49 protein-coding genes (2 of these 49 running past the window's edge) are annotated in these 57,671 nt (G+C 71.7%); 38 read left to right on the top strand and 11 right to left on the bottom strand.

From position 1 onward, the window contains the following. The 8 genes from ACIP4X_RS24205 to ACIP4X_RS24170 all read left to right on the top strand — a co-directional run. Positions 1-369, top strand: partial view of an enhanced serine sensitivity protein SseB gene (locus tag ACIP4X_RS24205; protein ID WP_358735753.1) — the end only. 423 nt of this gene lie to the left of the window's left edge; the window shows 369 of its 792 coding nt (coding positions 424-792); the start codon falls outside the window, past its left edge; the stop codon is at positions 367-369. Between the two features lie 135 nt (positions 370-504). Further along, positions 505-1,287: an enhanced serine sensitivity protein SseB C-terminal domain-containing protein gene (locus ACIP4X_RS24200; RefSeq protein WP_358735751.1), complete on the top strand. Its 783-nt coding sequence runs from the start codon at positions 505-507 to the stop codon at positions 1,285-1,287. 784 nt (positions 1,288-2,071) lie between these two features. Next, positions 2,072-3,070 carry an ABC transporter permease gene (locus tag ACIP4X_RS24195; protein ID WP_358735749.1) on the top strand — a complete coding sequence of 333 codons (999 nt, stop codon included), beginning with the start codon at positions 2,072-2,074 and terminating at the stop codon, positions 3,068-3,070. Positions 3,071-3,105: 35 nt separating this feature from the next. Further along, positions 3,106-4,881 (top strand): ABC transporter substrate-binding protein, encoded by a 1,776-nt coding sequence (locus ACIP4X_RS24190; RefSeq protein ID WP_391458204.1) that lies wholly within the window; start codon positions 3,106-3,108, stop codon positions 4,879-4,881. 71 nt (positions 4,882-4,952) lie between these two features. Beyond that, on the top strand, positions 4,953-5,960 hold the full coding sequence (locus ACIP4X_RS24185; RefSeq protein ID WP_358735745.1) for an ABC transporter permease: 1,008 nt from the start codon (positions 4,953-4,955) through the stop codon (positions 5,958-5,960). Further along, positions 5,957-7,051, top strand: a complete 1,095-nt coding sequence (locus ACIP4X_RS24180) for an ABC transporter ATP-binding protein (protein WP_358735743.1) — start codon at positions 5,957-5,959, stop codon at positions 7,049-7,051. The genes ACIP4X_RS24185 and ACIP4X_RS24180 overlap by 4 nt, the downstream gene beginning before the upstream one ends. Further along, positions 7,048-8,295, top strand: a complete 1,248-nt coding sequence (locus ACIP4X_RS24175; RefSeq protein ID WP_358735741.1) for a dipeptide ABC transporter ATP-binding protein — start codon at positions 7,048-7,050, stop codon at positions 8,293-8,295. Before ACIP4X_RS24180 ends, ACIP4X_RS24175 begins: the two co-directional genes overlap by 4 nt. Positions 8,296-8,420: 125 nt before the next feature. Beyond that, positions 8,421-9,077, top strand: coding sequence for a trimeric intracellular cation channel family protein (locus ACIP4X_RS24170; protein ID WP_358735739.1), 657 nt, complete (start codon positions 8,421-8,423; stop codon positions 9,075-9,077). Here ACIP4X_RS24170 and ACIP4X_RS24165 read toward each other — a convergent pair. Beyond that, positions 8,986-10,224 carry an alpha/beta hydrolase-fold protein gene (locus tag ACIP4X_RS24165; protein ID WP_358735771.1) on the bottom strand — a complete coding sequence of 413 codons (1,239 nt, stop codon included), beginning with the start codon at positions 10,222-10,224 and terminating at the stop codon, positions 8,986-8,988. The two genes, ACIP4X_RS24170 and ACIP4X_RS24165, sit on opposite strands and share 92 nt — an antisense overlap. Positions 10,225-10,446: 222 nt before the next feature. Here ACIP4X_RS24165 and ACIP4X_RS24160 point away from each other — a divergent pair, with 222 nt between their 5' ends. Next, positions 10,447-11,310 carry a thioesterase family protein gene (locus ACIP4X_RS24160; protein ID WP_358735737.1) on the top strand — a complete coding sequence of 288 codons (864 nt, stop codon included), beginning with the start codon at positions 10,447-10,449 and terminating at the stop codon, positions 11,308-11,310. Between the two features lie 102 nt (positions 11,311-11,412). Here ACIP4X_RS24160 and ACIP4X_RS24155 read toward each other — a convergent pair whose 3' ends face one another. Then, complete coding sequence (locus ACIP4X_RS24155; RefSeq protein WP_358735736.1) at positions 11,413-12,039, bottom strand: TetR family transcriptional regulator; 627 nt, start codon at positions 12,037-12,039, stop codon at positions 11,413-11,415. A 113-nt stretch (positions 12,040-12,152) separates the two neighbouring features. Here ACIP4X_RS24155 and ACIP4X_RS24150 point away from each other — a divergent pair, with 113 nt between their 5' ends. Genes ACIP4X_RS24150 through ACIP4X_RS24140 form a run of 3 tightly spaced genes read left to right on the top strand, consistent with a single transcriptional unit; the run spans position 12,153 to position 13,898 of the window. Continuing rightward, complete coding sequence (locus tag ACIP4X_RS24150; protein WP_358735734.1) at positions 12,153-12,317, top strand: hypothetical protein; 165 nt, start codon at positions 12,153-12,155, stop codon at positions 12,315-12,317. A 50-nt stretch (positions 12,318-12,367) separates the two neighbouring features. Continuing rightward, positions 12,368-12,670, top strand: coding sequence for a DUF4190 domain-containing protein (locus ACIP4X_RS24145; protein WP_358735733.1), 303 nt, complete (start codon positions 12,368-12,370; stop codon positions 12,668-12,670). Positions 12,671-12,728: 58 nt separating this feature from the next. Continuing rightward, on the top strand, positions 12,729-13,898 hold the full coding sequence (locus tag ACIP4X_RS24140; protein ID WP_358735731.1) for a cysteine desulfurase family protein: 1,170 nt from the start codon (positions 12,729-12,731) through the stop codon (positions 13,896-13,898). A 34-nt stretch (positions 13,899-13,932) separates the two neighbouring features. On the opposite strand, the gene ACIP4X_RS24135 is transcribed toward ACIP4X_RS24140, so the two are convergent. Further along, positions 13,933-14,592 carry an N-acetylmuramoyl-L-alanine amidase gene (locus ACIP4X_RS24135; RefSeq protein ID WP_358735729.1) on the bottom strand — a complete coding sequence of 220 codons (660 nt, stop codon included), beginning with the start codon at positions 14,590-14,592 and terminating at the stop codon, positions 13,933-13,935. A 59-nt stretch (positions 14,593-14,651) separates the two neighbouring features. On the opposite strand from ACIP4X_RS24135, the gene mnmA reads away from it, so the two are divergent. Then, on the top strand, positions 14,652-15,788 hold the full coding sequence (gene mnmA / locus ACIP4X_RS24130; protein ID WP_358735728.1) for a tRNA 2-thiouridine(34) synthase MnmA: 1,137 nt from the start codon (positions 14,652-14,654) through the stop codon (positions 15,786-15,788). 53 nt (positions 15,789-15,841) lie between these two features. Here mnmA and ACIP4X_RS24125 read toward each other — a convergent pair whose 3' ends face one another. From ACIP4X_RS24125 to ACIP4X_RS24110, 4 genes are all read right to left on the bottom strand, one after another. Next, positions 15,842-16,372: an SRPBCC family protein gene (locus tag ACIP4X_RS24125; protein WP_358735726.1), complete on the bottom strand. Its 531-nt coding sequence runs from the start codon at positions 16,370-16,372 to the stop codon at positions 15,842-15,844. An 87-nt stretch (positions 16,373-16,459) separates the two neighbouring features. Further along, complete coding sequence (locus ACIP4X_RS24120; RefSeq protein ID WP_358735724.1) at positions 16,460-17,398, bottom strand: 2-dehydropantoate 2-reductase; 939 nt, start codon at positions 17,396-17,398, stop codon at positions 16,460-16,462. Positions 17,399-17,650: 252 nt separating this feature from the next. Further along, positions 17,651-18,430 carry an alpha/beta fold hydrolase gene (locus ACIP4X_RS24115; protein WP_401350565.1) on the bottom strand — a complete coding sequence of 260 codons (780 nt, stop codon included), beginning with the start codon at positions 18,428-18,430 and terminating at the stop codon, positions 17,651-17,653. 56 nt (positions 18,431-18,486) lie between these two features. Then, positions 18,487-18,810 carry a DUF427 domain-containing protein gene (locus tag ACIP4X_RS24110; protein WP_358735721.1) on the bottom strand — a complete coding sequence of 108 codons (324 nt, stop codon included), beginning with the start codon at positions 18,808-18,810 and terminating at the stop codon, positions 18,487-18,489. A gap of 94 nt (positions 18,811-18,904) precedes the next feature. Here ACIP4X_RS24110 and ACIP4X_RS24105 point away from each other — a divergent pair, with 94 nt between their 5' ends. The 13 genes from ACIP4X_RS24105 (at position 18,905) to ACIP4X_RS24045 (ending at position 36,339) form a co-directional block, all read left to right on the top strand. Continuing rightward, positions 18,905-19,444: a TIGR00730 family Rossman fold protein gene (locus ACIP4X_RS24105; protein ID WP_358735719.1), complete on the top strand. Its 540-nt coding sequence runs from the start codon at positions 18,905-18,907 to the stop codon at positions 19,442-19,444. Between the two features lie 15 nt (positions 19,445-19,459). Further along, a complete protein-coding gene (locus ACIP4X_RS24100; protein WP_391458224.1) occupies positions 19,460-20,158 on the top strand; it encodes an SDR family oxidoreductase in 699 nt (232 codons plus the stop codon). A 76-nt stretch (positions 20,159-20,234) separates the two neighbouring features. After that, entirely contained in the window at positions 20,235-21,242 is a 1,008-nt protein-coding gene (locus tag ACIP4X_RS24095) for a methionine synthase (protein ID WP_401350503.1), read from the top strand. A gap of 15 nt (positions 21,243-21,257) precedes the next feature. Then, positions 21,258-23,453, top strand: a complete 2,196-nt coding sequence (gene ligA / locus ACIP4X_RS24090; RefSeq protein WP_358735714.1) for an NAD-dependent DNA ligase LigA — start codon at positions 21,258-21,260, stop codon at positions 23,451-23,453. Positions 23,454-23,714: 261 nt separating this feature from the next. Then, positions 23,715-25,961 carry a putative bifunctional diguanylate cyclase/phosphodiesterase gene (locus ACIP4X_RS24085; RefSeq protein ID WP_401350501.1) on the top strand — a complete coding sequence of 749 codons (2,247 nt, stop codon included), beginning with the start codon at positions 23,715-23,717 and terminating at the stop codon, positions 25,959-25,961. Positions 25,962-26,067: 106 nt separating this feature from the next. After that, positions 26,068-26,364, top strand: a complete 297-nt coding sequence (gene gatC / locus ACIP4X_RS24080; RefSeq protein WP_100572135.1) for an Asp-tRNA(Asn)/Glu-tRNA(Gln) amidotransferase subunit GatC — start codon at positions 26,068-26,070, stop codon at positions 26,362-26,364. Positions 26,365-26,369: 5 nt separating this feature from the next. Then, the gene (gatA, locus tag ACIP4X_RS24075) at positions 26,370-27,872 is read left to right on the top strand and encodes an Asp-tRNA(Asn)/Glu-tRNA(Gln) amidotransferase subunit GatA (protein ID WP_358735710.1); all 1,503 of its coding nucleotides are present in this window, start codon (positions 26,370-26,372) and stop codon (positions 27,870-27,872) included. Beyond that, entirely contained in the window at positions 27,869-28,111 is a 243-nt protein-coding gene (locus ACIP4X_RS24070) for a hypothetical protein (RefSeq protein ID WP_100572134.1), read from the top strand. The genes gatA and ACIP4X_RS24070 overlap by 4 nt, the downstream gene beginning before the upstream one ends. 13 nt (positions 28,112-28,124) lie before the next feature. After that, complete coding sequence (gatB, locus tag ACIP4X_RS24065) at positions 28,125-29,639, top strand: Asp-tRNA(Asn)/Glu-tRNA(Gln) amidotransferase subunit GatB (protein ID WP_358735769.1); 1,515 nt, start codon at positions 28,125-28,127, stop codon at positions 29,637-29,639. Positions 29,640-29,759: 120 nt separating this feature from the next. Then, complete coding sequence (locus ACIP4X_RS24060) at positions 29,760-30,230, top strand: hypothetical protein (RefSeq protein WP_358735708.1); 471 nt, start codon at positions 29,760-29,762, stop codon at positions 30,228-30,230. A gap of 288 nt (positions 30,231-30,518) precedes the next feature. Beyond that, a complete protein-coding gene (locus tag ACIP4X_RS24055) occupies positions 30,519-32,753 on the top strand; it encodes an MMPL family transporter (protein WP_401350497.1) in 2,235 nt (744 codons plus the stop codon). A gap of 227 nt (positions 32,754-32,980) precedes the next feature. Then, positions 32,981-33,166 (top strand): hypothetical protein, encoded by a 186-nt coding sequence (locus tag ACIP4X_RS24050; protein ID WP_358735704.1) that lies wholly within the window; start codon positions 32,981-32,983, stop codon positions 33,164-33,166. A gap of 125 nt (positions 33,167-33,291) precedes the next feature. After that, the gene (locus ACIP4X_RS24045) at positions 33,292-36,339 is read left to right on the top strand and encodes an AAA family ATPase (RefSeq protein ID WP_401350562.1); all 3,048 of its coding nucleotides are present in this window, start codon (positions 33,292-33,294) and stop codon (positions 36,337-36,339) included. Between the two features lie 55 nt (positions 36,340-36,394). On the opposite strand, the gene ACIP4X_RS24040 is transcribed toward ACIP4X_RS24045, so the two are convergent. Both ACIP4X_RS24040 and ACIP4X_RS24035 read right to left on the bottom strand, forming a co-directional pair. Further along, positions 36,395-37,552 carry a PQQ-dependent sugar dehydrogenase gene (locus ACIP4X_RS24040; protein ID WP_391458238.1) on the bottom strand — a complete coding sequence of 386 codons (1,158 nt, stop codon included), beginning with the start codon at positions 37,550-37,552 and terminating at the stop codon, positions 36,395-36,397. Positions 37,553-37,659: 107 nt separating this feature from the next. Beyond that, a complete protein-coding gene (locus tag ACIP4X_RS24035; protein ID WP_358735702.1) occupies positions 37,660-38,658 on the bottom strand; it encodes an aldo/keto reductase in 999 nt (332 codons plus the stop codon). A 78-nt stretch (positions 38,659-38,736) separates the two neighbouring features. On the opposite strand from ACIP4X_RS24035, the gene ACIP4X_RS24030 reads away from it, so the two are divergent. The 6 genes from ACIP4X_RS24030 (at position 38,737) to serA (ending at position 48,632) form a co-directional block, all read left to right on the top strand. Continuing rightward, complete coding sequence (locus ACIP4X_RS24030) at positions 38,737-39,687, top strand: NAD(P)-dependent oxidoreductase (RefSeq protein WP_391458241.1); 951 nt, start codon at positions 38,737-38,739, stop codon at positions 39,685-39,687. A 198-nt stretch (positions 39,688-39,885) separates the two neighbouring features. After that, positions 39,886-42,975, top strand: a complete 3,090-nt coding sequence (locus tag ACIP4X_RS24025; RefSeq protein ID WP_401350492.1) for a putative bifunctional diguanylate cyclase/phosphodiesterase — start codon at positions 39,886-39,888, stop codon at positions 42,973-42,975. A gap of 242 nt (positions 42,976-43,217) precedes the next feature. Continuing rightward, positions 43,218-45,065 (top strand): acetolactate synthase large subunit, encoded by a 1,848-nt coding sequence (locus ACIP4X_RS24020; protein WP_401350489.1) that lies wholly within the window; start codon positions 43,218-43,220, stop codon positions 45,063-45,065. 20 nt (positions 45,066-45,085) lie between these two features. Next, positions 45,086-45,610 carry an acetolactate synthase small subunit gene (gene ilvN / locus ACIP4X_RS24015; RefSeq protein ID WP_358735696.1) on the top strand — a complete coding sequence of 175 codons (525 nt, stop codon included), beginning with the start codon at positions 45,086-45,088 and terminating at the stop codon, positions 45,608-45,610. Between the two features lie 118 nt (positions 45,611-45,728). Further along, entirely contained in the window at positions 45,729-46,727 is a 999-nt protein-coding gene (gene ilvC / locus ACIP4X_RS24010; protein ID WP_358735695.1) for a ketol-acid reductoisomerase, read from the top strand. Between the two features lie 315 nt (positions 46,728-47,042). Beyond that, positions 47,043-48,632 carry a phosphoglycerate dehydrogenase gene (serA, locus tag ACIP4X_RS24005; RefSeq protein WP_358735693.1) on the top strand — a complete coding sequence of 530 codons (1,590 nt, stop codon included), beginning with the start codon at positions 47,043-47,045 and terminating at the stop codon, positions 48,630-48,632. Positions 48,633-48,738: 106 nt separating this feature from the next. Here the strand turns inward: serA and ACIP4X_RS24000 are convergent, their stop codons facing one another. Continuing rightward, entirely contained in the window at positions 48,739-50,310 is a 1,572-nt protein-coding gene (locus ACIP4X_RS24000) for an MFS transporter (protein ID WP_401350485.1), read from the bottom strand. A gap of 97 nt (positions 50,311-50,407) precedes the next feature. Here ACIP4X_RS24000 and ACIP4X_RS23995 point away from each other — a divergent pair, with 97 nt between their 5' ends. After that, the gene (locus ACIP4X_RS23995; RefSeq protein WP_358735689.1) at positions 50,408-51,001 is read left to right on the top strand and encodes a TetR/AcrR family transcriptional regulator; all 594 of its coding nucleotides are present in this window, start codon (positions 50,408-50,410) and stop codon (positions 50,999-51,001) included. Here the strand turns inward: ACIP4X_RS23995 and ACIP4X_RS23990 are convergent. Further along, on the bottom strand, positions 50,998-52,488 hold the full coding sequence (locus ACIP4X_RS23990; protein ID WP_401350482.1) for a PucR family transcriptional regulator: 1,491 nt from the start codon (positions 52,486-52,488) through the stop codon (positions 50,998-51,000). The genes ACIP4X_RS23995 and ACIP4X_RS23990 overlap by 4 nt on opposite strands. 163 nt (positions 52,489-52,651) lie before the next feature. Between ACIP4X_RS23990 and ACIP4X_RS23985 the strand changes: the two genes are divergently transcribed. The 5 genes from ACIP4X_RS23985 to ACIP4X_RS23965 form a co-directional block, all read left to right on the top strand. After that, on the top strand, positions 52,652-53,578 hold the full coding sequence (locus tag ACIP4X_RS23985) for a proline dehydrogenase family protein (RefSeq protein WP_141358072.1): 927 nt from the start codon (positions 52,652-52,654) through the stop codon (positions 53,576-53,578). A gap of 50 nt (positions 53,579-53,628) precedes the next feature. Then, positions 53,629-55,269: an L-glutamate gamma-semialdehyde dehydrogenase gene (pruA, locus tag ACIP4X_RS23980; protein ID WP_401350479.1), complete on the top strand. Its 1,641-nt coding sequence runs from the start codon at positions 53,629-53,631 to the stop codon at positions 55,267-55,269. Between the two features lie 94 nt (positions 55,270-55,363). Continuing rightward, on the top strand, positions 55,364-56,227 hold the full coding sequence (locus ACIP4X_RS23975) for an alpha/beta hydrolase (RefSeq protein WP_358735683.1): 864 nt from the start codon (positions 55,364-55,366) through the stop codon (positions 56,225-56,227). Between the two features lie 259 nt (positions 56,228-56,486). Continuing rightward, the gene (locus ACIP4X_RS23970) at positions 56,487-56,618 is read left to right on the top strand and encodes a hypothetical protein (protein WP_358735681.1); all 132 of its coding nucleotides are present in this window, start codon (positions 56,487-56,489) and stop codon (positions 56,616-56,618) included. A gap of 79 nt (positions 56,619-56,697) precedes the next feature. Further along, positions 56,698-57,671, top strand: partial view of a 3-isopropylmalate dehydrogenase gene (locus ACIP4X_RS23965; RefSeq protein ID WP_358735679.1) — the 5' portion only. 70 nt of this gene lie beyond the right edge of the window; 974 of the gene's 1,044 nt are visible here — the first part of the coding sequence; the start codon lies at positions 56,698-56,700; the stop codon falls past the right edge of the window.

Raw genomic sequence — 57,671 nt, 5'->3', positions numbered from 1 at the left:
GCGGGGCGCACCCCGCTGGACGGCCCGGCGAGCGGCGGCCGCGTCCGCCTCTTCGAACCCGACTGGCAGGACGACCCGGTGGACTTCCTCGCCGCCGCCGGTGCCGAGTTCGCCGCGACCGGCGTGGTCAGCACCGCCCGCCGCTGCCTGGCCGCCGTCGAGACGGACGACCCGGTCATGTTCGTGGGCGTCGAACTGTCCCAGTGGGAGGGCGACCCGCAGGCCGCCCCCCTGGACGCCCTGGGCCGCGCCCTGGCGGCCAACCCGGCCAAGTGGCCGGTGACCCTGGTCCTGCTGGACGTGGCCCAGGATCCGGTGGCGGACTGGATGAGGGAGAACGTCCGCCCGTTCTACCAGCGCGGCCATTGAGTCCGACCGGGGACGCGGGCGGGCGCACACGATCCGCGATCGGCGGCGCACGGCGAGTCCCCGGCCGCCGGACGGCGGCTTAAGCTAGGGCTCACGGCTCGGTCGAAACGTCGGTTGTATGGAGGGGCGGTACAAGTGAGCGCCAGCGGCACCACGGCCGGGCAGGTCGAGCAGACGCTGCGCCAGGTGACGCCCGGGCGTTACGACGCCTACGAGGCGCTGCTCCGCGCTCTGGCGACCCCGTCCTCCGGCCAGGTCTGGATGCTGCTGTGGCACGGTCAGGCCGGTTCCCCCGACGCCCAGTACGGCCACATGGAGGTCGGCGGGCACGGCTACGCCCCCTGCGTGACCTCCGCCCAGGAGCTGTCGGCCAGCGGCTGGAACCGCTCCTACGAGGTCGTCGACGGCCTCGACGTGGCCCGCACCCTCTTCCCCGACCACTACGGCCTCTGGCTGAACCCGCACGCCCCGGGCGGCGGCGTCGGCGTCCCCTGGCTGGACCTGCGGCGCATCGCCACCGGCCTGGACCGCCAGCCCTCGGGCCCGCTCAGCCTGTCCGAACCGGCCGTCGAGGCAGCGCAGTTCTACGGCCTGCTCACCCAGAACGCCCAACGCACCCCTGCCCTGCGCTCATTGCGCCGGGCCTGGGTGCAGCCCGCGGTCGGAGCGCCGTACCTCGCCATCGGGCTCGACGTGTACGACACCTCGCCGCCGGCGGTCGACTCGGTGCGGGTGATGATGCAGCAGTCCATCGGCGCCGTCCCCGACGGGCTGCCGGTGTCGACGGTCGCGATGTCCGACGAGTACGACCCGGTCGCGATGTGGCTGCGCGCCAACTCCCGCCCGTTCTACGACCGTGAGGTCCATCACGCGTCCCCGGCGGCCGGGTATCCCCGTCCGGATCAGTGGGCTTACTGAGCGTGTTCGCCGGCCGGCGGTCCGGGCGCGGGAGCGAACCGGATCCCGGCCGTCGACGCCGCCCGTGACATCGGCGCGTCGCGCGGCGAGTGGATGTATCACGCCATGCTGATCGCGACGGGCGGCCGGGGCGCCGGCCGCCCGTCGGGACGCCGGCCCCGGGTGCCGGTTCACGGCCGTCATGCCCCGCCGCGACCCGGTCGTGGAGGCGGCCGGAAGTCCGGCCTCCGGGGCGGCGGCTCCCCTGTCCACATGCTGGTGACGGGGCCGCGTCGCGCCCTCGCCGACCCGCGCGCACCGCACCGGAACGACGGTTCACCGGCACCGGATCTCCCGCCGGAACGGGCCGCGTCCCGTGCGCGAAAAATGCCTTGTGGAACGCTCTGAGCAGGGCGTATGCGGCACGGCGGTACCGGACGAGAAAGCGCTGTTCGTCTGGTTTGCGACCGCCCTGGAGGAGCCAAGTCGTGCTGGCATCCGGCCAGTTGGGTGGAGCAGAGGGCGTTCGAGAGGCGCTACCCTGTGTCCGGATAACGGAAACCCCCAACCCGCATCACGTTTGCGCATCCATTCATGGTCAGCCCTGGCGAGTGATCGCCGGCGCGTTGAAGACTCGCCTCGCGGATGCAGGGCCTTCGATCCTGTGATCGAACCAATCGGGGGATCCGCCGGACAGTTGTGCCGCATCCATCTGCCGCCATCGCGCAGCAGGCAATCGAACCAAAGCCGTCCACAGCGGCGGAGAAAAGGCCGGTCAACCACCGGCGAGAGGGGTCAGGTCACTGTGACCGCACCGATCGAGACCACCGGGGCGGCAGCCGAGACGCAGCCGGAGGCTGTGCTCGCTGGTGCCGACAAGCGGCGGATCGAGGGCCGTTCCCTCGGACAGATCGCCTGGACCCGGTTCAAGAAGGACAAGGTCGCGGTCACCGGTGGTGCCATCGTGGTCCTGCTGATCCTGCTCGCGATCCTCTCGCGTCCCATCCAGGCCGTGTTCGGGCTCGACCCCAACGCGTTCAACCAGGATCTGATCGACCCCAACACCTCGCTGCCCAACGGCGCCTGGGGCGGCATGAGCGCGGACCACCCGCTGGGCGTGGACCCGAAGTTCGGCCGTGACATCGCCACCCGCATCCTCGAGGGATCCTGGGTGTCGCTGGTGGTCGCGTTCGGCGCGACGATCCTGTCCAACGTCATCGGGGCGATCATGGGCGTCGTGGCCGGCTACTACGGCGGCCGCGTCGACACGATCATCAGCCGGCTGATGGACACCTTCCTCGCCTTCCCGCTGCTGCTGTTCGCGATCGCCATCTCCGCCACCCTGCAGGGCGGCGCGTTCGGCCTCACCGGACTGCCGCTGCACCTCAGCGTGCTGATCTTCATCATCGGCTTCTTCAACTGGCCCTACCTGGGCCGGATCGTCCGCGGCCAGACGCTCGCCCTGCGCGAGCGCGAGTTCGTGGACGCCTCCCGGGGCATGGGCGCCCGGGGCCCGTACATCCTGTTCCGGGAACTGATGCCCAACCTGGTCGGCCCGATCATCGTCTACTCGACGCTGCTGATCCCGACCAACATCCTCTTCGAGGCCTCCCTTAGCTTCCTCGGCGTCGGCATCCAGCCCCCGCAGGCTTCCTGGGGCGGCATGCTCCGCGAAGCGGTCACGTTCTACGAGGTCGATCCTCAGTACATGATCGTGCCCGGGCTCGCCATCTTCGTGACCGTCCTGGCGTTCAACCTGCTCGGCGACGGTCTCCGCGACGCTCTCGACCCGCGCAGCCGCTGACGCCTGCTGCCGAGAGCACAACAAGTTTCCGTACAATGGAGGGGAACCCGCCCATCATGCGAAGGTCAGCGCTGGCCGCGGTTGCGGCCATTGGCTCCGTCAGCCTGCTTGTCGCAGGTTGCAGCAAGGCCGATGACAACAAGAACGACAACGGCAGCGGCACCAAGTCGGCTGGGGCCGACGCCGCGACCAAGGGGGTCGTCAACGCCTCCAGCAAGAAGGGCGGGACCCTCACCTACGAGATGTCCGACGTCCCGGACTCCTTCGACCCGGGCAACACGTACTACGCGTACATGTACAACCTCAGCCGGCTGTGGGCCCGCCCGCTGATGACCTTCAAGCCCGGCGCCGGCACCGAGGGCAACACCCTCGTCCCGGACCTGGCCGAGGGCAAGGGCACCCCGAGCGACGGCGGCAAGACCTGGACGTACAAGATCCGCGCGGGTCTGAAGTACCAGGACGGCACGCCGATCACGACGAAGGACGTCAAGTACGCCGTCGAGCGTTCCAACTTCGCGCGTGACGTGCTCTCGCTCGGCCCCAACTACTTCCAGCAGCTCCTCGCGGGCGGCGACAAGTACAAGGGCCCCTACAAGGACAAGAGCGCCAAGGGCCTGTCCTCCATCGAGACGCCGGACGACACCACCATCGTCTTCCACCTGAAGCAGGCCTTCCAGGAGTTCGACTACCTGGTCGCCGCCCCGGAGACCGCTCCGGTGCCTCAGGCCAAGGACAAGGGCGTCGACTACGTCAAGAACATCATGTCCTCGGGCTCCTACAAGTTCGAGAGCTACTCCGAGGGCAAGCAGGTCGTCCTCGTGCGCAACGAGAACTGGGACGCGAAGTCCGACCCGCTGCGCACGCAGCTGCCGGACAAGATCGTCGTCAACATGAAGGTCAACCCCGAGACGATCGACAAGGACGTCCTCGCGGGCGACGCGATCGACCTCGTCGGCACGGGTGTCCAGGCCTCGACCCAGGCGCAGGTCCTCAGCGACCCGAAGAAGCGGGCCAACACGGACAACACCTTCGGTGGCCGCCTGGTCTACATGGCGATCAACACCAAGGTCGCGCCGTTCGACAACGTCGAGTGCCGCAAGGCCGTGCAGTTCGCGATCGACAAGGCCTCGGTGCAGACCGCCGAGGGCGGCCCGATCCGCGGTGAGATCGCCTCCACCGTTCTGCCGCCGGACATCACCGGCTACGAGAAGTCGGACGTCTACGCGACCGCGGACAACAAGGGCGACGAGGCCAAGGCCAAGGAGCACCTGAAGGCCTGCGGCAAGACGTCGATCACGACGAACATCTCGGCGCGCTCCGACCGCCAGCAGGAGATCGACGCCGCCACGGCGATCATCAACTCCCTGCAGAAGGTCGGCATCAAGGCCACCCTCAAGCAGTACCCGTCGGGCAAGTACTTCACCGACTACGCGGGTGTTCCGAAGGTCACGCAGAAGCAGAACATCGGTCTGATGATGATGCAGTGGGGTGCCGACTGGCCCTCGGGCTACGGCTTCCTGCAGCAGATCCTGAACGGCGAGGCCATCAGCCAGTCCGGTAACACCAACCTGTCGCAGTACGACAGCAAGGAAGTCAACGGTCTGCTGTCCAAGGCGATCGCGACGCAGGACGACACCGAGCGCAACAGCCTGTACGCGCAGATCGACAAGAAGACCATGGACGACGCCGTGATCGTCCCGCTGACCTACTTCAAGGTCCTGCTGGCCCGCCCGCAGAACGCCACGAACCTGGTTTCCTCGGCGGCCTGGAGCGGTCAGTACGACTACCTCAACATCGGCACCACGAAGTAGCAGCCCCGGAAGGCAGGTGAAGGCATTGGTGCCCGCGGGCCTCACGGCCCGCGGGCGCCGGCGCCGGCCCCGTGATCTCGTACATCCTCCGCCGGACGTTCGCAGCAGTGCTCCTGCTGCTGGTCGTCTCCGCGGTCACCTTCGCCATCTTCTTCCTGCTGCCGCGGCTCGCCGGTCAGTCCGCTGACCAGCTGGCGCAGCAGTACATCGGCAAGAGCCCCTCCAAGGCCGACATCATCGCGGTCAAGCAGAACCTCGGTCTGGACCAGCCCCTTTACGTCCAGTACTGGCACTTCATCAAGGGGATCGTGGCCGGCGCCACCTATGACCTGGGCCCCACCGCGGTGCACTGCGACGCGCCGTGCTTCGGGTACTCCTTCAAGACCCACGAGCAGGTCTGGCCCCAGCTGACCTCCCGTATGCCGGTGACGCTCTCACTGGCCTCGGGTGCGGCCGTCCTGTGGCTGCTCTCCGGCGTGACGGTCGGTGTCATCTCCGCCCTCAAGCCGCGTTCGATCTTCGACCGCACCTTCATGGGTGTCGCGCTCGCCGGTGTCTCCCTGCCCATGTTCTTCACGGGCAACCTGGCGATCCTGCTCTTCGTCTTCAAGTGGCCGATCTTCGGCCGCACCTACATCCCGTTCACCGAGAACCCCGCCCAGTGGGCCAACACGCTCTTCCCCGCGTGGTGTTCCCTGGCGCTGCTCTACTCCGCCATCTACGCCCGGCTCACCCGCTCGGGCATGCTGGAGACGATGAACGAGGACTTCATCCGCACCGCGCGGGCCAAGGGCCTGGGCGAGGGCAAGGTCGTCGTCCGGCACGGACTGCGGGCCGCGCTCACCCCGATCATCACCGTCTTCGGCATGGACATCGGCCTGCTGCTCGGCGGCGCCGTGATCACCGAGACCGTCTTCTCGCTGGACGGAGTCGGTTCCTACGCGGTGCAGGGCATCGCCGACAACGACCTGCCCAAGATCCTCGGCGTGACCCTGCTGGCCGCGTTCTTCGTCGTGATCGCAAATCTTCTGGTGGACCTGCTGTACGCCGCCGCCGACCCGCGGGTGAGGCTCTCATGACCGAACTCTCCAAGACCGGCGCCGCCCTGGGCGAGCCGGCCGCCACCGCGCAGGCCCCGACGGCCTTCCTCGAGGTCCGCGACCTCAAGGTGCACTTCCCGACCGACGACGGCCTGGTCAAGTCCGTCGACGGGCTGAACTTCAAGCTGGAGAAGGGCAAGACGCTCTCCGTCGTCGGCGAGTCCGGCTCCGGCAAGTCGGTCACCTCGCTCGCGATCATGGGCCTGCACCGGCTCGGCGCCCGCGGCAAGAACGTCCAGATGTCCGGTGAGATCTGGCTGGACGGCAAGGAACTGGTCTCCGCCGACCCGGACGAGGTGCGCAAGCTCCGCGGCCGGGAGATGGCGATGATCTTCCAGGACCCGCTGTCCGCGATGCACCCGTACTACAAGGTCGGCGACCAGATCGTCGAGGCCTACCGGGTGCACCACAAGGTGAGCAAGAAGGTCGCCCGCACCCGGGCCATCGAGATGCTCGACCGGGTCGGCATCCCCGAGCCGCACAAGCGTGCCGAGGGCTACCCGCACGAGTTCTCCGGCGGTATGCGCCAGCGCGCCATGATCGCCATGGCGCTGGTCAACAACCCCGAACTGCTCATCGCGGACGAGCCGACCACCGCGCTCGACGTCACCGTCCAGGCGCAGATCCTCGACCTGATCCGCGACCTGCAGAAGGAGTTCGGCTCCGCGGTCATCATCATCACGCACGACCTCGGCGTGGTCGCCGAGATCGCCGACGACGTGCTGGTGATGTACGGCGGCCGGTGCGTGGAGCGCGGTCCGGTCGACGAGATCTTCGAGCGGCCGCAGCACCCCTACACCTGGGGACTGCTCGGCTCGATGCCGCGCATCGACCGCGAGACCTCCGAGCGGCTCATCCCGGTCAAGGGCCAGCCGCCGAGCCTCATCAACGTCCCGTCCGGTTGTGCCTTCCACCCGCGGTGCCCGTACGCGGACGTCCCCAAGGGGAACGTCACCCGTACGGTGCGTCCGGAGCTGGAGCTGGTGGCCACCGGACACTGGTCCGCCTGCCACCTCTCGGCTGAGGACCGTACGCGGATCTGGACCGAAGAGATTGCGCCGAAGCTGTGAGTGAGACGAAGAAGACGGACACCGCCGGCCAGGCGCAGGCTTCCGACGGCGGCTCCGCGGACCGCGGGGTGCTGCTCCGGGTCGAGGGCCTGACCAAGCACTTCCCCATCAAGAAGGGGATCCTGCAGCGGCAGGTCGGCGCGGTGAAGGCGGTCGACGGCATCGACTTCGAGGTGCGCAAGGGCGAGACCCTGGGCGTCGTCGGCGAGTCGGGCTGCGGCAAGTCGACCATGGGCCGGGTCATCACCCGCCTCCAGGACCCGACGGGCGGCACGATCACCTTCGAGGGCCAGGACATCACGCGGCTGAAGGCCGGGCAGATGCGCCCGCTGCGCCGTGACATCCAGATGATCTTCCAGGACCCGTACGGCTCCCTGAACCCCCGCCACACCATCGGCTCGATCGTCTCGGCGCCCTTCCGGCTCCAGGGCGTGGAGCCCGAGGGCGGGGTGAAGAAGGAGGTCCAGCGGCTGCTGGAGCTGGTCGGCCTCAGCCCCGAGCACTACAACCGCTACCCCCACGAGTTCTCCGGCGGCCAGCGCCAGCGCATCGGCATCGCCCGGGCGCTCGCGCTCAAGCCGAAGCTCGTGGTGGCGGACGAGCCGGTCTCCGCCCTGGACGTCTCCATCCAGGCCCAGGTGGTCAACCTCATGGACGACCTCCAGGAGGAGCTGGGCCTGACCTACGTGATCATCGCGCACGACCTCTCGGTCGTCCGGCACGTCTCGGACCGGATCGCGGTGATGTACCTCGGCAAGATCGTCGAACTCGCCGACCGCACCTCGCTGTACCAGGCGCCGATGCACCCGTACACCAAGGCGCTGATGTCGGCGGTGCCGATCCCGGACCCGAAGCGCCAGGGCGGCAAGAGCGAGCGGATCCTGCTGCGCGGCGACGTGCCCTCGCCGATCGCCCCGCCGAGCGGCTGCCGCTTCCACACCCGGTGCTGGAAGGCGACGGAGATCTGCCGTACGACCGAGCCGCCGCTCAAGGAGCTGAGGCCCGGTCAGCGGGTGGCCTGCCACCACCCGGAGAACTTCGAGGACCAGGCCCCGCAGGACACCGTGCTGCTCACGGCCGCCAAGGCGGCCGCGGAACTGGTGGCCGACGAGGTCCTGGCGGAGTCGGCGGCGACGTCGGCCGCGGTGGCCGCGGAGGTCGGCGAGGCGGCGGAGGGCTCCGAGTCCGACTCCCCGGAGTCCGGCACCGAGGGCTCCGCCGGCCAGGAGCCGAGCGGGAAGTAGGCGAAACGGCGCGGTGAAGCCGCGTACGTGACCGAGCGGGAGAGTGCTCGGCCGGTGGACCCGGCCGTCGCACTCTCCCGCTTCGTCGTGTCCGGGGGCGAAGCGGCCACGGGTGACAATGTGGCGTGCTTCAGCAACTGTTCAGTCCCTCCGTCCAGCACACGATCGACGTGGTCGGCATCTTCGTCTTCGCCATCTCCGGCGCGCTGCTGGCCGTCCGCAAGAACTTCGACGTCTTCGGCATCGCCGTCCTCGCCGAGGTCACCGCGCTGGGCGGCGGGCTGTTCCGTGACATCGTCATCGGGGCCGTGCCCCCGGCCGCCTTCACCGACCTGGGGTACTTCCTCACCCCGCTGCTCGCCACGCTCGTGGTCTTCTTCCTGCACCCGCACATGGAGCGCATCCAGACCGCGGTGTACGTGTTCGACGCGGCCGGCCTCGGCCTGTTCTGCGTGGCCGGCACGACGAAGGCGTACGCCTACGGGCTGAACCTCACCGCGTCGGCGACGCTCGGCATGGCCACGGCCGTGGGCGGCGGCGTGCTGCGGGACGTGCTCGCCAACGAGGTGCCGTCACTGCTGCGCTGGGACCGCGACCTGTACGCGGTCCCGGCGATCATCGGCGCCACCATGGTGGTGCTGTGCATCCACTACGACGCGCTGAATCCGTTCACCAGCGGCCTCGCGGTGGTCACCGCCTTCGTGCTGCGGCTGCTCGCGATGCGGTACCACTGGCGAGCTCCGCGGGCCTGGAACCGCCGGTCGACGGTACGGGAGGAGTGAGGGCCGTCCTCAGACGGTGGGGCGGCCGCTGCCCCAGCTCCTCGCTCAGCCAGCGGAACGCCGCCGGGACCTGCGGGCGCCACAGCGCCATGCTGTGGCCGCCCGCGCTGCGCGGCACGAAGACCACGTGCACGGTCGTCGGCGGCTTCGCGATCCGCTCCAGCGCGACGCCGGCCTGGTACCCGTCGCCGCTCTGGCCGGAGAGGTAGAGCGCGACGCGCGGCGGGACGCGGTAGTTCTTCAGCAGGATGTAGGGGTTGTTCGCGCGTCGCAGCCCGAGGTTCTGGTTGGCGAGCGAATTGCGTTCGCCGATCGGGTCGTTGTACCCGGACAGGCTGACCGCGGCGCGGTAGCGGTCGGGGTGGGCGACGGCGAGCTTGGTCGCGCAGTGCGCCCCGGCCGAGTAGCCGGCGGTGGCCCAGCCGTTCGGGGCCGACGCGGCACGGAAGTTGTCCGTGATCATCTTCGGTACGTCGATGCTCAGCCAGGTGTCCGCGTTCACGGTGCCCGGGATGTTGGCGCAGCCCGTGTCGATCTTGGCGATCAGGTTGGTGCGCGGCGCCACCAGTATGAACGGCGCGATCTGTCCGCTGCGCATCAGCGGCTCCAGCTGCTGGTGCACCTTCAGGGAGCCGAACCAGGCCTTCGCCGAGCCAGGGTAGCCCGACAGCAGCTCGACCACCGGGAACTTCTTGTCCTTGTAGGCCGGCTGGTCGTACTGCGGCGGCAGCCATACGTAGACCTCGGCGTTCACCCCGGAGACCCGGCCCCTGAGCTGGGTGACCCTGACCCCTCCGGAGGCGCGCATCCCGGGTCCGTCGGCCGGGGTGAACTTCTGCGCGACCCTGGGCAGCTGCCGGTAGGCGATGCCGCCGGTGCCGTCGGCGCCCAGGTTGGCGGCCTGCTGCACATGGTTGCCCGTGCCGAGCAGGTCGGCCCAGTTGTCGTACAGGTTGTTGGCGTTGTTCACCAGCACGAAGACCAGGGTGATGGCCGTGGCCTGGGCGAACAGCAGCATCAGCGCCCGTGCGGCGGTGCGCAGCACCTTGGGACCCTTCAGTCGCGTCCACAGGACGAAGGGCAGGGCCAGCGCGACCACGGCCAGCACGACGGTGATGTACAGGAACGGAGTCCCGGTGAGGCTCATGCCCCGATAGAGGGTGAACAGGGCCTCGGGGTTACGGGCAAGTACGGACACTTACCGAGATATTGCCTGCTTCTCACCCTGCGGAAGACTCGTCGTACGAGCGCACCGGGCCGCATCGGGCCGGATCGGATCGCACCGGGCCGCTTCGGGCCGGACCGGGTCGCACGAGGCCCCAAGAGGTGAAAGCTACCGCTTAGTAGTGGCCTGTTGTACCGTTCACCCATGTCAGAAGCAGCCACCGCCGCGCGGGCCGGGATCGGGGACAGCGAGTTCGACCGGGACACCGCGGTCACCCGGAGCGAGCCCGGCGTCTACGGCCTCGACCTCTCCGCCGGCTGGACGATCGCGGACGCCGTCAACGGCGGCTATCTGCTGGCCGTCCTCGGCCGCGCGCTCGCGGACGCCCTGCCGCACCCGGACCCGTTCACGATCTCGGCCCACTACCTGACCGCGTCCCGGCCGGGTCCCGCTGTCGTCCGCACCGACGTGGTGCGCGCCGGACGCACCCTGTCGACCGGCCAGGCCGCCCTCTTCCAGCGCGACGACGACGGCCGCGAGGTGGAGCGCATCCGCGTCCTGGCCTCCTACGGCGACCTCGGCGCCCTGCCGGACGACGTGCGCACCTCGGCGAAGCCGCCCGCCCTCCCGCCCCTGGAGCAGTGCTTCGGCCCCCAGGACGCGCCGGGTGTCCCAGCGCCCGTGCCCGGCAGCTCGGCCATCACCGACCGCCTGATGCTCAAGCTGGACCCCGCCACCCTCGGCTGGGCGCTCGGCTCGCCCTCCGGCAAGGGGGAGATGCGGGCCTGGTTCGGGCTCGCCGACGGCCGGGACCACGACCCGCTCTCCCTGCTCCTCGCGGTGGACGCGCTGCCCCCGACCGCCTTCGAGCTGGGCATCAAGGGCTGGGTGCCGACCGTCGAACTGACCGTGCACGTCCGCTGCCGTCCGGCGCCGGGCCCGCTGCGCGTGTCCATCACCACCCGCAACCTGGCCGGCGGCTTCCTGGAGGAGGACGCCGAGGTCTGGGACACCGACGACCGGCTGGTCGCGCAGTCCCGGCAACTGGCACGGGTCAGGCTCGGCTGAAGGCCGTACGGGCCTGGCGAGAGCTGAAGCCCGCACGGGCCGGGCGTGGCCGGAGAGCGGCCGCCCCGGCGTCCGCCGGATCCCCGGCGTCCTGCCGGGCCGTCAGTCCAGCCAGTGCCGGCGGCCGACGCTGATCAGGCGCAACTGACGGGTCGCGACCCTGAAGACGCGCTCGCGCTCCTCACCGGGGGCGTCGAGCGCCTCCAGGAACAGCGAGCCGGTGATCAGCATCTGATCGACGTACAGATGGGCGAGCATGAGCAGGTCGTCCTCGCTCCACCCCGCGGACTGGGGATCCTTGGCCAGTTCGTCCCGCACCTCGCGGGCGAACCGGGCCAGTTGGTCGCGCACGACCTCTCGCACCCGCTGCACCCCGCCATGGCGCTCCCGGGCGATGAAACGGACATGGGCGGGGTACGCCTCGACATGGCGGGCGATCAGATCGACCGCGCGCGCGATGCGCTGCTCGCTGTCCTGCGCCGGGGAGACCGTCGACCGGATCATCGGGTGCAGGCTGCTCAGCGCCTGCTCGACCAGGGCCACGCCGAGATCCGCGGTGGAGTGGAAGTGACGGTAGAAGGCGGTCGGGGCGACGCCCGCGGCGCGTGTGACCTCACGCAGGCCGAGGCTGCTCAGGCTCTGCTCCTCCAGCAGCCCCAACGCCGCGTCCATCAGGGCCTGTCGGGTCTTCTGCTTCTGGGCCTGCCGGACGCCGGGAGTGTGACTCATGCCATTCAGTCAACAAGTGTTCTCCGGATTGTCAAAGCCGGTGGTGCGCTAGACTGAGTAGTCAGTGAACAAGTGTTACTGCAAGCGTTCACCGACAAGGGGGATCGGACCTCATGCTGTTCCTCGTCGCAGCACTGCTGCTGCTCGGCGTCGTCCTGGGCACGGTGGCCCACGCGCCGCTCGACTTCACGCTCGCCGCGGCCGTGGTCATCGCCGTCTGGCTCGGCGTCTTCGCGTTCCGCGAGCGCCACGGCCGCGGCCGCGGCACGTCCCGCTGACGCCCCATCGACCCGGCCCGTCCTTCACGACCGTCAGGAGCAGAACAGCCATGCAACTCACCGCACCGGCCGCGCGCCGCACCGGTAGGCAGGCCACGCACGACACGCAGGACACGCACGACACCGACGGCGCGGACGGCATGGCCGTCGCGTCCTTCGTCCTCGGCCTGCTCGGCCTGCTCGTCCTCAACCTGTTCCTCGGCCCCGTCGCCATCGCCCTGGCCGGCGTGGCCCTCTGGCGCGGCACCGGCCGCCGCGGCCGCGCCCTCCTCGGCCTGACCCTGGGCATCGCCGACCTCGTGGTCCTGCTGGCCTTCGTGCAGGCGGACCACACGCTGTCCTGGAGCTTGTGACACCTGGCCCATCCTGACCTCCGGGCCGGCCGCGGGCGCCCGTAGAATCGGCCTCACCATGGCTTACCTCGACCACGCCGCGACCACCCCGATGCTCCCGGAGGCGGCAGAGGCGCTGACCGCGGCACTGGGTGTCACCGGCAACGCCTCCTCCCTCCACGCGTCCGGGCGCGCGGCCCGCCGCAGGGTCGAGGAGGCCCGCGAAACCCTCGCCGAGGCCCTCGGCGCCCGTCCCAGCGAGGTCGTCTTCACCTCCGGCGGCACCGAGGCGGACAACCTCGCCGTCAAGGGCCTGTACTGGGCCCGACGCGCCGCCGACCCGGCCCGCACCCGCGTCCTCGCCAGCCCCGTCGAGCACCACGCCGTCCTCGACGCCGTGCACTGGCTCGGCGAGCATGAGGGCGCCACCGTCGAGTACCTGCCGGTCGACTCCTACGGCCGCGTCCACCCCGAGGCGCTGCGCGAGGCCATCGCCCGCAACCCCGACGACGTGGCCCTGGTCACGGTCATGTGGGCCAACAACGAGATCGGCACGCTGCTGCCGGTGCGCGAACTGGCCGCCGTGGCCGCCGAGTCCGGGGTCCCGCTGCATTCCGACGCGGTGCAGGCGTTCGGGCAGGTGCCGGTCGACTTCGCCGCCTCGGGACTGGCCGCGATGACGGTCTCCGGCCACAAGATCGGCGGCCCGTACGGCGTCGGCGCGCTGATTCTGGGCCGTGAGTACGCCCCCGTGCCCGTCCTGCACGGCGGCGGCCAGGAACGGCATGTCCGCTCCGGCACCCTCGACGCGCCCGCGATCGCCTCCTTCGCCGTGGCCGGCCGGCTGGCCGCCGAGCGGCGCGAGTGGTTCGCCGCCGAGATCGGCGCGCTGCGCGACGAGTTGATCGCCGCCGTCCGCTCGGCGGTCCCGGACGCGATCCTCGGCGGCGACCCGGCGCCGGAGGGGCGCCTTCCGGCCAACGCCCACTTCACCTTCCCCGGCTGCGAGGGCGACTCCCTGCTGCTCCTGCTGGACGCCCAGGGCATCGAGTGCTCCACCGGCTCCGCCTGCACCGCGGGCGTCGCCCAGCCCAGCCACGTCCTGCTGGCCACCGGCACCGACCCGGACCTGGCCCGCGGCACCCTCCGCTTCACCCTCGGCCACACGTCCACCCGGTCCGACATCGACGAGGTCGCGAAGGCCATCGGCCCGGCGGTCGAACGGGCCCGCGCGGCGGGGCTGACGTGACGCGCAGGGGCGCCACGCCTCAAGTCCGGGAGTTTCAGGTCCGGGCGGTTCCGGCCGCGCGGACCAGGCGTATGTAGCGGTCCCAGTCCCAGTGGGGACCCGGGTCCGTGTGGTCGGTCCCGGGGACCTCCACATGGCCGATGATGTGCTCCCGGTCGACGGATATGCCGTACCGGCCGCAGATCCCGGCCGTCAGCCGCGCCGAGGCGGCGTACATCGCGTCGGTGAACGACGAGGCGTCGTCGACGAAGCCCTCGTGCTCGATGCCGACGCTCCGCTCGTTGTACGACCGGTTGCCCGCGTGGAACGCCACGTCCAGTTCGCGGATCATCTGTGTGACATGCCCGTCCGCGCCGACTATGTAGTGCGCGGCCGCCCCGTGCCCCGGGTCCTGGAAGACCTTCACCGCGCTCGCGTAGCTGCCCTGGGTGACATGGATGACGACCCGGTCTATCCGGTAGTCGTCCGGGCGGTCCGCCGCCCGGTAGTTCGCCGGGGAGGCCGCCACCCACCGGGCGCCCACGAAGTCGACCGCGCCCTCCACCCGCGGCTTCTGCGCGCCGGGCAGCCGCCACCACAGCCGGGCCAGCCCGCTGCGCTCCACCGCGGCCCCGCCCACCACCAGCGCCGCCCCGCCGAGCAGCAGGGCCCGCCGCCCCGGTCGCCCCTGCCCGTCCGTCTTCTTCGCCCCCATGCGATCTTCAACGCATCTCCGGCGGCCCCGGTTCCCGCGCCCCGTACCCTGGAAGGGCTATGACTGACACCCCGCAGCGCTCCCGTCCCCTCCGCGTCCTCGCCGCCATGTCGGGCGGGGTCGACTCCGCCGTCGCCGCCGCGCGTGCCGCGGAAGCCGGCCACGACGTCACCGGCGTCCACCTCGCGCTCTCCGCGAACCCGCAGTCCTTCCGTACGGGCGCGCGGGGCTGCTGCACCATCGAGGACTCGCGCGACGCCCGCCGCGCCGCTGACGTCATCGGCATCCCGTTCTACGTGTGGGACCTCGCCGAGCGCTTCCGCGAGGACGTCGTGGAGGACTTCGTCGCCGAGTACGAGGCCGGCCGCACCCCGAACCCGTGCCTGCGCTGCAACGAGAAGATCAAGTTCGCCGCGCTCCTGGACAAGGCGCTGGCGCTCGGCTTCGACGCGGTCTGCACCGGCCACTACGCGAAGGTGATCCTCAACGCGGACGGCACCCGCGAGCTGCACCGCGCCTCCGACATGGCCAAGGACCAGTCGTACGTCCTCGGCGTCCTCGACGACCAGCAGCTCGCGCACGCCATGTTCCCGCTCGGGGACACGCTCACCACCAAGGACGAGATCCGCGCGGAGGCCGAGCGCCGGGGCCTGGCCGTCGCCAAGAAGCCCGACTCGCACGACATCTGCTTCATCGCCGACGGCGACACCCAGGGCTTCCTGGCCCGCCGCCTGGGCAAGGCCGAGGGCGACATCGTCGACGAGTCGGGCGCGGTCGTCGGCAGCCACGAGGGCGCGTACGGCTTCACCATCGGCCAGCGCAAGGGCCTGCGCATCGGCACCCCGGCGCCCGACGGCAAGCCGCGCTACGTCCTGGACATCTCCCCGGTGAACAACACGGTGACGGTCGGCCCGGCCTCCGCCCTGGACGTCACCGCCCTCACCGCGATCAGGCCCCGCTGGTGCGGCACCGCGCCCTCCGGCCCCGGCACCTACACGGCCCAGCTGCGCGCCCACGGCGGCGAGACCGAGGTCACCGCCGAACTCGTCGGCGACGAACTCCGGGTCGCCTTCACCGAGCCGGTCCGCGGCGTGGCCCCCGGCCAGGCGGTCGTGCTGTACGACGGCACCCGCGTGGTGGGCTCGGCGACGATCGCCACGACGGCCCGGGCGAAGGAGCCGAGCACGGCCGTCTGACGCACGGACCGCCCACGGACCGGCGGACGGCGTGGGCGGCACCGACTGCCCGGCTAGGACCGTTCCGCCGCCTCCTTGATGCCGGCCAGGGTGGCGTCCATGCCCTTGCCGAGTTCGTCGAGGCGGTAGTCGATGATCGCCTCCTCCTGGTCGGGGGCGCGGTCGATGTACGCGCTCAGGCCGGAGCGGCCGGGGCCGACCGTGACCGACTGGCGCAGAACCGTGCCTCCCTCAGGCGCCGGGGTGAGCGCGAAGGACCAGGTGGACATCCGGTCCGCCGGGTCCTCGGAGGCCTTGCCGTAGCGTCCGTCGGGGTCCAGCACGCACCAGGTGAGGGTGCGGTCCGGGACGGCCTCCGTGATGTGGGAGAGGGTGTGCCACTGGCCCACGATCGGATTCTGGTTGTGCCCGACGTAACGGGCGCCCGGAGCCGGGCGGTCGGCGCCGTCCCGCCACTCCACGCGCACCAGCTCGGGACTCCACCCGGCCATGGCCTCGACGTCGGTGACGACTTCCCACACCCGCGAGGGCTCCGCCGCGATGTGCACCTCGCGGTGGGTGCCGGGCCGGTCGGCGTAACGCATGGCTGCTCCCCGTGCGGGCACGGTCGTTCGCCGCGCCCGCGCAGGGAGTCTAGGGTCGCCAACTGCCTCTGAAAGATGTTGAGTCGGTCACACGGATGCGAGTTCGGACACCAGCCGGGCGGCCGTCGGCGCCGGAACGCCGTACCGCTCGGCGGCGCGCAGCACGGCGCCGCCGATGGCGTCGAGTTCCAGGGCGCGGCCGGCCTCGGCGTCACGCTGCATCGAGGACTTCATGCCGGCCGGAAACGTGTCGTACATCGCCAGCGTCCGGTCCGCGTCGAGCGGCGCCCCGGCGGCGCGGCCGACGGCGGTGATCTCGCCGACGAGGGTCAGCAGTTCCTCGCGGTGGTCGGTGCGAACCGTGCCGATGGCGGCGTCGTAGCGGGTGGTGAGGAGGGCGAAGGGGGCGAGGAAGGCCAGTTTCGCCCAGAGGACGGCGGTCTCGGAGCCGGCCACGCGGGTTCGCACCCCGGCGGACTCCAGCACGGCGGCCAGGCCGGTGAGCGGGTGCGCACTCGCCCCGGCCAGGTCGATGTCGGCGAACGGGCTGCCGTGCTCGATGACACCGGGCGCCACGCGGGTCGACTCGACGCGGATGACGCCCGCGGCCACCCGGTCGTCGCCGTAGCGGCGGCGCAGGGTCCCGGGGTGCTCGATGCCGTTGAGGAGCGGCAGGACGAGGCCGTCCGCGCCGAGCATGGCGGGCGGGACCCGGTCGAGGGCGGCGTCCAGGCTGGTGTGCTTGACGGCCACCACGCACAGGTCGACCGGCTCCCGCAGCTCGGTGTCCGCCTGGACCTTGGCGGTGAAGTCCCCGAACTGGCCGCTGCGCACCTGTATCCCGCCCTCGCGCAGGGACCGCGCCGTCGCGTCCCCGGCCAGGCAGATCACCCGGTGACCCGCCCGGGACAGCAGCGCGGCGAGCAGCCCGCCGACGCCGCCGGGACCGAGCACGGCCACGGTCCAGGGGCGGGGAGCACTCCTCGCGGAGGCGGCTTCGGTGGCGTCGGGCGCGGTGCTGGTCATGGCTGCGATGTCCCTTCGGTCGCGGCGAGCGGCACCCGTCGGGCGTGCCGCCGTCTCGTCGGGGGCCAACACCGCCGCGGCCCGGCGCATTTCCGGCCCCGGACCACCGCGCCGTCGGCGGGGACCCTGCCGGCCCGGTGCGGAGGCCGGGCGGGCCGCGCGGACGCCCGGCCGGCGGCGACCGGGGGACGCGGCCGCCCCGGCCGGCGCCCGGCACGTCCGCGGGGCCGAGGACCCGCGGCGGCCACCGGTTCAGGAGGCGAAGAACTCCGTCAGCACCGGCGCGAGCGCCCCCGGTTCCACCGCGTGGGTCTGGCCCTCCAGGACCCGGTACGTGCCCCGTGGCGCGGCCTCCGCGACCGCCCTGGCGGCCTCGCGAAGCCAGGACGGGCTCGCGCCGCCCGCCACGGACAGGACCGGCACGGTCACCGAGGCCAGCAGGTCGCGCGGGACCAGCCCGTCCCCCATCACGGCGTCGTCGTGGGCGAGCGTGGGCGCGATCGCCTCCATGCCCGCCCACATGGGGGACTGGCGGGCGCCGGCGATCATCTGCGGCGCCAGCCCGGTCAGCAGCAGGAACAGCTCCACGGCGTCCCCGCGCCGGCCCTCGGCGAGCGCCGAGGTCAGCGCGGCGGTGTACTCGGCGCGCTCCCGCCCGCCGCCCTCGTACACGGCGAACGGCACCTCGTAGACGGCGACCTGCCGCACCGGCAGCCCGCTCGCCGCCGCCCGCAGGGCCAGCGCGCCGCCGGAGGAGACGCCGTACAGCGCCGCCTCGCCGCCCACCGCGCCGATCAGCGCGGCCAGGTCCTCGATCTCGCGTTCCACCGCGTAGGGCGCCGTGTCCCCGCTCCCGCCACGGCCCCGGCGGTCGTAGACGACGGCGTCGCAGCGCTCCGACAACGCCGCGGCCAGCGACGCCACCGTGGCCCCCGTCGACATCGCGCCACTGACGAGGAGGACCACCGGGCCCTGCCCGGTGCGGTGGTAAGCGAGGGAGGTGCCGTCACGCGAGACGGTCTTCTTGTCCATGCCCGACATGCCAGTCATGCCACTGAAGACTGCCACGCGGCGGCGGCCTCATCGGGTCAAAACACCTCCACGTCGTAGAAGCACAGGTGGTCCTTGATCTCGGCGACACCCGGCTTCGGGTCGGGGTAGGCCCACACCAGGTCCGCCGCGCCGGGCAGGGACCAGTAGGACGCCGTGCCCTTGAAGGGGCAGTACGTGTGCGTGTCGGACGCCGCCAGGAGGTCGAGGCGGACGTCCTCGGGCGGCAGGTAGTAGCGCGGCGGGCACCCCGTCTCGCGCAGTACCAGGGCGCGGTCGCTCTCCGCGAGGACCTGGCCGTCGCGCACCACACGCACGCGTTCGCCGCTCTTGTCGATCGTGATCGTGTGTCCTTGGGTCATAGCCGTTACAGCACCCGCCGGGCCCCGCTTCTTCCCGCCCGCTCCCGCTCCTTCCCGCCCTCGGGGCCGGTGCCCCGCCGCGTACCGTGGGCGCATGAATATCTGCGTCTTCCTCTCCGCCGCCGACCTCGACGACCGCTACACCCGCCCCGCGCGGGACTTCGCCCGTCTGATCGGCAAGGGCGGCCACAGCCTGGTCTGGGGCGGATCCGACACCGGTCTGATGAAGGTGGTCGCGGACGGTGTGCAGGAGGCGGGCGGCCGGCTGATCGGCGTGTCGGTCGACTTCCTGTCGTCGAAGGCGCGGCCCGGCGCGGACGAGATGGTGATCGCCCGGGACCTCGCCGAGCGCAAGAGGCTGCTCCTGGAGAAGGCCGACGCCGTCGTCATCATGGTGGGCGGCACCGGCACGCTCGACGAGGCCACCGAGATCCTGGAGCTGAAGAAGCACGGCCGGACCGGCAAGCCGGTGGTGCTGCTGAACACCGACGGCTTCTACGACGGCCTCAAGCAGCAGTTCCGCCGGATGGAGGCGGACGGGTTCCTGCCCCGGCCGCTCGCCGAGCTGGTGTTCTTCGCCGAGGAGTCCGCGGGCGCGATGGCGTATCTGGACGAGGCGCTCCGCACCGGCTGAACCGGTGGTGCGAGCATGGCGGGCATGGCTACTCATGTGATCACCGGGGCCGGCTCCGGCATCGGCGCGGCCGTCGCCCGCCGCCTGCACGCGCGCGGGGACGAGCTCGTGCTGCACGCGCGCGACGCCGGGCGGGCCAAGGAACTGGCCGCCACGTTCCCCGGCGCCCGAACGCTCGTCGGCGACCTGGCCGAACCCGACCGGCTGAGCTGGGCGTTCTCCCACCAGACCCTGCCCGACCGGGTGGACTCCCTGCTCCACATCGCGGGCGTGGTCGACCTCGGCCCGGTCGGCGAACTCACCCCGAAGACCTGGCGCCACCAGCTCGACGTCAATCTGATCGCCCCCGCCGAGATGACCCGCCACTTCCTGCCCCAGCTCCGCGCCTCGCGCGGCCACGTGCTGTTCGTCAACTCGGGCGCGGGCCTGAGCGCCCACGCCGACTGGTCCGCGTACGCCGCCTCCAAGCACGGCCTGAAGGCGCTGGCGGACTCGCTGCGCCAGGAGGAGCACGGCAACGGCGTCCGGGTCACCTCGGTCTATCCGGGCCGCACCGCCAGCCGTATGCAGGCCAAGGTCCACCAGCAGGAGGGCAAGGAGTACGACCCCGGCAGGTGGATCGACCCCGACTCCGTCGCCACGACCATCGTCATGGCGCTCGACCTGCCGCGGGACGCGGAGGTCAACGACCTGACGGTGCGTCCGGGCCGGTGACGCGAGGCCGGCGGCGGTCCCGCGGGGCCGCCCCCTGAGGCGACCCCGACCCCCGCGGGTTGCGTAGGCTTCGCGGGTGAGCGACAACAGCCAGTTCAGGTTCGGTGCCGCCACCGGCGTCGGATCCATGCCCGGTGGGGACGCCCGGGAGGCCGTCAAGACCGTCACCGGCACCTTCGAGGACTTTCCCTTCCTGCCCGAGCTGCCCGCACGCGGCCCCGGCGCCGACATGATCGGGCGCACCGCGGGGATGCTCGTCGAGGTCTACGCGCGCGTGGAGCCCAGCGGCTGGCGGCTCGGGGACCGGCCCGGCCGGGACACCCGGCGGGCGAGGTCCTGGCTCGGGGAGGACCTCGACGCCCTTGAGGAGTACACCCAGGGGTACGAGGGTGCGCTGAAGGTGCAGGCGGTGGGGCCGTGGACACTCGCCGCCGCCCTGGAGCTCAGGAACGGCGAGTCGGCCCTGTCCGACCCCGGCGCCTGCCGGGACCTGGCCGGCTCGCTCGCCGAGGGGCTGCGGCTCCATCTCGCGGAGGTGCGCCGGCGCGTTCCCGGCGCCCGGCTCGTCCTCCAGCTCGACGAACCGTCCCTGACCGCCGTCCTGCGCGGGCAGGTGCGGACCGCCAGCGGCTACCGGACCCACCGCGCCGTCGACCGGCAGATCGTGGAGGCCACGCTGAGGGACGTCCTCGGGGCGCATGCCGAGGGACCCGTCGTGGTCCACTCGTGCGCTCCGGACGTCCCGCTCGCCCTGCTGCGCCGCGTGGGCGCCGCGGCGGTCTCCCTCGACGTCTCGCTTCTCACCGAGCGTGACGACGAGGCGATCGGGGAGGCGGTCGAGGCGGGCACCCGGCTCCTCGCCGGTGTCGTCCCCGGCACGGACGGCCCGTTGTCGGACCCTGCCGGTAGCGTCATGGGTGTCAGGACGATGTGGCGCAGGCTGGGGCTGCGGCCGGAGCTTCTCGCCGAGGCGGTCACGGTCACTCCGGCGTGCGGACTCGCGGGCGCTTCCCCCGCGTACGCGCGCCGGGTGCTCGCCCACTGCGTCCGGGCGGCGAGATCGCTCGCGGACAACCCAGAGTAACGGGAGGACAACACGGTGGCCGGCGACAAGCAGCAAGCGGAGACAACGGTGCCCGCCGAGGCACGGGAGAAGCACGCGCGGCTCGCGGAGCAGGTCGAGGAGCACCGCTTCCGGTACTACGTCAAAGACGCTCCCATCATCAGCGACGCGGAGTTCGACCAGCTCCTGCGCTCGCTGGAGGCGCTGGAGGAGGAGTACCCGGAGCTGCGCACGCCCGACTCGCCGACCCAGAAGGTCGCCGTGGCGTACGAGACCGGCCTCGCCGAGGTCGAGCACCGCCGGCGGATGCTCTCCCTGGACAACGTCTTCGACGACGAGGGGCTCGCCGCCTGGATGGACCGGGTCGCCAAGGACGTCGGCACCACAGGGCACCATTTCCTGTGCGAACTCAAGGTCGACGGCCTCGCGGTCAACCTGACCTACGAGGACGGCCGACTCACCCGCGCGGCCACCCGCGGCGACGGCCGCTTCGGCGAGGACATCACGCCCAACGTGAGGACGATCTCCGAGATCCCGCACCGGCTGAACGGCGACCGCGTGCCGAGCCTGGTGGAGATCCGCGGGGAGGTCTACTTCCCCATGGAGGCCTTCCAGGACCTCAACGCCCGCCGTGTCGAGGCAGGCGAGAAGCCGTACGCCAACCCCCGCAACTCCGCCTCCGGTTCGCTGCGCCAGAAGGACCCCAAGGTCACCGCGACCCTGCCGCTGCACATGGTGGTCCACGGCATCGGCGCCCTGGAGGGGTACGAGGGCCTGACCCGCCTCTCCGAGGCCTACGAACTGCTCAGGTCCTGGGGCCTGCCCACCTCCCGGCACAACAGGGTCGTCGACGACCTCGACGGCGTCCGCGCTTTCATCGCCCACTACGGCGAGAACCGCCACTCCGTGGAGCACGAGATCGACGGCGTCGTCGTCAAGCTCGACGAGATCCCGCTCCAGGGCCGCCTGGGCTCCACCTCGCGCGCGCCGCGCTGGGCGATCGCGTACAAGTACGCGCCGGAGGAGGTCAACACCAAGCTCCTCAACATCCGTGTGGGTGTGGGCCGCACCGGCCGGGTCACGCCGTACGCGCAGGTCGAGCCCAAGACGGTGGCCGGTTCCGAGGTCGAGTTCGCCACCCTGCACAACCAGGACGTCGTCAAGGCCAAGGGCGTGCTCATCGGCGACACGGTCGTGCTGCGCAAGGCCGGTGACGTCATCCCGGAGATCCTCGGGCCGGTCGTCGACCTGCGCGACGGCAGCGAGCGCGAGTTCGTGATGCCCGCCGAGTGCCCCGAGTGCGGTACGCCGCTCAGGCCGATGAAGGAGGGCGACGTCGACCTGCGCTGCCCCAACGCGCGTGCGTGCCCTGCCCAGTTGCGTGAGCGCCTGTTCTATCTGGCGGGCCGCAAGGCGCTGGACATCGAGCACTTCGGCTATGTCGCCGCGGCCGCCCTCACCAAGCCGCTGGAGCCCGCCGAGCCGCCGCTGAAGGACGAGGGCGACCTGTTCGACCTGACGGTGGAGCAACTGCTGCCCATCAAGGCCTACGTCCTCGACCAGGACAGCGGTCTGCCCAAGCGCGACCCGAAGACCGGCGAGGAGAAGGTCGTCACGGTCTTCGCCAACCAGCAGGGCGAGCCGAAGAAGAACGCGCTGGCGATGCTGGAGAACATCCGGGCCGCCAGGCAGCGCCCCCTCGCCCGCGTGCTCACGGGACTGTCGATCCGTCATGTCGGACCGGTCGCGGCCCAGGCGCTGGCCCGGGAGTTCCGTTCCATCGACCGCATCGAGCAGGCCGGTGAGGAGGAGCTGGCGAACACGGAGGGCGTCGGTCCGATCATCGCCGCCTCGCTCAAGGAGTGGTTCGCCGAGGAGTGGCACCAGGAGATCCTGCGCAAGTGGCGCGAGGCCGGCGTCCGCATGGAGGAGGAGAGCTCCGGCGAGGACGAAGGCCCGCGCCCGCTGGGGGGACTGACGGTCGTGGTGACCGGCACCCTGGAGCAGTTCACCCGCGACGGCGCCAAGGAGGCGCTGCAGACGCGTGGGGCGAAGGTGACCGGTTCGGTGTCGAAGAAGACCTCCTTCGTGGTCGTCGGTGACAACCCCGGTTCGAAGTACGACAAGGCGATGCAACTCAAAGTGCCCGTGCTGAACGAGGACGGTTTCGGCGTCCTCCTGGAGCGCGGACCGGACGCGGCGGCCGAAGTCGCGCTTCCGGCCGACGAGTAGCGGTTGAACTCCGCCCGTTCGGCGCATACCAGATGCATACGGGTGGCCGGGGCGCATTCGGGCAACCGTCGACGACCGCTGCCCGTGGAAGCCCTCCGCGGCCTACTGTTGAGCTGTGCGCCCGCCGTGCCCAACCGCGGTCGGGGCATCCCCGTGCTCGTCAGGAGTGCGTGGAAGGGTTTTTCAGCGCGGTGCCGTCCAGGGGTCGTGGGGCATCGGGCCGCGTGGCGTGGGCAACCGCCGGCTGTGAGAGGGACGGGAATGGAACCGACCGAGAGCGCCGCCCCGCACTCACGGCTGCGCCGGCTGGCCGGCGCATGGCGGGGGAGACGGGAGCGGACGCCGGCGCGTCCGGGCGCGACGGAGTACGCCGGACGCGTTGCGGGACAGTACACCGTCGCGCGCGCCCGCGCCTCCGCACACACGGCCGTCGAACGCTTCTCCGCACTGCCCGGCACGGAACCCGAACGGCACCCGGCCCGCACCGCGTTGCCCGCGTCGATCGTCGCCGCGGCCGTGTCCGTGCTGGGCGTCGGCGTGTACCGGGCGTTCACCGAGCACCACGCGCTCTTCCCGTCCGGCACGGCCGGCTGGTGCCTGGCGCTGCTCACCGGCGTCATCGTCGGTCACCTGGTCATGCTCGGCCGGGCCCGCTGGTGGGGCGGCACCGGCTCGGGCGCCACCCTCACCGTCGCCGTGCTGCTGCTCTACGGCTGGGTGCCCGCCGGCATGGTCAGCCTCACCGTCGTCGTCCTGGTCGCGGCGGCCCGGCGCCACCGCTCGCGGCAGGGCGTGCTGCACGGGGCGGTGGACATCATCGGCATCGGCGCCGGCGGCCTGGTGCTGGGCGCCTTCGGCCGCGTACCGACCGTGGAGAGCCCCTGGAGCCCGTCCGGCTGGACCACCTCCACCGTGGCCCCGGTCGTACTGGCGGCGGGAGCCTATCTGCTCGTCACCCGCGGCTTGCTCTGGTTCGTGCACCACTCCCGCGGCCGCGGAGTGCCCACCGTCGCCCGCACCGCCGTGATCAGACAGGGTCTGGTCGCCGTCGCCCTGCTCGGCATCTCCCCGCTGGTCTGCGTCGTGGCGGTGGCCAAACCGGTCCTGCTGCCGCTGTTCGCCGTCCCGCTCATCGCCCTCGACTCCTCCCTGTGGATAGCCCGCGCCCGGGCGGAGGAGCAGCTGCGCGATCCGCTGACCGGACTGCCCAACCGGCAGTGGCTCCTGGAGCGCATCTGGACCGCCCTGGACGACGCCGAACGCATCGGCGCCCGGTCCGCGCTGATGCTGATCGACCTGGACCGGTTCCGGTCGGTCAACGACACGCTCGGTCATCTCGCCGGAGACCGGCTGCTGTTGCAGATCGCCGACCGGCTGCGGCAGGCGCTGCCGCGCGGGGCGGAGGCCGCGCGGCTCGGCGGCGACGAGTTCGCCGTGCTGCTGCCGGTCGCCGACTCCACGACGTCCGCGACCCGGATCGCGCGCGCCCTGGTCACCGTCCTCAGCTCCCCGCTCGACCTCGACGGGCTCACCCTGGTCCTGGAGGCCAGCGCGGGAGTCGCCGTCTTCCCCGACCACGCCCTGGACGCCGAAGGCCTGCTGCGCCGGGCGGACGTGGCGATGTACCAGGCCAAGCGGGACCGCACGGGCGTGGAGGTCTACGAGTCCAAGCGGGACTCCAACACCCCCGACCGGCTGGGGCTGCTGGGCGATCTGCGCCGAGCCCTCGACGCCCACGAGGTCCAGCTGCACTACCAGCCGAAGGTCCGCTTCGACGGACAGGTCGCGGGCCTGGAGGCGCTGGTCCGCTGGGTGCACCCCGAGCGCGGCAAGGTGCCGCCGGACGAGTTCATAGCGATCGCCGAGTCCTCGGGCCTGATGCCCCATCTGACGGAGTACGTGCTGGAGACCGCGCTCGCGCAGGTGGCCCGGTGGCGGGCCCAGGGCCTGTACGTGCCGGTCGCGGTCAACGTCTCCCCGCGCGACGTGCACATACCCGGGTTCGCCGGTTCGGTCGCCGCGCGGCTTGCCCGGCACGGCGTGCCGGCGGGAGCGCTCCAACTGGAGATCACCGAGCACGTCCTGCTGGAGGACCCGCAGCGGGCCGCCGACACCCTGCACGCCCTGACCGGGCACGGTGTGAAGATGTCGCTGGACGACTTCGGCACCGGCTACTCCTCGCTGGTGCACCTGCGCCGGCTGCCGGTGAGCGAGCTGAAGATCGACCGCTCGTTCGTGGCCCGCCTCGCGGTCGACACCGAGGACGCCGAGATCGTGCGCTGCACCGTCGACCTCGCGCACTCCCTGGGTCTGCTGGTCGTCGCGGAGGGCGTCGAGGACGACGAGACCTGGGAACGCCTGCGGGACCTCGGCTGCGACGCCGTACAGGGCTGGCTCGTCGCGGCCGCGATGCCGCCGGAGGAGACGACGGCTTGGCTGCGGGCGCGCGGGTCGCGCGGCTGGCAGCGGCCCGCCGCGGCACTGCCCGCGGCGGCGGCCGACGAGTGACGCTCCCCGCCCGCGGGACGGGGTCCGGGAAACCGTTTCACGGCCACCCCGCCACGCCCCATAGGATTGAGCCAAAGCACACACACTCACCCCAGAGGATCGCTGCATGCCTGGCATCACGCGCGAGGAGGTCGCCCACCTCGCCCGGCTGGCGCGTCTGGAGCTGAAGCCCGAGGAACTCGACCACCTCGCGGGACAGCTCGACGACATCATCGGCGCGGTGGCCCGCGTCAGCGAGGTCGCCGACCAAGACGTACCGCCGACCTCCCACCCGCTGCCGCTGACCAACGTCATGCGCGCGGACGAGGTCCGTCCGTCGCTCACCTCCGAGCAGGCGCTCTCCGGCGCCCCGGCCCAGGAGCAGCAGCGTTTCAAGGTGCCGCAGATCCTGGGTGAGGAGTGAGAACCGTGACGGACATGAACAGCATCATCAGGCTCACCGCCGCCGAGACCGCCGAGAAGATCGCCTCCGGCGAGCTCACGGCCGTCGAGGTCACCGAGGCCCACCTGGCCCGGATCGAGGCCGTCGACGAGAAGGTGCACGCCTTCCTGCACGTCGACCGCGAGGGCGCGCTCGCGCAGGCCCGCGCCGTCGACGCGAAGCGGGAGCGCGGCGAGAAGCTCGGCCCGCTGGCCGGCGTGCCGCTCGCGCTCAAGGACATCTTCACCACCGAGGGCGTGCCGACCACGGTCGGCTCCAAGATCCTCGAGGGCTGGATCCCGCCGTACGACGCGACGCTCACCAGGCGGCTGAAGGACGCCGACGTGGTGATCCTCGGCAAGACCAACATGGACGAGTTCGCCATGGGGTCCTCCACCGAGAACAGCGCCTACGGGCCCACCGGCAACCCCTGGGACCTCACCAGGATCCCCGGCGGCTCCGGCGGCGGTTCGAGCGCCGCGCTCGCCTCCTACCAGGCCCCGCTCGCCATCGGCACCGACACCGGCGGCTCCATCCGCCAGCCGGCCGCCGTCACCGGCACGGTCGGCGTGAAGCCGACGTACGGCGCGGTCTCCCGCTACGGCATGGTCGCCTTCTCCTCCTCCCTCGACCAGGGCGGCCCCTGCGCCCGTACGGTCCTGGACGCGGCCCTGCTGCACGAGGTGATCGCCGGGCACGACCCGCTCGACTCCACCTCCATCGACGAGCCGGTCCCGCCGGTCGTCGAGGCCGCCCGCAACGGCAGCGTCGCCGGCATGCGAGTCGGCGTCGTCAAGCAGTTCCGCGGCGAGGGCTACCAGGCCGGCGTCATCCAGCGGTTCGACGAGTCCGTCGAACTGCTCAAGGAGCTGGGCGCCGAGATCGTCGAGCTGGACTGCCCGTCCTTCGACCTGGCCCTGTCGGCGTACTACCTGATCGCGCCGTCCGAGTGCTCGTCCAACCTGGCCCGCTTCGACGGCCTGCGCTACGGCCTGCGCACCGGCGACGACGGCACGCACTCCGCCGAGGAGGTCACCTCCCTCACCCGTGAGGAGGGCTTCGGCGCCGAGGTCAAGCGCCGGATCATGCTCGGTACGTACGCGCTGAGCTCCGGCTACTACGACGCGTACTACGGCAGCGCCCAGAAGGTCCGCACCCTGATCAAGCGGGACTTCGACTCGGCGTTCGAGCAGGTCGACGTGATCGTCTCCCCGACGACCCCGACCACCGCCTTCGCGATCGGCGAGCGCGCCGACGACCCGATGGCGATGTACCTCGCCGACCTGTGCACCATCCCGACCAACCTGGCGGGGAACGCGGCCATGTCGCTGCCCTGCGGTCTCGCCCCGGAGGACAACCTCCCGGTGGGCCTGCAGATCATCGCCCCGGTGATGAAGGACGACCGGCTGTACAAGGTGGGTGCCGCCGTCGAGGCCGCCTTCGTGGAAAAGTGGGGTCACCCGCTGCTCGAGGAGGCTCCGTCGCTGTGAGTAAGGCACTCGCCAAGGCCAAGGGCTTCAAGAAGTCCAAGTCCGGTACGTACCTGTCCATGGCCACCACCGCGTTCGGCGCGGTCGGTGTCGCCAAGCAGATCAAGAAGGCCCGCGCCGAGCACGACACGCTGCGCCTGATCGACGCGACCGTGTCCGCCGTAGCGATCGTCACCGGCCTCGCCATCCTCTACCGCGAGCTGAAGCGGCTGGGCGACGACGACGTCCTGCTGGGCTGAGAGGGAAGTTTTCATCGTGACCACCACGACCGACCTGGTGTCGTACGAGGACGCGCTGGCGTCGTACGACCCCGTCATGGGCCTCGAGGTCCATGTCGAACTCGGCACCGCCACCAAGATGTTCTGCGGCTGCTCGACCGCGCTCGGCGCCGAGCCGAACACCCAGACCTGCCCGACCTGCCTCGGCCTGCCCGGCGCGCTCCCGGTCGTCAACGCGACCGGCGTGGAGTCCGCCATCAGGATCGGCCTCGCGCTGCACTGCGAGATCGCCGAGTGGTGCCGCTTCGCCCGGAAGAACTACTTCTATCCGGACATGCCGAAGAACTTCCAGACCTCCCAGTACGACGAGCCGATCGCCTTCAACGGCTACCTCGACGTGCAGCTGGAGGACGGCGAGACCTTCCGCGTGGAGATCGAGCGCGCCCACATGGAGGAGGACACCGGCAAGTCGACGCACGTCGGCGGCGCCACCGGCCGCATCCACGGCGCGTCCCACTCGCTGCTGGACTACAACCGCGCCGGCATCCCGCTGATCGAGATCGTCACCAAGCCGATCACCGGCGCCGGCGAGCGCGCCCCCGAGGTGGCCAAGGCGTACGTCCGCGAGCTGCGCGAGCTCATCCGGGCCCTCGGCGTGTCCGAGGCCCGGATGGAGATGGGCCAGATGCGCTGCGACGTCAACCTGTCGCTGATGCCCAAGGGCGCCGACAAGTTCGGCACCCGCTCCGAGACGAAGAACGTCAACTCGCTGCGGTCCGTGGAGCGCGCGGCCCGCTTCGAGATCCAGCGCCACGCCGCCGTGCTGAACGGCGGCGGCACGGTGATCCAGGAGACCCGCCACTTCCACGAGGACACGGGGTCCACGACCTCCGGCCGCGTCAAGGAGGAGGCCGAGGACTACCGGTACTTCCCCGAGCCGGACCTGGTCCCGGTGGCGCCCTCGCGCGAGTGGGTCGAGGAGATCCGCTCCGCGCTGCCCGAGCTGCCGCTGGTGCGCCGCAACCGGCTCCGCGAGGAGTGGGGCGTCTCGGCCACCGAGATGCAGGCCATCCTCAACGCCGGTGCCCTGGACCTCATCGTCGCCACGATCGACGCGGGCGCGGACGCCGCCTCCGCCCGCAAGTGGTGGATGGGCGAGCTGGCGCGTGCCGCCAACGAGTCCGGCAAGGCGCTGGACGAGCTGTCGATCACGCCGGCGCAGGTGGCCCGGGTCACCGAGCTGGTCACCGGGGGCGAGCTGAACGACAAGCTGGCCCGCCAGGTCATCGAGGGCGTCCTCGCCGGCGAGGGCACGCCGGACGAGGTCGTCGACAAGCGCGGTCTGAAGGTGGTCTCCGACGAGGGCGCGCTGACCGCCGCCGTCGACGAGGCCATCGCCGGCAACCCGGGCGTCGCGGACAAGATCCGCGGCGGCAAGGTGGCCGCGGCCGGCGCCCTGGTCGGCGCGGTCATGAAGGCCACCCGCGGCCAGGCCGACGCGGCCCGCGTCAAGGAGCTGATCCTGGAGAAGCTCGGCGTCGAGGGCTGAGCCCGCGAACCGTCTCGGGGGGTGCGCCGGTTCCGGTGCACCCCCCGCGTCATGCCCGCCCGGGGGCCGCGGCCCACCCCCCGTCGGTGGCGTCGGACGGAGGCGCTACGCTCGCGCGCCATGAGTGGACGCGCCGATTCCAAAACGCACCCCGAGATATCCGGGGCCGACGACATCGAGGCGCCCGGACCGCAGGACCACCCCGAGGACGACGTCGATGTCGACGTCGGCGAGGGCGACGCGGTGGACGAAGACCGCGCCCGGGCCGCCGACGAGGACAGTGCCGCCGACGAGGACGACGCCGAGACGGAGGACGACGCCGAGGACGAGCTGGAGGACCCCGCCGAGGTCGCGCGCCGCGCCCGGTGGGCCGCTGCCGGGACCGGGGCCCTGCTCACGCTCGCCGGACTCGCCGCCTCGCTGCTGCGGCTGTCCCGCGCGGCCTCCGCGCTCGTACCGGCCGCCTATGCCGCCGGCGCCGCCGTCTGCGCCGTGGCGGCCGTCATCGGCTCCCGGGGACGCACCCGGCGGGCACTGTGGCTGCTGATCGCCGGGACGATGGTGATGGCGCTCGGGGACCAGCTCGACTGACCGCGCGGCGGGCCGGCGGCGGGCCGGCGGTGGACGGGCGACGGACCGGTGGTGGACGCCCGGTGGATTCTCGGGATCCGTGCGGCGAACGTCCGGTGGGGCGACAGACTTCCTGGAATCGTCCTGTGAATTGGGTCGCACTGATGTGAATCGTCCCACGAACGGGCTAAACGATCATATTCGCCTGCAAGAGTGTCTTCAGATTGCTCATGCGTTCTTTGCGGGCCGTTCCGATCACGGACGTCTGTTCCCGGTCAAAGATCCACAAATCACCCTGGGAGCACGTTCGTGGCAGCCCTAGCGCGTTGGTGTGTCCGGCACCGCCTCGTCGTCGTACTGCTCTGGCTCCTCGCCTTCGGCGGGATCACCGCGGCCGCCTCGGTCACCGGCTCCGCGTACTCCAACGACTACGAGGTCCCCGGCACCGAGTCGGGACGCGCCACCCAGCTGCTCAAGGAGGGCTTCCCGGGACTCGGCGGCGACAGCGACACCGTCGTCTGGCACACCGGGTCCGGCACGGTGCGCGCCCCGGACGTCGAGCAGACGATGACCCGCACCCTGGACAGGATCGCCGCGCTGCCCCAGGTGGCGTCCGTGACCAGCCCCTACACGGACCAGGGCGTGGGCTCCGACCAGATCAGCCCCGACGGGCACACCGCGTACGCCACCGTCACCTTCACCCGCCCGTCCCAGGACATCACCAAGCCCCAGGCCGAGGCCGTGGTCGAAGCGGCCAAGGCGGCCGACGCCGACGGGCTCCAGGTGGAACTCGGCGGCAGCGCGATCAGCCTCACCGCGGCCTCCGGCGACCACACCGCCGAGATCGTCGGCGTGCTCGTCGCCGCCGCGGTGCTGCTCGTCGCCTTCGGCTCGCTCGCCGCGGCCGTGCTGCCCATCGCCAGCGCGCTGCTGAGCGTGGGCACCGCGCACGCCGCCATCGGACTCCTCGGCCACGCCATGACGGTCGCCGACTTCGCGCCCATGCTGGGCATGCTGATCGGACTCGGCGTCGGCATCGACTACGCGCTGTTCATCGTCACCCGGCACCGGCGCGGGCTGAAACGCGGACTCACCCCCACCGAGGCCGTCACGAACGCCGTCGCCACCACCGGACGCGCCGTCGTCTTCGCGGGCGCCACGGTGTGCATCGCCCTGCTCGGGATGCTCATCCTGCGACTGGGCTTCCTCAACGGCGTGGCGGTCGCCGCCTCCCTGACCGTCGTCCTCACCGTCGCCGCCTCGGTGACCGTGCTGCCCGCGCTGCTATCCTTCGTCGGCCCGCGCGCCCTCAGCCGCCGCGAACGGCGCCGCCTGGCCGAGCACGGGCCCGTACCCGAGGTGCCCACCGGGTTCGCCGCCCGCTGGTCGGCCTTCGTCGAACGCCACCCCAAGGCGCTCGGCGTCGTCGCCCTCGCCGTCATCACCGTGCTGGCGCTGCCCACGCTCTCCCTCCACCTCGGCACCTCCGACCAGGGCAACGACCCCGGCACCTCGACCACCCGGAAGGCGTACGACCTCGTCGCCAAGGGCTTCGGGCCGGGCGTCAACGGGCCGCTCACCCTGGTGACCCGGGTGGACGGGGCCGAGGGCAGACTCACCCTGGACAACCTCGACACCACCCTGCGCGCCACCGAGGGCGTCGCCGCGGTGACTCCGGCGACCTACAACTCCAGCGGCACCGTGGCCTATCTGACCGTGGTCCCCGACTCCGCGCCGCAGTCCCAGCGCACCAGCGACCTCGTCCAGCGGCTGCGCACCGACGTGCTGCCCCGCGCCGAGACCGGCACCACGCTCGACCTGCACGTCGGTGGGGTCACCGCCGGATACGACGACTTCGCCGGCGTGATCATCGGCAGACTGCCGCTGTTCGTCGGCGTGGTGGTCGGCCTCGGCTGCGTCCTGCTGCTGCTCGCCTTCCGGTCCCTCGGCATCCCGCTGAAGGCCGCCGCGATGAACATCGCCGCCGTCGCCGCCGCTTTCGGCGTCGTCGTCACGATCTTCCAGTGGGGCTGGGGCAGCGAGTTCCTCGGCCTCGGCCGGGCGGGACCGATCGAGCCCTTCCTCCCCGTGATCATGGTCTCGGTGCTCTTCGGGCTCTCCATGGACTACCAGGTCTTCCTGGTCAGCCGGATGTACGAGGAGTGGCTGGAGACCGGCGACAACCGGCGGGCCGTCCGTGTCGGCCTCGCCGAGACCAGCCGGGTGATCAACTCCGCCGCGGTCATCATGATCTCGGTCTTCCTCGCCTTCGTGCTCAGCGGCGACCGCGTGATCGCCATGTTCGGCATCGCGCTCGCCTCCGCCGTCGCCCTCGACGCCTTCGTGCTGCGCACCCTGCTCGTGCCCGCCCTGATGCACCTGCTCGGCCGCGCCAACTGGTGGCTGCCGCGCCGCCTCGACCGCGTACTCCCCCGGATCAGCATCGAGCCGCCCGAGTGCCGCGCCGCGCACGAGAGGCTCACGGACGTCGTGGGCGAACTGGCCACGGAGACGCGGCAGGACGTACGCGACACCCCTGCGTGAGGGAGCCCCCTAGCCCCGCCCTTACACAGGGCGGCGGCGAATCGTGGCCGCCTTACCCGTCCCGCCCGGTGCCTTACGGCCCTGCCGCGGCCCGCCGCACACACGCCTAAGGCACCCCGCACGGGGAAGATGCGGCACTCTCCCGATGTGGCCCGACCCCCTCGGAGACGACAGTGGAGGCATCGCGGAAAGCGACGCCGAAAACCACCGCTCACCGGGGAGACACCGTGTTCCACTACGAACTGCACCAGCTCCGCTCCGCCGAACTCGGCCGCATCGCCGAGCGGGACCGCCTGGTCCGCGAGGTCCTGCGCGCCCGCCGTGCCGCCCGCCGCTCGGCCGGTGGACGGACCGCCGAGGCGGAGCCCCATACCCACCGCCCGCACCGGCACCGGTTCACCCGAGCGGCGTGAACACGCGCCGGCGGGACTTCGGCAGCCAGGAAGGTCCCGGCTCCACGGGGGTGGACCGGGGCCTTCCGCCCGTACGTCCGCCCGCCGTGCGGAAAACGGGTGCCGCGCTGTCGGACCCGCGTGCGATGCTCGGGCATGTGGAGACCAGGTCCGTCAGTCCGGTGTTCGTCGGCCGCGCCGACGAGTTGAGCACGCTGCACGACGCCCTCGCCCGCGCGGCCCGGGGAGAGCCGCAGGCCCTGCTGCTCGGCGGTGAGGCGGGCGTCGGCAAGACCCGCCTGGTCGAGGAGTTCGCCGGCGCCGCCGCTAGCGCCGGTGCCGTCGTGGCACTCGGCGGCTGTGTGGAGATCGGCGCCGACGGACTGCCGTTCGCGCCCTTCTCCGCCGCCCTGCGCGCCCTGCGCCGCGAACTGCCCGGCGAACTCGCCGCCGCGGCCGCGGGACAGGAGGAGGAACTCGCCCGGCTGCTGCCCGAACTCGGCGAGCCGGCCCCCGCCCGAGGCACCGGCCGGCACGACGAGGAGGGCATGGCCCGCCTCTTCGAACTCACCGCACGCCTGCTGGAGAGCGTCGCCGCCGACCACACCGTCGTCGTCGCCCTCGAGGACCTGCACTGGGCCGACGCCTCCACCCGGCATCTGCTCGCCTACCTCCTGCGCACCCTGCGCACCGGCCGCCTCGTCGTCCTGGCGACCTACCGCTCGGACGACATCCACCGCCGCCACCCGCTACGGCCGCTGCTCGCCGAACTCGACCGGCTCCGCACGGTCCACCGCCTCGAACTCGCCCGCTTCACCCGGCAGGAGGTGGGCAGGCAGATCGCCGGCATCCTCGCCACCGAACCGGACCCGGTCCAGGTCGACGAGATCTTCGAACGCTCCGACGGCAACGCCTTCTTCGTCGAGGAACTCGCCGTCGCCACCCACGAGGGCTGCTGCCCCGGTCTCAGCGACTCCCTGCGCGACCTGCTGCTCGTGCGGGTCGAGACGTTGCCCGAGCCCGCCCAGCGGATCGTCAGGATCGCCGCCGAGGGCGGGTCCACCGTCGAGCACCGGCTGCTCGCGGCCGTCGCCCGGCTCACCGAGGACGACCTCATCGAGGCGCTGCGCGGCGCCGTGAACGCCAACATCCTCATCGCCGCCCCCACCGGGGACGGCTACCGCTTCCGGCACTCCCTGGTGCGGGAGGCCGTCGGCGACGACCTGCTGCCCGGCGAGCGCACCCGCCTCAACCGCCGCTACGCCGAAGCCCTGGAGGCCGACCCCACTCTCGTCCCGTGCGACGAGCGGGTCACACGGCTGGCCAGCTACTGGTACCACGCCCACGACCCGGCCAAGGCCCTGCCCGCCGTCCTGGACGCCTCCGTCGCGGCCCGCGCCCGCCACGCCTACAGCGAGCAACTGCGGCTGCTGGAACGGGCGATGGAGCTGTGGGACACCGCACCGGAGGAGGTACGGGCCCGGCTGCGTCCCGTCGACTACACCGAGATCTACCCTCCCTGCGGCTGCGATCCGGCGACCACCCCGCTGACCTTCCTCGACCTGATGGCCGAGGCCGCCGTCGCGGGCCGCTTCTGCGGGGAGCGGGACCGCGCACTGAAGATCATCAAGCGGGCGCTGCGCCTCGTGAAGGACGACAACGACCCACTCCGCGCCGCCTGGTTCTGGATCCAGCGCTCCAAACTGGTCCAGGCGAAGGCCCACGGCGACGGCTGGCAGGAACTGGGCACCGCGCAGGACCTCGTCCGCGGGCTGCCGCCGTCCGAGGTGCACGCGGACGTGCTGGCCAACGTGGCCCAGTGGTCCATGGTCCACGTTCCGGGCCCCGACGCGCTCTCCGCCGCCGAACGGGCCGTGGAGTACGCCCGCATGGTCGGCGCCCGCGAGATCGAGATGACCGCGCGGCTCACCCTGGGCGGCCTCATGGTCCAGGCCGGCGACGTCGAGGCGGGCCTCGCCGAGATGTACGAGGTCAACAGGCGCACGGTCGGCGACTGCATCGCCGCCGTCGCCGGCCGCTCCTACGTCAACCTGCCCTCCGAGCTGGAGTCCGTCGGCCGCTCCCGCGAGGCCGTGCCGCTCATGGAACAGGGCATCGCCTTCACCCGGCGCTTCGGCCTGCTGGACAGCGAGGCCTGGGTGTGGGGCAACCTCGCCGAGTCGCTGTTCACCCTGGGGCGTTGGGAGGAGGCCGCCGAGGCCGCCTCCCGGTCCCGGCGGGTCGGCCAGAGCGCCAAGCCACGCGGCTTCCACGCCCGCGTCCGCGCCGAACTCGCCCTCGAACGCGGCGACCTGGCCGAAGCCTCCAGCCAACTTGCCGATGCCCTCGCCAACTTCGGCGCCCACGACAACGCGCCCCAGCACGCCCTGCCGCTCGCCCGCATCGCCATCGCGGTCGCCGCGGGCGAGGGCCGCCTGCTGGACGCCCGCGCCGAACTCCAGCGCGTCCTCGACGACGGCTTCCCGCCCGGCACCCAGCGCTACGGCTGGCCGCTGCTGCTCACCGCCGCCACGGTGGAGACCCGCGCGGCGGGGCTGCCCGTCGCCGCCCCCGGCAGCGCCGAGACCCTGGAGCGGATCCGCGGCGCCGCCAAGTCGCTGACCACCAACGTGCCCGTCTGGCGGGCGTACGAGCGCTGGGTGCGCGCCGAACTGCTGCGCGCCGAGGGCCGCGGCTGCCCGGAGGAGTGGGCCGAGATCGTCGCCGCCTTCGAGACGCTGGAACGCCCCTACGACCTCGCCCGCGTCCGCTGCCGCCTCGCCGAGGTCCTGCTCGGCACCGACGAGGACCAGCGGGACCGGGCCACCGAGCTGCTGCGCCTGGCACACGCCGTCGCCGAGCACCTGCGCGCCCGCCCGCTCGCCGACTCCGTCTCCCTGCTGGCCCGGCGCGCCCGCCTCGCCCTGACCGGCGCCCCGCAGCCCACCTCCGCCGACCCCGTCGAGTCCCTGGGCCTGACCAGCCGGGAACGCGACGTCCTGCGGCTGGTCTCCGCCGGCCGCACCAACCGGCAGATAGCCGAGGAACTGTTCATCTCACCGAAGACGGCCAGCGTCCACGTTTCGAACATCCTCGCCAAAATGGGTGTCTCGGGCCGAGGAGAGGCAGCGGCACTGGCCCACCGTCTGGGCCTGTTCCCGCCGGAGGCCGAAGACCGCCTGGTCGCGGGCTGACGGCAAGGCACCGGCCGGGACGGCAAGGCACCAACCGGGAGTGAGGGCTGGGGGCCTACTTCACCCGCAGTTCCAGGATTCGGTCGTCGTCCTTCTTCGGGGTGCCGCGGCCGTCGGTGTTGCTGGTGATCAGCCAGAGCTTGTCGCCGCCCGCCGAGGCCACCGTGCGCAGACGGCCGTAGGTGCCGGTCAGGAAGGCCTCGGGGGCCGCCGAGAGCTTGGTGCCGCTCAGGGGGACGCGCCACAGGCGCTCGCCCTTCAGGCTCGCCATCCAGATGGAGCCCTGGGCGTAGGCGATGCCGCTGGGGGAGGCCACATCCGTGTGCCACTGCGTGACCGGGTTGTGGAACCTCGGGTCGTTCGACCCGCCCTCCGCGTCCGGCCAGCCGTAGTTGTCGCCCGGCTTGATCGCGTTCAGCTCGTCCCAGGTGTCCTGGCCGAACTCCGAGGCGAAGAGACGCTGTTTGTCGTCCCAGGCCAGGCCCTGCACATTGCGGTGGCCGTAGGAGTACACGGGGGAGTCGGGGAACGGGTTGCCCGGGGCGGGCAGGCCGTCCGGGGTCAGCCGCAGGATCTTGCCGCCCAGGGACTTCCTGTCCTGGGCCAGGCCACGGTCACCGGTCTCGCCCGTGCCCGCGTAGAGCATCCTGTCGGGGCCGAAGGCGATGCGCCCGCCGTTGTGGATGACCCCCTTGGGGATGCCCTTGAAGATCGTGTCGGGCGCGCCCAGTCGCATACCGGGCGGCTTCCGGTCGTCGTACAGCATCCGGGCGATGCGGTTGTCCGAGGCCGAGGTGAAGTAGGCGTAGATCATGTGGTCGGAGGCGTAGTCCGGGGAGAGCGCGATGCCCAGCAGTCCGCCCTCGCCCTCCGGGGACACCCCGGACACCGTGCCCAGCTCGGTCGTCCGGCCCGTCCGCTCGTCGACCCGCGTGATCGTGGCCCGGTCGCGGGAGGAGACGAGGAGGCCACCGCCGGGAAGCGGGGCCAGTCCCCAGGGGCTGTTCAGGCCCTCCGCGACCGTGCGCAGGACCTTCACCGAGCCCTTGGCCGGCGGCGCGGTCTCCGTGGGGGCCTGCCCGGAGGGCGAGGCCACCGCGGTCGTACGGCCGGGCGCCCCGCCGTCCCCACCGGCCGGCGAGGCCCCGGAGGAGCAGCCGGCCGTCAGCAGCAGGGCGGCTGCCAGCACGCCCGTCAAAGCTCGACGTCGCACGATCTTCGTCCCTTCACGCGGCGGGTCCTACCTGTCCTACCCCGCTCACGGCCCCCAGGTTCCCGATCACCCGAATCCCACGCGCGGTTGACGGTCCGGGGCCCGGCTCAGTCCCACGAACCCCGGGCCGGTGGCAGACGGCTCAGCTCCGTCAGCTCGTCGTGGGTCAGCCGCAGCCCGGCCGCGTTCGCGTTCTCCGCGACCCAGCGCTCCTGCTTGGTGCCGGGCACCGGGATCACGTGGCGGCCCTGGGCCAGGGCCCAGGCCAGGGCCACCTGGGCGGGGGTGACGTCCTCGCCGTGGCGGGCGGCCGTTCGCCGCAGGCCGGCCACGACCGGCTGGTTCGCGGCCATCATCTCGGCGGTGAAACGGGGGTGCCGGGCCCGCACGTCGTCCGCCTCGAACCCCTGGCCGGGGGTGAGCGTGCCGGTCAGGAAGCCGTTGCCCAGCGGCATCGCCGCAAGGAAGCCGATCCCCCGCTCCGCGCACCACGGCAGCAGCGACTCCAGCGCCTCCGGCGACCACACCGACAGCTCCGCCTGCACCGCTGCGACCGGGAAGACCTGCTGCACCCGCTGGAGCTGCCGGATCGTTCCGTCGTGCAGGCGAGCACCGGACCGGCGCCGGCCGCGCGCGCCCACCGCGCACAGGCCGAGCGCCCGCACCTTCCCGGCCCGCACGAGCTCCGCCATCGCCCCCCAGGTCTCCTCGATGGGGACCTCGGGGTCGGCGCGGTGCAACTGGTAGAGGTCGATCACGTCCGTCTGGAGCCGTCTGAGCGAGGCGTCGCACGCCCGCCGCACATAGCCGGGTCGGCCGTTGGCCACGATGTGCTGCTCGCCCACCAGCAGACCGACCTTCGTCGAGACGAACGCGTCGGCCCGCCGCTCCTTCAGCACCCGCCCCAGCAGCAGCTCGTTGGTGAACGGGCCGTACATGTCGGCCGTGTCCAGGAGCGTCGAGCCCAGGTCCAGCGCCCGGTGCACGGCCCTGAGCGACTCCGCGCCCCGCTGCCGCGACGTGCTGTACGCCCAGCTCATCGGCATGCACCCCAGTCCGACGGCCCCCACCGCGAGTGCCGTCGCGCCGATCGTCCTGCGCTCCACTTGGCCGCAACCCTCCCTCTCTCGGGGCCCACCAACCTAACCTCTGGCGCCGCATGCCCCTGGCATAGCCTCCTGAGCATGACTGCTGACGTATGGCTGCCCATTCCGCCGGACGAGATCGCGGGGCTCCCGCAGGGGCCCTCCTACCGTTTCTGGGACGGCGCCGAGGAGTTCCCGGCGGACCCCGCGGACTGCGCCTTCTACGTCGTGCCGTACATGAGGCCCGGTGACGTCGCCGTGCGCCCGCTGCCCCGGATGAGTTCCGTACGGGTCGTGCAGACGCTGTCCGCCGGCACCGACCAGGTGGAGCCGGGCCTGCGGCACCTGCCGCCGGGCGTCCGGCTGTGCAACGCGCGCGGGGTGCACGAGGCGAGTACCGGCGAGCTCGCCCTGACGCTCATCCTGGCCTCGCTGCGCGGCGTCCCCGGGTTCGTCCGGGCCCAGGACCGGGGCGAGTGGGGCGGAGGCTTCCACCCCGCCCTCGCCGACAAGAACGTCCTCATCGTCGGGTACGGCTCGATCGGGGCCGCCATCGAGGACCGGCTCGTGCCCTTCGAGGTCGCGCGGGTGGCGCGCGTGGCGCGCTCCGCGCGCACCACGGAGCGCGGTCCGGTGCATCCGCTCACCGATCTTCACGCCCTGCTCCCGCAGGCCGATGTCGTCGTTCTGTCCACCCCCTTGACGGAGTCCACGCGCGCACTGGTGGACGCGGACTTCCTGGCGCGGATGAAGGACGGCGCACTGCTGGTGAACGTCGCGCGCGGCGCCGTCGTCGACACCGGGGCGCTGCTCACCGAGCTGGACAGCGGCCGCCTGACCGCCGCCCTCGACGTCACCGACCCCGAGCCGCTGCCCCCGGACCACCCCCTGTGGCACGCCCCGGGCGTCCTGATCAGCCCGCACGTCGGCGGCCCCACATCGGCCTTCCGGCCGCGTGCAGAGCGCCTTCTGACGGACCAGTTGCGCCGTTTCGTGAACCGGGAGCCGCTCGCCAACGTGGTCCTCACGACGGGCACGGCAGGCGCCTGATCCGCTTCGGGTACGGTGCGCGATCCTACGGGCGCGTTCCGTACCCGCATCCCCGCTGGTCGTCACGGAGCGTAGAGGAGCTATGTCCCTGAGTGACGAGACTGGTGTATCGTCCCGACAGGGGCTGCGCCGCGCACCGTTCGGCGCCGGGGATGGACATTTCAGACTGCGAGGGGGGCGACGGGCGATGCACGGCCTATGGACGAACGATCCGACGCGGCGGGGCCGCCACCGGCGGCCCTGGAGCACGGCCGCGCGCAGACGCGGCCACCACAGCCACCACACCCATCACCACCACGGGCCCGGCGGCCGCCGGAGGCATGCCCACCCGGCGCACCGGAAGCCGGGGGACCCGGCCGCGCGGACCGGGAGGTCACGGTGAGCCCGCCACCGCCCGCCATGACCGCGTTCGACCTGAGCGCCGCGGCCGGCACCGCCGCCGTCTCGTGCGCGCTGTACGCCCGCGGCCGCCACGTCCGCTTTCGAACCGCCTGGCTGCTGTTCGCCCTCTCCTCGGCGATGGCGGCCCTGGGCAACTCGGTCTGGGGGTGGTACGAGGTCGTCCTCGGCACGGCCGTGCCCAGCCCCAGCTACGCCGACCTGTTCTTCCTGTGCTTCGCGCCACCCGCGATCGTCGGGCTGCTCGTGCTCGCCAAGCGGCCCGCGAACAGGGCCGGGTGGACGTGCCTGGCGCTGGACTCGTGGCTGATCGGCGGCTCGCTGCTCACGCTCTCCTGGAGCCTCGCGCTCGCCCAGGCGGCCAAGTTCGACGGCTCCAGCGTCGCGCACACCGCGCTCTCGCTGGCGTACCCGCTGCTGGACATCGCCCTGGTCTCCATGGTGCTCGCGCTGCACTTCCGGCGTTCCTCGCTCAACCGCACCGCCGTGAACACGGCGATCGGCGCGCTCGCGCTGACCGTGCTGTGCGACGCCCTGTTCACCTCGCCGCTGCTGCACAACAGCTACCGCTCGGGGCAACTGCTCGACGCCGGCTGGTTCGCCGGTTCCCTGCTCCTGGCGTACGCCCCGTGGGCGGCGCCCCGCCCCGGAGGGCCGGCCGCCGAGCGGCACGGCACGGATCCGTACGAGGCGGACCCGTGCGAGGGCGAGGGGCACCGGCCGGAGGGTCACCAGGTGGACGGGCACGACCCCGAGGACCACGCGCGCGTGCCGGACGACCACGGGCCCGGGCAGCAGCCCGGGGCCGCCCGGCCCCTGCCCGGCGGACCGCCCGCACCGGGCGCGGACCACGACCGGTATCCGGCCGGCCGGCCCGTCGCCGGGTCCCTCGCGGCCCTCACCCCGTACCTCGCCGCCGCCGTGTGCACGATGGGAGTCCTGTACAACGCGCTCATCGGCCACAGCGTCGACCGCGTGGTGCTGATCACCTCCGGCGCCGTCGTGCTGGTGCTCGTGGTGCGCCAGGGCATCGTGCTGCGCGACAACATCGCACTCGCCCAGGAGCTGGCCCAGCAGGAGAACCACTTCCGCTCCCTGGTGCAGGGCTCCAGCGACGTCATCATGATCGCCGCGCCCAACGGCATCCTGCGGTACGTCTCCCCGGCCGCCGCCGGAGTGTATGGGCGGCCGGCGGAGGGCCTGGTCGGCACCGAACTGGCCGGGCTCATCCACCCGGAGGACCTGGGCTCCGTGGTGCACGAGGTGCGCCGCTTCCTGGTCGCCAGCCCGATCGGGGAGCCCACTACGCGCATCGAGTGCCGCTTCCGGTCCGGCCACGGCGGCTGGCTCAACGTGGAGTCGACCATCAACCGCCACCACGGCGGCCTCATCTTCAACAGCAGGGACGTGACCGAGCGCGTGCGCCTCCAGGCGCAGCTCCAGCACAACGCCGAGCACGACCCCCTCACCGACCTGCCCAACCGGGCGCTGTTCACCAGGCGCGTCCAGCAGGCCCTGTCCGGCCGCCGCTCGACCGACCACGGCACGGCCGTGCTCTTCATCGACCTCGACGGCTTCAAGGCCGTCAACGACACCATCGGGCACCAGGCCGGGGACGAGCTGCTCGTCCAGGCCGCCCGCAGACTCCACGAGGCGGTACGGCGCGGGGACACCGCGTCCAGACTGGGCGGCGACGAGTTCGCGGCCCTGATCGTCGGGGAAGGCACCCGCGACCGCACCGCCCGCGAACGGCACATCCTGGAGCTCGCCGACCGCCTCAGGCTGACGCTGTCGCAGCCGTACGCCATCGACGGCAACGATGTCCGCGTGGCCGCGTCCATCGGCGTGGCCTTCGCCGAACCCGGCCTCGGCGCGGGGGAGTTGCTGCGCAACGCCGACCTCGCCATGTACCGCGCCAAGGCGGCGGGCAAGGGCCGGGTCGAGCTGTACAAGCCGCAGATGCAGCAGGACGTCGTCCGCAAGGCGGAGCTGGCCACCCGCCTCAGAAAGGCCCTGCACGAGGGCGAGTTCACGCTGCTGCACCAGCCGGTGGTCCGCCTGGACGACGGCCGGATCACCTCGGTCGCCGCCCAGGCACGCTGGCGGTCCTCGCAGGGCGTGCTCTTCACCCCCGCCGAGTTCCTGCGGGTGGCCGAGGACAGCGACAGGACGGCCGAACTGGGCCGCTGGATGCTGGAGGAGGCCGTCGCGCAGGCCGCCGAGCGTGCCGCCGCGACCGGCCCGAGCGTGTCCGTGGTGGTCCGGATGGGCGCCCGCCGTCTGGTGGACCGCTCGCTGCCGCCCGCCACCGTCGAGGCCCTGCTCACCCGGCACGGGCTGCCGTCCGGTGCCCTGGTGATCGAGCTGTCCGACACCGACCCGCGGGTGCCGCTGGACGAGCTGGAGCGGCGTCTGGCCGCGCTGCGGCGGCTGGGTGTGCGCATCGCGCTGGACGGCTTCGGCAGCGGCCACGGAGCGGTCACGGCCCTCAGAAGGCTCCCCGTCGACGTGCTGAAGCTCGACCGCAGTCTGGTCGAGGGCGTCGTCGAGTCCGCCCGGCTGCACAAGATCACCAGTGGTCTGCTCCGGATCGCCGGCGACCTCGGGCTCCGCTCGGTGGCCGACGGCGTGGACCTGCCCGAGCAGGCCGTGGCCCTGCGCGCGATGGGGTGCACCCACGGTCAGGGCATGGCGTTCTCCGGCCCGCTGGACGAGTACCGGCTGCGCCGGGCCCTCACCCTGGGCCACTACCAGGTGCCGCACGGACCGGCCGAGCCGGTGTTCGCCGGCGGGAGCACCGGGGCCTACACCGCTGCGGGGGTGCCCGTCGTCTTCGGCGGCGGGACGGCTCTGCGCTCACATAATGAGACTCCCGTCCCACCCACTTGACACCGGGTGCGTGCCGGAGGGAGGGTCATTTCCATGCGCACCCGAATTCTCGTACTTGGACAGCGCGTCGGCTGAGCTGGGAATCACCGGACGACGATCCGGAACCCAGCGACCACACCGACGCGCTTCCCCTCGCTTGCCTTGCGGCACGAGGGGTTTTTTGTTGCACGAGCACCTGGCGTGCGGCACCCGAACTCCGCCCAAACCTCGCAAAAACCCTCAGCATCGAGAAGAGAATGCCGATGACCGAGCAGGCCACCGGGGCCCCTCATCCGCAGCCGCGGCCCCGATCCGGAGGACACCCGTCCGCGCCCGAGCACGTCACGGGTGCGAAGTCCCTCATCCGCTCTCTCGAGGAGGTCGGGGTCGACACCGTATTCGGCATTCCCGGCGGCACGATCCTTCCCGCGTACGACCCGATGATGGACTCCAGCCGGGTGCGCCACGTGCTCGTCCGTCACGAACAGGGTGCGGGCCACGCGGCCACCGGTTACGCGCAGGCGACCGGCAAGGTCGGCGTCTGCATGGCGACCTCGGGCCCCGGTGCCACCAACCTGGTGACACCGATCGCCGACGCGAACATGGACTCGGTGCCGCTGGTCGCGATCACCGGCCAGGTCGTCTCCAAGGCGATCGGCACGGACGCCTTCCAGGAGGCGGACATCGTCGGCATCACGATGCCGATCACCAAGCACAGCTTCCTGGTCACCAGGGCCGAGGACATCCCGAAGACGATCGCGGAGGCGTTCCACATCGCCTCGACCGGCCGCCCCGGTCCGGTCCTCGTCGACATCCCGAAGGACATCCTGCAGACGCAGACCACCTTCTCCTGGCCGCCGGTCATGGACCTGCCCGGCTACCGCCCGGTCACCAAGCCGCACGCCAAGCAGATCCGCGAGGCGGCCAAGCTCATCACCTCCGCGCGGCGGCCCGTGCTCTACGTCGGCGGCGGCGTCATCAAGGCCGGCGCCACCGCCGAGCTGAAGGTCCTCGCGGAACTCACCGGAGCGCCCGTCACCACCACCCTGATGGCGCTCGGCGCATTCCCCGACAGCCACCCGCTGCACGTGGGGATGCCGGGCATGCACGGTGCGGTCACCGCCGTCACCGCGCTGCAGAAGGCCGACCTGATCGTCGCCCTCGGAGCCCGCTTCGACGACCGCGTCACCGGCAAGCTGGACAGCTTCGCCCCCTACGCCAAGATCGTCCACGCCGACATCGACCCGGCCGAGATCGGCAAGAACCGCGCCGCCGACGTGCCGATCGTCGGGGACGCCCGCGAGGTCCTGGCCGACCTGATCCAGGCCGTCCAGAAGGAGCACAGCGAGGGCCACCGCGGCGACTACACCGCCTGGTGGAACGACCTCGGCCGCTGGCGCGAGACCTACCCGCTCGGCTACGAGCAGCCCGGGGACGGGTCGCTCTCCCCGCAACAGGTCATCGAGCGCATCGGGCAACTCGCCCCCGAGGGCACCGTCTTCGCCGCGGGCGTCGGCCAGCACCAGATGTGGGCCGCGCACTTCATCCAGTACGACAAGCCGGCCACCTGGCTGAACTCCGGCGGCGCCGGAACCATGGGCTACGCCGTCCCGGCCGCGATGGGCGCCAAGGCGGGCCGGCCGCAGAAGACCGTCTGGGCGATCGACGGCGACGGCTGCTTCCAGATGACCAACCAGGAACTCACCACCTGCGCGCTGAACAACATCCCGATCAAGGTCGCCGTCATCAACAACGGCGCCCTCGGGATGGTCCGCCAGTGGCAGACCCTGTTCTACAACCAGCGGTACTCCAACACGGTGCTGCACTCCGGCCCGGGCGACGCCAACCCGGAGGCCAGGGGCACCCGCGTCCCCGACTTCGTGAAGCTGTCGGAGGCCATGGGCTGCTACGCCATCCGCTGCGAGTCCCCGGAGGACCTCGACAAGGTCATCGAGGAGGCGAACTCGATCAACGACCGCCCAGTCGTCGTCGACTTCATCGTCCACGAGGACGCGATGGTCTGGCCGATGGTCGCGGCCGGCACCTCCAACGACGAGATCATGGCCGCCCGGGACGTCCGCCCCGACTTCGGCGACAACGACGGCGACTGACAGAGAGCTGAGTGAGAACCATGTCCAAGCACACCCTCTCGGTCCTCGTCGAGAACACGCCCGGCATCCTCGCCAGGATCGCCGCCCTGTTCTCCCGCCGCGGCTTCAACATCGACTCCCTCGCGGTCGGCGTCACCGAGCACCCCGACATCTCCCGCATCACCATCGTGGTCAGCGTCGAGGACTTCCCTCTTGAGCAGGTGACCAAGCAGCTCAACAAGCTGGTCAACGTGCTCAAGATCGTCGAGCTGGAGCCGGCGCAGGCCGTGCAGCGCGAACTCGTCCTGGTGAAGGTGCGCGCCGACAACGAGACGCGCTCCCAGATCGTCGAGATCGTCCAGCTCTTCCGCGCCAAGACGGTCGACGTCTCCCCGGAGGCCGTGACCATCGAGGCCACCGGTTCCAGCGACAAGCTGTCGGCGATGCTCAGGATGCTGGAGCCGTTCGGCATCAAGGAGCTGGTCCAGTCCGGAACGATCGCGATCGGACGCGGCGCCCGCTCGATCACCGACCGGTCGCTGCGCGCCCTGGACCGCTCCGCGTGATCCGGGTCCGGGCGGTCGGGTGACACCGGCCGCCCGGATACCGAGACTCCCAGACCTCCCGTCCCCCCACCGGCATACGGTGGGAAGCACAAACTGCACACCAAGGAGAGAACCCAAAGTGGCCGAGCTGTTCTACGACGCTGACGCCGACCTGTCCATCATCCAGGGCCGCAAGGTCGCGGTCATCGGCTACGGCAGCCAGGGCCACGCCCACGCCCTGTCGCTGCGCGACTCCGGTGTCGACGTCCGGGTCGGTCTGCACGAGGGCTCCTCCTCCAAGGCCAAGGCCGAGGAGCAGGGCCTGCGCGTGGTCACCCCGGCGGAGGCCGCCGCGGAGGCCGACGTCATCATGATCCTGGTGCCGGACCCGATCCAGGCCCAGGTCTACGAGGAGTCCATCGCCCCGAACCTGAAGGACGGCGACGCGCTGTTCTTCGGCCACGGCCTCAACATCCGCTTCGGCTTCATCAAGCCCCCGGCCGGCGTGGACGTCTGCATGGTCGCCCCGAAGGGCCCGGGCCACCTGGTGCGCCGTCAGTACGAGGAGGGCCGCGGCGTTCCCTGCATCGTCGCCGTCGAGCAGGACGCCTCGGGCGACGCCTTCGCGCTGGCCCTCTCGTACGCGAAGGGCATCGGCGGCACCCGCGCGGGCGTCATCAAGACGACCTTCACCGAGGAGACCGAGACCGACCTGTTCGGTGAGCAGGCCGTGCTGTGCGGTGGCACCGCGGCGCTGGTGAAGGCCGGCTTCGAGACCCTGGTCGAGGCGGGCTACCAGCCGGAGATCGCCTACTTCGAGTGCCTCCACGAGCTGAAGCTGATCGTCGACCTCATGTACGAGGGCGGCCTGGAGAAGATGCGCTGGTCGATCTCCGAGACCGCCGAGTGGGGCGACTACGTGACCGGCCCGCGCATCATCACCGACGCCACCAAGGCCGAGATGAAGAAGGTCCTCGCCGAGATCCAGGACGGCTCCTTCGCGCGCACCTGGATGGAGGAGTACCACGGCGGTCTGAAGAAGTACAACGAGTACAAGAAGCAGGACTCCGAGCACCTCCTGGAGACCACCGGCAAGCAGCTGCGCAAGCTGATGAGCTGGGTGGACGAGGAGGCGTGAGCCGCACGCCGAAGGGGCCGGAGCACTGCTGCTCCGGCCCCTTCGGCGAATCCGGCGACGCCACCGCCCCGTGGCCGGTTCGCGGCGTTGTCCTGCCCGTCCAGCCACGGACGGGTGATCCTTCCGCAGTGGCGCAATACGATGCACACGGCGCCATTACACTTCTGAACTACAACGCGTCAGGCCCACAGCGTCGTGCGTCTTCCACGCGGCTAGCCCCCTCCTCCGCCTGCGGCCGTCGGGACACGGCCGTCCGCATGCTCCCCCCTAGCTTTTCAAGGCATGGGAGGTGCCCCCAGATCTGTGAGGACTCACGTGAGCTCGAAACCCGTCGTACTCATTGCTGAAGAGCTGTCGCCCGCCACCGTCGACGCGCTCGGCCCGGACTTCGAGATCCGGCACTGCAACGGCGCCGACCGGGCCGAACTGCTCCCCGCCATCGCCGACGTGGACGCGATCCTGATCCGTTCGGCCACCAAGGTCGACGCCGAGGCCGTCGCCGCGGCGAACAAGCTCAAGGTCGTCGCACGAGCCGGCGTCGGCCTGGACAACGTCGACGTCTCCGCCGCCACCAAGGCCGGCGTGATGGTCGTCAACGCCCCGACCTCCAACATCGTGACCGCCGCCGAGCTGGCCTGCGGCCTCCTCCTGGCCACCGCGCGCAACATCCCGCAGGCCAACGCCGCGCTGAAGAACAGCGAGTGGAAGCGCAGCAAGTACACCGGTGTGGAGCTCGCCGAGAAGACCCTCGGTGTCGTCGGCCTCGGCCGCATCGGCGCCCTGGTCGCCCAGCGCATGTCCGCCTTCGGCATGAAGGTCGTCGCCTACGACCCGTACGTGCAGCCCGCGCGGGCCGCGCAGATGGGCGTCAAGGTGCTGACGCTGGACGAGCTGCTCGAGGTCTCCGACTTCATCACCGTGCACCTGCCCAAGACGCCCGAGACCCTCGGCCTGATCGGTGAGGAGGCGCTGCACAAGGTCAAGCCGAGCGTGCGCATCGTCAACGCCGCGCGCGGCGGGATCGTCGACGAGGAGGCGCTGTACTCGGCCCTCAAGGAAGGCCGCGTGGCGGGCGCCGGTCTGGACGTGTACGCCAAGGAGCCGTGCACGGACTCGCCGCTGTTCGAGTTCGACCAGGTCGTGTGCACCCCGCACCTGGGCGCCTCCACCGACGAGGCCCAGGAGAAGGCCGGCATCGCCGTCGCCAAGTCCGTCCGTCTCGCCCTCGCCGGTGAGCTCGTGCCGGACGCGGTGAACGTCCAGGGCGGCGTGATCGCCCAGGACGTCAAGCCGGGCCTGCCGCTCGCCGAGCGCCTCGGCCGCATCTTCACCGCGCTGGCCGGCGAGGTCGCGGTCCGCCTCGACGTCGAGGTGTACGGCGAGATCACCCAGCACGACGTGAAGGTGCTGGAGCTCTCCGCGCTCAAGGGCGTCTTCGAGGACGTCGTCGACGAGACCGTCTCCTACGTCAACGCGCCGCTGTTCGCCCAGGAACGGGGCGTGGAGGTGCGCCTGACCACCAGCTCGGAATCGACCGACCACCGCAACGTCGTCACCGTGCGCGGCACGCTCTCGGACGGCGAGGAGATCTCCGTCTCCGGCACGCTGGCCGGGCCCAAGCACCTCCAGAAGATCGTCGCCGTCGGTGAGTACGACGTCGACCTCGCGCTCGCCGACCACATGGTCGTCCTGCGCTACGAGGACCGCCCCGGTGTCGTCGGCACCGTCGGCCGCGTCATCGGCGAGGCCGGCATCAACATCGCCGGGATGCAGGTCGCCCGTGCGGCGGCGGGCGGGGAGGCGCTGGCGGTGCTGACGGTCGACGACACCGTGCCCGCCGGGGTGCTGGCGGAGGTCGCGGAGGAGATCGGGGCGACGTCCGCCCGTTCGGTGAACCTGGTCTGAGGTCACCGTCCCCGGGGGCGCTGCCCCCGGACCCCCGTTCGCCCTGAACGGACTTGTACTCAAACGCCGGACGGGCTCCTGGAGCCCGTCCGGCGTTTTTGTGTTTTCAGGCTGTGGCCTCCGCCGGCTCGGACTCCGCGACCGGCGCCGTCGCCTCCCAGACGTGGATGCGGCGCAGTGTCGTCGCCGCTCCGGTCGCCGCGAGGAGCAGGACCGCCGCGCCGGCGAGTGCGGCACCGTGCATTCCGCTGGTGAAGGCCTCCCGGGCGGCGGTGGCCAGGGCGTCTCCCGCGCGCCCCGGCAGCTGACGGGCGACGGCCAGCGCGCCACCCAGGGTCTCGTGCGCCGCGGCCGGGGCGGAGGACGGGACCCCATGGCGGTAGATCGCCGTGCCGATGGAGCCGAGGACCGCCATGCCCAGGGCCCCGCCGAACTCCGCGCCGGTCTCCAGTAGCGAGGAGGCCGCGCCCGCCTTCTCCATCGGGGCCGCGCTCAGCGCCAGGTCGGTCATCTGGGACAGCACCGCCACGATGCCCGAGGCGAGGACCCCGGCCGCGACCAGCACCAGCCAGAGCGAGTCCGGGCCGGTCAGGGCCAGCATGCCGTAGCCCCCGGCGGCGATCGCGAAGCCCGCCGTCACGACGTAGGCCCGGTTGACGCCCCGTTGGACCAGCGCGGCGGCGGCCGGCGCGGCCATCCCGATCGGCACGGACGGCAGCAGCGCCCACAGGGCCGCCTCCATCGCGCTCTTGCCGAGCACCGACTGGAGGTACTGCGTGGTGAAGAACGCCGAGCCCATCATCGCGAAGGACGACACGAGGTTGAGGACCACCGCGGGCGCGAAGCCCCGGCCGCGGAACAGGTCCGGCGAGATCATCGGCGAGGCCGCCGTGCGCTGACGGTGCACGAAGAGGGCGGCGAAGAGCAGGCCGACGGCGACGGAGACGACGTACAGCGGGTGGACGCCCTCGGACGGGATCTTCTTCAGGCCGTAGATCACGGGCAGCACCGCCGCCATGGACAGGGGCACGCTCAGCAGGTCGAAGCGGCCCGGCTCGGGATTCCTCGACTCGGGCAGCAGGAGCGGGCCGAGCACCAGCAGCAGCACCATCGCGGGCAGGTTGACCAGGAACACCGAGCCCCACCAGAAGAACTGGACGAGTACACCGCTCAGCACGGAGCCGAGCGCGATCCCCGCGGTCATCACGCCCGACCAGACGCCGATCGCCTTCGCGCGCTGGGCGGGGTCGGTGAACATCGTGCGGACCAGCGCCATCGTGGACGGCATCAGGGTCGCCCCGCCGATGCCGAGGACGGCGCGGGCGGCGATCAGGGTCTCCGCGCTGTCCGCGTACGCCGCCACCAGTGAGGCCGCTCCGAACGCGGCGGCGCCGATCAGCAGCAGCCTGCGGCGGCCGATGCGGTCGCCGAGCGAGCCCATCGTCATCAGCAGGCCGGCCAGGACGAAGGCGTAGATGTCGAAGATCCACAGCTGCTGGGTGCCGCTGGGCTCCAGGTCGGCGCTGATCGCCGGGATGGCGAAGTACAGGACCGAGACGTCCATCGAGACCAGCAGCAGCGGCAGCATCAGCACGCCGAGAGCGGTCCATTCCCGTCGCCCGGCGCGTGGCTGTTCCGCGGCCGGCGGGGTCGTGGTGGTGCTCGTCGAGTTCGTCATACGCAGCAATGTACGGGCGTATAAAACGCTTGTCTAGAACGCTCGTATAATTCAGTCGTCTAGGACGGTTGTATGGATCGCGCGTAGGGTGGCCGGCATGGGACACCGTGAGGACCTGCTCGAAGGCGCCAAGCGCTGCCTGCTGCAGAAGGGGTTCGTGCGCACGACCGCGCGCGACATCGTGAAGGAGTCGGGGACCAACCTCGCGTCGATCGGCTACCACTACGGCTCGAAGGACGCGCTGCTGGTACAGGCGTACGTCTCCCTGATCGAGGGCGTGGGGGAGTCCGGGGACCGCGGCTGGGGTGCGGGCGACGTGGACACGGCACCCCTGGGATCGCTGGAACGCTTCCAGGAGGTGTGGGCGAACGTCATCCGCTCGCTCCCCGAGTCACGCGCGATCTGGCTGCTGAGCTTCGAGCTCGTCCTCCAGGGCGACCGGGTCCCCGAGGTGCGCCGCATGCTGGGCGAGGCCCAGCGGGACGGGCGTTCGGGCCTGGCCGCACTGTTCACCGGTATCCCGGAGGACGAACTCGACGACGAGACCGTCGAGACCGAGGGCCGCTTCTACGTGACCCTGCTCAACGGTCTGATGACGCAGTGGCTCTTCGACCCGGACTCGGCGACCGAGGCCGACCAGCTCACCGAGGGCCTGCGCCGGATGATCGCGGGGATCCGGCCCGACTCCTAGAGCCGTGCCGCCTTCAGTGCCATGTGGAGCAGCAGCCGGTCCTCGCCGTCGTCCAGGTCGAGGCCCGTGAGCTGCTCCACCCGGGACAGCCGGTAGTACAGGGTCTGGCGGTGGATGCCCAGCTCGGCGGCGGTGCGTCCGGCCTGGCCCGCGCAGTCGAGGTAGACCTCCGCGGTGCGGGCCAGCTCCCGGTGGGCGGGGGCGAGCAGCGCGTGCAGGGCGGGGTCGTGCGCGGCCTCCGGCGGCAGCGAGGTGAGCAGCCGGTACGGTCCCAGGGCCGCCCACTGCGCGACCGGGCCCAGCCGCGGCTCCGCCAGCGCGGCCCGCGCCGCCGCCGAGGCCTCCGCCCACGCGGTCCCGAGGTCGGCGAGCCCCGTACGCGCCGCGGCGATCCCGGCGGCCACGGCGGCGCGCGAACGGCCCGGGCCGCCGTCCCGTCCGGCCGCCGCGTCCTGGGCGGCCCCGCCGCTCCCGGCCCCAGCGCCTCCGGCCCCGGTGCCACCGCGTGCGTTCCCCGCCGCCGTACGTCCGGCACCGCCCGACGACCCCGGCGCCGCCGCCCGTCCGGTGGCGCCTCCGGCCCCAGCGCCTCCGGCCCCGGCGCCCCCGCGCGCGCTCCCCGCGACCGTGCGTCCGGTGGCGCCACCGCCCCAGGCGCCGCCGGGTGCGCTCCCCGTCGCCGTGCGTCCGGCACCGCCCGACGGGCCCGGCGCCGCCGCCCGTTCCAGCAGGCGGGTGGCCGCTGACACCGCCGGTGTCAGGGTGTCCGTGGAGCGCAGGCCGACCAGCAGTACCAGGCTCTGCCCGCTCGTCCCCCAGGGAATCGCGCACAGGGCCCTGGCGCCGGGCAGGGTGCGTACCGAGGGGGCGTCGTCCGGGTCCGTCGAGGGCCAGGGGGCCACGCACACCACCGTGTGCGGTCCGTCCGCGCGGACGCCCAGGGCCGTCCGCAGCTCCGCCACCGCCATGTCCCGCGGCCAGCCCGGTTCGGCGGTCAGCACCGCCCGCAGTTCCCGGGTGAGGTCCGCGCCGTGCTGTGCCTCGTCCGCCAGCAGCGCGCCGATCCGCCCGGTCACCAGCATGGCCGCGGCGAGCTGCTGCTCGGTGGGCCCGGGATCGTAGTCCAGGAGCCAGACATAGCCGAGGACGACACCCCGATGGCGGACCGGGAGGCAGATCCGCCCCCGGTACACGCCCGCCTCCGGGGTCGGCGGGATCCGCACCGGACCGGCCGCCCGGGTGATGCCGAAGCCCTCGAACCAGTGGCGGACGGCCGACGTGGAGCGGCGGGTGAGGATCGAGCGGGTGCGCACCGGGTCAAGGGCGGACGGATCCAGGTCGCCCTCGCTGTCGTAGGCGCCGAAGGCGATCAGCTCGAAGTTCCGGTTCTCCAGGGTGGCCGGCGCGCCGAGCAGCTCCGAGATCTCGTCCACCAGCTCCTGGTAGTCAGCCCTGTCACTGGATGTCACTCGGGCATTCTCCCGCATTTCCGCCGGGCCTTCATACATCTGTCTGAGATCACGGGCGCGGATGCGTGACAGCTGTCGATGGCCGACGATCTGAGGAAACCTTTACTTTCACGGTGGTTCTCCGTGCCGCCCCCGAACCGTGGGGTCGCGGCCTTGTTTCTTGTTCGTGTGGAGGTGCCCCGTGCTGGGTCCCGTGATTCTCGCCGCGTCGCGCAGCGACCGGATGCGACGCCTGATCTCGGCGGCCCCGGGGACGAAACAGGTCGTCGACCGCTTCATTCCGGGCGAGACCGTGGGCGACATCGTCCCGATCATCGAGGACCTCACCGGCCGGGGCCTGGAACTGACCATGGACGTGGTCGGCGAGGACATCACCACCCCCGAGCAGGCCGCCGCCGCGCGGGACGCGTACCTGGAGCTGATCGACCGGATCAAGGACCTGGAGCTCGGCCCGAAGGTCGAGATGTCCGTGAAGCTGTCCATGTTCGGCCAGGCCCTGGAGCACGGCCACGAGCTGGCGCTGAAGAACGTCCGCCCGGTCGTCGAGGCCGCCGCCGCCATCGGCACGACGGTCACCCTGGACGCCGAGGACCACACCACCCTCGACTCGATGTTCGCCATCCACGAGGAGCTGCGGAAGGACTTCCCGCAGACCGGCTGTGTCATCCAGGCCTACCTCTTCCGCACCGAGGCCGACGCCCGCCGCCTCGCCGCGAACGGCAGCCGGGTCCGCCTGGTGAAGGGCGCCTACAAGGAGCCCGCCGAGGTCGCATACCAGAACAAGCACGAGATCGACAAGGCGTACGTGCGCATCCTGCGCGTTCTGATGCAGGGCGACGGGTACCCGATGATCGGCTCCCACGACCCGCGCCTGATCTCGATCGGGCAGGAGCTCGCCCGCACCGCGGGCCGCAAGCTCGACGAGTACGAGTTCCAGATGCTGTACGGCATCCGCGGCGACGAGCACCTGCGGCTGGCCGCCGAGGGCCACCGCATGCGCGTCTACACCGCCTTCGGCACCGACTGGTACGGCTACTTCATGCGCCGTCTCGCGGAGAAGCCGGCCAACCTGCGCTTCTTCCTCCGCTCGATGGTCAGCAAGGGCTGAGCCGCCGCACCCCGCTCGCAACACCGCTCAAGTCAAGGAGTTCGGAACTGATGGACGCTGTGACCCAGGTCCCCACCCCCGTCAACGAGCCGGTGCACGGCTACGCCCCCGGCTCGCCCGAGCGCGCCCGCCTGGAGGCCAGGCTCAAGGAGCTGGCCGAGAACCCGATCGACCTGCCCTGCACCATCGACGGCGTCAAGCGCATGGGTGGCGGCGAGTCCTTCGAGGTCGTCCAGCCGCACAACCACAAGGCCGTCATCGGCACCTACCGCAACGCCACCAAGGCGGACGCGCAGGAGGCCATCGACGCCGCACTCGCCGCGGCCCCGGCCTGGCGCGCGATGTCCTTCGACGACCGCGCCGCGATCATCCTGCGTGCCGCCGAGCTGCTGGCGGGCCCGTGGCGCGAGACGATCGCCGCCTCCACGATGCTCGGTCAGTCCAAGACCGCGCAGCAGGCCGAGATCGACAGCCCCTGCGAGCTGGTGGACTTCTGGCGCTTCAACGTCCACTACGCCCGCCAGATCCTCGCCGAGCAGCCCCCGGCCAACTCCCCGGGCGTGTGGAACCGCATGGACCACCGTCCGCTGGAGGGCTTCGTCTACGCGATCACGCCGTTCAACTTCTCGGCGATCGCGGCCAACCTGCCCACCGCGCCGGCCCTCATGGGCAACGTGGTGATCTGGAAGCCGTCCCCGACCCAGACGCACGCCGCCGTGCTGCTCATGAAGCTGCTGGAGGAGGCGGGTCTGCCCAAGGGCGTCATCAACCTGCTCACCGGTGACGGCATCGAGGTCTCCGAGGTCGCCCTGAACCACCGCGACCTGGCCGGCATCCACTTCACCGGCTCGACCAGGACCTTCCAGCACCTGTGGAAGACGGTCGGCAACAACATCGAGAAGTACCGTGCCTACCCGCGCCTGGTCGGCGAGACCGGCGGCAAGGACTTCGTGGTGGCCCACCCGTCGGCCGACCGCGCGGTGCTGAAGACCGCGCTGACCCGCGGTGCCTTCGAGTACCAGGGCCAGAAGTGCAGCGCCACCTCCCGCGCCTACATCCCGGCGTCGATCTGGAACTCCGGTTTCAAGGAGGAGTTCGCCGCCGAGGTCGACTCCCTGACCATGGGTGACGTCACCGACCTGTCGCACTTCATCGGCGCGGTCATCGACGAGCGCTCCTTCGCGAAGAACAAGGCCGCGATCGACCGGGCGCAGGAGGACCCGTCCTGCACGATCGTCGCGGGCGGCACCTACGACGACTCGGTCGGCTACTTCGTCCGCCCGACCGTCATCGAGTGCACCGACCCGGAGAACGAGGTCTTCACGACCGAGTACTTCGGCCCGATCCTCGCGGTGCACGTGTACGACGACAGCTCCGCCGACGCCTACGACGCGATGCTGACCCAGATGGAGTCGGTGTCCGACTACGCCCTGACCGGCTCGGTCATCGCGGGCGACCGCGCCGCCGCGGCGTACACGATGGAGAAGCTGCGCTACGCGGCCGGCAACTTCTACATCAACGACAAGTCGACCGGCGCCGTGGTCGGCCAGCAGCCCTTCGGCGGCGGCCGTGCCTCCGGCACCAACGACAAGGCGGGCGCCCCGCAGAACCTGATGCGCTGGACCCTGACCCGCGCCATCAAGGAGACCCTGGTCGCGCCGACCGACTACGGCTACCCCCACATGGGCTGACCAGCCCCTCCCCGGCACGGGCCGGGAAGCCTGACCCCGAGCAGGCTTCCCGGCCCGTCTCCATGCGCGGGTGCGCCGGGGCAGACTCTCCCCCATGACGCGAGCGGTGGAAGTGATGGTGGAGACGGACGACGGAGTGCGTCTGTGGGCGGAGCGTTCGGGCCCGGACGGTACCCCGCTGGTGCTGTGCCACGGCGGCCCGGGCCTGTGGGACATGTTCGGGGAGCCGGCCGGACTGCTGGCCGACGTGACCCCGGTGGTCCGCTGGGACCAGCGCGGCTGCGGACGCTCGCAGCGCTGCGCGGGGCCGTGGACGAGCGAGCGCTTCGTCGCCGACCTCGACGCCGTGCGCCGGCACTTCGGTCTCGACCGGATGGCGCTGCTCGGTCACTCCTGGGGCGCACAGCTCGCCCTGAGCTACGCGCTGGCGCATCCGGAACGGGTGAGCGCGCTGGTGTACGTGGCCGGAACGGGGATCGGGCCGGACGAGGACTGGCATCCCGCGTACCGGCGGAACTTCCTGGCCCGGCTCGGCGAGCACCCCGAACGCCTCGCCCGCTGGCGGGAACTGACGGACCGGCCGCGCCGCACGGAGGCGGAGGACAGGGAACAGGCCGTGCTCCAGTGGTCGGCCGATTTCGCGGACCAGGAGCGGGCACTGGTGCTCGCCGAGCGCATGGCCGACCCCTGGTTCGGCGTCAACCACGAGTGCAACCGGGGGCTGAACGCGGAGCGGAAGCGGACCTGGGGCACGTCCGGGCTCGACGCCGCCTGCCGGCGCCTCGACGTGCCGGTCGTGATCGTCGACGGCGGCCGGGACATCCGCCCGCGCTCGGCGGTGGACTCCCTGGAGCGGGCCCTGCCCCGGGTGCGCCGGGTCGCCCTCCCGGACGCCGCGCACCTGCCCTGGGTCGAGGAACCCCAGGCCTTTCGCCGGGCGGTGGCGGCGGCGCTGTGAACCCCCGTTCGGAGGAAAGGGCAGGTCGGCAGGGGGGCCGCCGACACGCCGTCTCAGATAGTAGGAAGTCCGAGTAATTGTGGAGACAGGCGCCCGTTCCTCGCTTAGCTTTGTAGGAGCCGAACGTCTCGCTGATCAAGCGAGTGGCGGTCGTGAGCCGGGCCCCGCGCAGGACACCCCTGCGGCACCGCTCCCCGCCCCTGCCGGCGTCTCCCTTTTCTCATCCGCACTCCACGTGTGCCGAAGGAGCTGATTCCCCATGGCCGCAACCGCTCTCCGCCGCCGTGTCCGTCACACCTCCCGTGCCGGCGAGTCCGACCGCAAGAACGCCGCAGCCGCCCTCCAGCGCGCCCTCGACCGTCGTGACAACGGTGGCGAGACGGGTCACTGAGCCCCCGGAACCGCCCCCCGGAGTGTCCGGATCGCGGACGCTCCGTGTCATCTCATGGGACGAGGAGTAGGGTGCCGGCATGTCTCGCAGCATCGATCTCGCAGTGATCCCCGGTGACGGAATCGGCCAGGAAGTCGTGGCCGAGGGCCTGAAGGTCCTGTCCGCCGCCCTACCGCAGGATGTGAAGCTGGAGACCAAGGAGTACGACTTCGGCGCCCGGCGCTACCACGCCACCGGGGAGACCCTCACCGACGCCGACCTGGAGCAGCTCGGGCGGCATGACGCCATCCTGCTCGGCGCCATCGGCGACCCGTCGGTGCCCTCCGGGGTCCTGGAGCGCGGCTTCCTGCTCAAGCTCCGCTTCGCCTTCGACCACCACGTCAACCTCCGCCCGAGCAAGCTGCTGCCCGGTGTCGCGACCCCGCTCGCGGGCGACCCGCAGATCGACTTCGTCGTCGTCCGCGAGGGCACCGAGGGCCCGTACACGGGCAACGGCGGCACCATCCGCAAGGGCACCGAGCACGAGGTCGCCACCGAGGTCTCCGTCAACACTGCCTTCGGTGTCGAGCGCGTGGTCCGCGACGCCTTCGCCCGCGCCCAGGCCCGTCCGCGCAAGAAGCTCACGCTCGTCCACAAGAACAACGTGCTGACCTTCGCCGGTCACCTGTGGACGAACATCTTCAACAAGGTGGCCGAGGAGTACCCCGAGGTCACCACCGAGTACATCCACGTCGACGCGGCCACCATCTACCTGGTGACCCAGCCCGAACGGTTCGACGTCATCGTCACCGACAACCTCTTCGGCGACATCATCACCGACCTCGCCGCGGCCGTCTCCGGCGGCATCGGCGTCGCCGCCTCCGGCAACATCAACCCGGCCGGCGAGTTCCCGTCCATGTTCGAGCCGGTCCACGGCTCGGCCCCGGACATCGCGGGCCAGGGCAAGGCCGACCCCACCGCCACGGTCCTGTCCGTCGCCCTGCTGCTGCGCCACCTCGGGTACGAGTCCGAGGCGACCCGTATCGAGGACGCGGTCTCCGCCGACCTCGCGGA

The sequence above is a fragment of the Streptomyces sp. NPDC088817 genome (genome assembly GCF_044750345.1).
Taxonomy (GTDB): Bacteria; Actinomycetota; Actinomycetes; order Streptomycetales; family Streptomycetaceae; genus Streptomyces.
The sequence above is the reverse complement of the archived record's forward strand: the minus strand, read 5'-3'. Positions and strand labels throughout refer to the sequence as shown.

Bases quoted from the DNA above. Each gene is read 5' to 3' on its own strand.
- ACIP4X_RS24030 (WP_391458241.1), top strand. From the start codon at position 38,737: ATGACTGCTGACGTATGGCTGCCCATTCCGCCGGACGAGATCGCGGGG.
- gatC (WP_100572135.1), top strand. From the start codon at position 26,068: ATGCCTGGCATCACGCGCGAGGAGGTCGCCCACCTCGCCCGGCTGGCG.
- ACIP4X_RS24190 (WP_391458204.1), top strand. From the start codon at position 3,106: ATGGAGGGGAACCCGCCCATCATGCGAAGGTCAGCGCTGGCCGCGGTT.
- ACIP4X_RS24020 (WP_401350489.1), top strand. From the start codon at position 43,218: ATGACCGAGCAGGCCACCGGGGCCCCTCATCCGCAGCCGCGGCCCCGA.
- ACIP4X_RS23995 (WP_358735689.1), top strand. From the start codon at position 50,408: ATGGGACACCGTGAGGACCTGCTCGAAGGCGCCAAGCGCTGCCTGCTG.
- ACIP4X_RS24125 (WP_358735726.1), bottom strand. From the start codon at position 16,372: ATGCGTTACGCCGACCGGCCCGGCACCCACCGCGAGGTGCACATCGCG.
- ACIP4X_RS24085 (WP_401350501.1), top strand. From the start codon at position 23,715: ATGGAACCGACCGAGAGCGCCGCCCCGCACTCACGGCTGCGCCGGCTG.
- ACIP4X_RS24115 (WP_401350565.1), bottom strand. From the start codon at position 18,430: ATGGACAAGAAGACCGTCTCGCGTGACGGCACCTCCCTCGCTTACCAC.
- pruA (WP_401350479.1), top strand. From the start codon at position 53,629: ATGGACGCTGTGACCCAGGTCCCCACCCCCGTCAACGAGCCGGTGCAC.
- mnmA (WP_358735728.1), top strand. From the start codon at position 14,652: ATGACTGACACCCCGCAGCGCTCCCGTCCCCTCCGCGTCCTCGCCGCC.
- ACIP4X_RS24045 (WP_401350562.1), top strand. From the start codon at position 33,292: ATGCTCGGGCATGTGGAGACCAGGTCCGTCAGTCCGGTGTTCGTCGGC.
- ACIP4X_RS24135 (WP_358735729.1), bottom strand. From the start codon at position 14,592: ATGGGGGCGAAGAAGACGGACGGGCAGGGGCGACCGGGGCGGCGGGCC.
- ACIP4X_RS24165 (WP_358735771.1), bottom strand. From the start codon at position 10,224: ATGAGCCTCACCGGGACTCCGTTCCTGTACATCACCGTCGTGCTGGCC.
- ACIP4X_RS24025 (WP_401350492.1), top strand. From the start codon at position 39,886: ATGGACGAACGATCCGACGCGGCGGGGCCGCCACCGGCGGCCCTGGAG.
- ACIP4X_RS24145 (WP_358735733.1), top strand. From the start codon at position 12,368: ATGCAACTCACCGCACCGGCCGCGCGCCGCACCGGTAGGCAGGCCACG.
- ACIP4X_RS23970 (WP_358735681.1), top strand. From the start codon at position 56,487: ATGGCCGCAACCGCTCTCCGCCGCCGTGTCCGTCACACCTCCCGTGCC.
- ACIP4X_RS23975 (WP_358735683.1), top strand. From the start codon at position 55,364: ATGACGCGAGCGGTGGAAGTGATGGTGGAGACGGACGACGGAGTGCGT.
- ACIP4X_RS24180 (WP_358735743.1), top strand. From the start codon at position 5,957: ATGACCGAACTCTCCAAGACCGGCGCCGCCCTGGGCGAGCCGGCCGCC.
- ACIP4X_RS23990 (WP_401350482.1), bottom strand. From the start codon at position 52,488: ATGCGGGAGAATGCCCGAGTGACATCCAGTGACAGGGCTGACTACCAG.
- ilvN (WP_358735696.1), top strand. From the start codon at position 45,086: ATGTCCAAGCACACCCTCTCGGTCCTCGTCGAGAACACGCCCGGCATC.
- ACIP4X_RS24060 (WP_358735708.1), top strand. From the start codon at position 29,760: ATGAGTGGACGCGCCGATTCCAAAACGCACCCCGAGATATCCGGGGCC.
- ACIP4X_RS24105 (WP_358735719.1), top strand. From the start codon at position 18,905: ATGAATATCTGCGTCTTCCTCTCCGCCGCCGACCTCGACGACCGCTAC.
- ACIP4X_RS24110 (WP_358735721.1), bottom strand. From the start codon at position 18,810: ATGACCCAAGGACACACGATCACGATCGACAAGAGCGGCGAACGCGTG.
- ACIP4X_RS24120 (WP_358735724.1), bottom strand. From the start codon at position 17,398: ATGACCAGCACCGCGCCCGACGCCACCGAAGCCGCCTCCGCGAGGAGT.
- ACIP4X_RS24160 (WP_358735737.1), top strand. From the start codon at position 10,447: ATGTCAGAAGCAGCCACCGCCGCGCGGGCCGGGATCGGGGACAGCGAG.
- ACIP4X_RS24140 (WP_358735731.1), top strand. From the start codon at position 12,729: ATGGCTTACCTCGACCACGCCGCGACCACCCCGATGCTCCCGGAGGCG.
- ACIP4X_RS24000 (WP_401350485.1), bottom strand. From the start codon at position 50,310: ATGACGAACTCGACGAGCACCACCACGACCCCGCCGGCCGCGGAACAG.
- ACIP4X_RS24155 (WP_358735736.1), bottom strand. From the start codon at position 12,039: ATGAGTCACACTCCCGGCGTCCGGCAGGCCCAGAAGCAGAAGACCCGA.
- ACIP4X_RS24100 (WP_391458224.1), top strand. From the start codon at position 19,460: ATGGCGGGCATGGCTACTCATGTGATCACCGGGGCCGGCTCCGGCATC.
- ACIP4X_RS24150 (WP_358735734.1), top strand. From the start codon at position 12,153: ATGCTGTTCCTCGTCGCAGCACTGCTGCTGCTCGGCGTCGTCCTGGGC.